A 57,671-nucleotide genomic window follows, 5' to 3' on the forward strand; every position below is an offset into this window, starting at 1 on the left:
ATGATCATCATTTAGAAAACCTAATAGCTATTGATAATACAGCTAGTCAGGGATTTACAGAAAAATATATCAATTTGGTAGAACATGGTTTTGATTTAGTTTCCTCTAACAAAGTAGCTAATACATTAAGTTTTAATTTTTATAAGAAATTAAGAGCTAGGCTAGAAGAAAATCAAAAACAATACCTGTATGAAACTAACGTAGGAGCTGGATTGCCATTGATTGACACTATTAAATTATTGCATTTATCAGGAGAAAATATAACTCGAATTAAAGGTGTTTTTTCTGGGTCACTAAGTTATTTATTTAATACTTTTTCTGTAGAAGAACGACCGTTTAGTGAGGTATTGCAAGAGGCAATTGATAAAGGATTTACTGAGCCCGATCCTAGAGAAGATCTCTGTGGTAATGATGTAGGCCGAAAATTGTTAATTCTAGCAAGAGAATTAGATTTAAGTAATGAATTTGAAGATATTAATATTCATAATCTAATTCCTGAAGAATTAAGGGCTGGAGAAGCAAAAGAGTTTTTAGGAAGGCTAAAAGAGTTGGATGTTGTTTATAAAAAAGTTAAAGAAGAGCAAAAACCAGATCATGTATTGCGATATATTGGTGATCTTTGGGGTGATTTATCACAAGAGAAAGGAAGTTTAGATGTTAAATTAGTTTCTGTACCTCAAAGTAGTGCGTTAGGACAGGTAAAAGGTTCCGACTCTATATTCGAGATTTATACAGAATCATATGGCGATCAACCTATCGTAATTCAGGGAGCTGGTGCTGGAGCAGCTGTAACAGCAAGAGGAGTGTTTGGAGATGTCTTACGATTAGCAGAAAAAGGATGAAATTATAATTGCGTTAGGGATTGAAGCGACATCCTTTTATAATCTTATCACCCTAAAATAGAATCAAGGGGTTTTGATAGATTATAAAAGATATAGCTGAAAGCCCGACCCCTGATTGATTAGGGGGAACGCCCAAAACAATATACAATGAAAATACAACTAAAAAGAATAGACAACGATTATCATTTCGAATTAAAAAATGAAAGAGGACATGTAACTTATATAGATAGTACGGCCAAAGTTGGAGGACATGACCAGGCACCAAGTCCAATGGAATACGTATTGATGGGAGTAGCAGGGTGTAGTGCTATTGATATAATTTCTATTCTGAAGAAACAACGACAAGAAATTACAGACTATCGAGCAGAAGTAAATGGCGCTCGCGAAGAAATTGATGGAGCAAAACCATTTAAAAAAATTACAGTAACCGTTTATCTTGAAGGGGATATTACTCCAGAAAAAGCACAGAGAGCGGCAGAATTGTCATTTGAGAAATATTGTTCGGTATCCAAAACATTAGAACCCACAGCTACAATAGAGTACAAGGTGGTGGTTAATAATAAAGAAGTATGAGCCTTAAAAGTTTAAATTTTGAAACACAAGCGGTAAGAACGCAAACTGATAAAACACAGTTTTTAGAGCATTCTACACCAATGTATTTAACCTCGGGCTTTGTTTTTGAAGATGCAGAAGAGATGAGAGCTGCTTTTGCAGAAGAGAAAGAACGAAATCTATATAGCCGTTTTAGTAATCCTAATACAACAGAATTTGTAGATAAGATTTGCAAATTAGAAGGAGCAGAAGACGGGTATGCATTTGCAACGGGTATGGCAGCAGTGTTTTCTACATTTGCTGCGTTATTAGATGCTGGTGATCATATTGTTTCGGCTCGATCTGTATTTGGTTCTACTCATACTTTATTTACTAAATATTTACCAAAGTGGAATATCGAAACCAGTTATTTTAGAGTAGATGAGGTGGATAAAGTAGAAAGTTTGATCCAACCCAATACAAAAATTATATATGCCGAATCTCCAACAAATCCGGGAGTAGATGTTTTAGATTTAGAATTGTTGGGTGCGATCGCAAAAAAACACAACCTGCTTTTGGTTATTGATAATTGTTTTGCGACTCCATATTTGCAAAACCCGATTAAGTTTGGTGCAGATTTGGTAATTCATTCTGCAACTAAGCTAATTGATGGCCAGGGAAGGGTTCTGGGAGGAGTGACTGTTGGTAAAAAAGAACTGATAAGAGAAATTTACCTCTTTTCGCGTAATACCGGACCATCACTATCACCTTTTAATGCTTGGGTATTGTCTAAAAGTTTAGAAACCTTGGCGGTTCGGGTGGATCGTCACTGTGAAAATGCACTAAAATTAGCAGAGTTTTTAGAATCACATCCTAAAATAAACTGGGTGAAATACCCATTCCTAAAATCTCACCCACAATATGAAGTTGCCAAAAAGCAAATGAAAATGGGAGGTAATGTTGTTGCTTTTGAAGTAAAAGGAGGTGTACAAGGAGGTAAAACTTTTTTTAATAGTGTACAAATGTGTTCTCTGTCTGCCAATCTTGGTGATACCAGAACCATAATTACACATCCCGCTTCAACAACACATAGTAAACTAGCCGATGAAGACAAGCTTGTTGTAGGGATTACAGATGGAATGGTGCGTTGTTCTGTAGGATTAGAGCATATCGATGATGTTATATCGGATATAGAACAAGCATTAGAAAAAATATAGAAGCTATAAAACTTCTTGTAGTATTGAAATAAAATGAAAAATGCTCTGAAAATTAATTTTTCAGAGCATTTTTTTGATGAAAATTAATTTTTACGGTTATATAAAATGACAACGCCCGTTTGACATGCATGTACCTGCATCACAAAATAAACGTACTCCACCTCTCCAGGTGCAACATTGATATCCGTTTTGATAACAACCAAAACCTCTTGCTCCCGAACCAGAGATTGAACTTTGTTCGGTTTTACTTAATAAGGAAACTCCTTTTAAATTTAAAATTTTTTTCATAAAATAATTTGTTTTAAGAATACACACAATATCCATTAGGTAGGCATTGTCCTACATCACAGAAATTTCCGTTACCGGTTTCTCTACAGCACTGATTTCCGTTTTGAAAACAAGGAGTCCCGCTGCGCGAACCCAAAATTTGACTTTGATCATTTTTACTTAATAAGGTAACTCCTCTTAAGTTTAAAACTTTTTTCATAATGTAATTTGTTTTAAGAATGAATAGAATTGCACCTTTAAATCGGGGTATTATTGGTTAAATGAACAATTCTATAGATTTAGTTTCTCAAATTTAAAATTTGAATATAGGATATAGACCCCCGTAAACAGGGGAATATGTATTTTTGATTATAAAAACAGGTTTTAGGAAAATGAGCAAATAAAAAAACTGAGGAATTCCTCAGTTTTTTTATTCAAAGAATTTAGAAGCTTATAGCCTTATTTTTTTGTCAGAGTAAAAATTTGACTTCCGGTAATTTCAAAAGTAATTCCTTGTTGTTCTACCGTTTCTTTGATGTCTTTTTTTATACTCATGGTTTGTGCTGTTAATGCAATAATATCAAAAGACGCGTCTTTTTCGGCAACAGTAGTAATTAATTTGGTTCCATCTATTTTCCACTCCCCAGCTCCAATAAAATCTGGAATTGATTCTTCATAATCAATAGATTGTGTAGGGATAGTTATTTTTGCTACTAATGTAAACCCTCCAGAGCTAATAAAAGTATTGGGTTTATCGGCATCAGAAACTTCTGTAAAAGTTGCTTCTGCAGTATAATCTTTACCCGATATAGAATAACTACCACTCACAGGTATGTTTTCAATAGTAGCAGTAACTTTTCCATTTTCAGATTTGACATCCGAAAGACTCCACTCACCAGGGATTAAGGATTGATCAATTTCAATTGGAGAATCATCATCGTTGTTACAAGAAACAAATAGTAAGGTACTTGCTAAACATAAAAGCATTGCAAATCTTTTCATTTTGATTATGTATTTTGGGTTAATATTACTTTTATCAACGAGTTAGAAATTCACATATTGTCATTTTTTCTAGACGAAATCTCTTTTTATGTGATTTTTAAGGATAATTAATAAAAGTTTAATAGGATGTTCTTCAATAAATTATCTAATGATTCTGGGATTGATTTAATAATCTACTAAGTTACTAGGGTTTTTGTTGAAAATATCATAATTCTTATGATTTTCTACAAGAACTTTTGAGATTTTTATGCTATAAACAAAATATTATATATACATTTGTTTAATAATCTACTATTCCGATAGGGTAATAGAGTTTTAGAAAAAAAATGATTTTAGATCAAATGATATTAGATAAAGTGGCTACGCAGAAAACAACGTATCAGGATGATAAAACCTCTGAGAAACCAATACGTAGTATCGCAAAAGCAGTAAGCTGGAGAGTCGTGGGTACATTAGATACATTAATAGTGTCTTATGTGTTAACAGGAGAGATTGCTCTTGCTACTTCGATTGCATCTATTGATTTTGTGACAAAAATGATTCTGTATTTTTTTCACGAAAGAATTTGGAATCGTATTAAATGGGGAAAATAATTGCTATAGTAGAAAAACAAGTATTGTAGGCTATGAGTTTAACAGAAAAAGAAATAGAAAAATTAAATAAATCTCTAAAGGATAAAACACCTTTAGAAATTGCGCAATGGGCAGTTTTAAATGCGAAAACTCCGGTTGTAACTACTAATTTTAGACCATATGAGGTTGCAATTCTTAATATTTGCTCAAAAGCATTGTCAGATATTCCGGTAATATGGTGTGACTCTGGATACAATACTCCAAACACCTATAGACATGCCGAAGAGGTTATTGATATGCTAGGACTGAATGTTAAATTGTATGTTCCTAAACAGACCACAGCACATAGAGATGTAACTATGGGAATTCCGGATATTGATGATCCCAAACACAAAATTTTTACAGAACAAGTAAAATTAGAACCATTTAGAAGAGCAATGTCTGAATTTACTCCTGATGTTTGGTTTACAAACCTAAGGAAAGGACAAACGGCACTTAGAGATTCGCTGGATATTGTAAGTATGGGTAAAGATGGAATTTTAAAAGTAAGTCCATTTTACTATTACAATGATGAAGAGTTAGATGTGTATTTAGAAGAACATAAATTACCTAACGAATTTAAATATTTTGATCCAACTAAAGTATTGGAAAATAGAGAGTGTGGATTACATACTAACTAATAAAATACGAAAAAGATAAGAATGGAAATACTAGAAAAGAAAATAGAACAATTAGAAGGGACGGCAGGAAATCTGGCTGGAGCATCTGTTCTTAAGGTAAATCCTTTGGAGAGTGAAGCAATTTATATTTTTAGAGAAGTAGTAGCACAGTTTGAAAAACCAGTATTGCTTTTTTCTGGAGGAAAAGATTCTATTACTTTAGTGCGATTGGCCCAGAAAGCATTCTATCCAGGAAAAATTCCTTTCCCTTTATTACATATCGATACGGGGCATAATTTTCCCGAAACTATAGAATTTAGAGATCGATTAGTTAAAGAATTAGGGGTAGAACTTATTGTTCGCAATGTTCAGGATTCTATAGATCAAGGTAAGGTTATAGAAGAAAAAGGAAAATATGCTAGCCGTAATAGTTTACAAACTACCACACTTTTAGATGCTCTGGAAGAATTTAAGTTTGATGCAGCTATTGGTGGAGCTCGTAGGGATGAAGAAAAAGCCAGAGCCAAAGAACGTATATTCTCTGTTAGAGATGATTTTGGTCAATGGGACGAGAAAAACCAACGTCCTGAATTGTTTGATCACCTTAACGGAAAAATTGATTTAGGCCAAAATGTAAGAGTGTTCCCAATTAGTAACTGGACAGAATTAGATGTATGGAGCTATATCCAAAAAGAAGGAATCGAAATTCCGTCTATATATTTTGCTCATACCCGTAAAACATTTGTGAGAGATGGGATGATTTGGTCTGCCGAAGATGGTGTTGTGTATAGAGAAGATGATGAAGTGGTAGAAGAAAGAATGGTGCGTTTTAGAACTGTTGGTGATATGTCATGTACCGCAGCAGTCCTTTCTGATGCAATCACTATAGATAAAGTAGTATCAGAGATCAGAGAATCTACAATTTCAGAACGAGGAGCTCGTATCGATGATAAACGATCAGAAGCTGCGATGGAAAAACGAAAACAACAAGGATATTTCTAAAATTAGTTGCTGGTTATTAGTTTTCTAATGATTAGTGAGAATATAAATTAAGGATCAAAATAATTGGTGATAGTATTGGTAAAGGAATCTTTTATAAGTCATAAAAAAGACCTTCAACAAAAAACTATTAACCATCAACCAAAATAAGATGGATGTATTAAAAATAGCAACAGCAGGAAGTGTAGATGATGGTAAAAGTACCTTGATCGGTCGTATTCTATATGATACAAAATCATTAACGACAGATAAATTAGAAGCAATTGAAACCAGAAGTAAAGCCAATGGTTTTGATTATTTAGATTTTTCGTTGGCTACAGATGGATTAGTAGCCGAACGTGAACAAGGGATTACTATTGATGTTGCTCATATCTACTTTTCTACAAAAACCAAAAGTTATATTATAGCCGATACCCCTGGGCATATTGAATATACCAGAAATATGGTTACAGGAGCATCGACATCACAAGCCTCTATCATTTTGGTAGATGCTCGTAAAGGTGTAATAGAACAAACCTATCGTCACTTTTTTATCAATAACCTGTTAAGAGTTAAAGACGTGATTGTAGCAGTTAACAAAATGGATTTGGTAGATTTTTCTCAGGAAAAATATGAAGCTATTAAAGCTGATTTTGAAACATTGATCGAAAAAAGTGACTACAAAGAACAGAATATAACATTTATCCCGGTAAGTGCATTGCAGGGCGATAATGTGGTAGATAAATCTGAGAATACCCCATGGTATACCGGGCAAACTTTACTAGAACACTTAGAGAAATTAGATGCGCAGGATGTATATGAAAAAGCTCAGGTACGTTTTCCTATTCAAACGGTAATTCGTCCTAAAAAAGATGAGTTTCATGACTTTAGAGGATATGCAGGTAAATTATACGGAGGCGACCTTTCTGTTGGAGATGAAGTAACAATTTTACCTTCATTAACTACGTCAAAAGTAAAAGAAATTTACTTCTTTGATCAGAAATTTGATACCGCAGGTAGAGGAAGTTCTTGTACTATTACTTTAGAAGATGATGTAAATGTAAGTAGAGGAGATATGATTGTAAAATCATCAGAGAAGCCTCGGGTAGAAAAACAACTCACAGCAACAGTATGCTGGATGGACAGTAAAGACCTAAATCCAGGAACAAATTACTTTATACAAAGTGGAAGTAATAGAATTCTAGCAAAAGTGAAAAGTATAAACGGAACCATAGCAACCGATTTTTCTGGAGACGATACTTCAAAAAATGCTTTGAGTTTAAACGAAATAGGAAAAGTTCAGATACAGTTGAGCAAACCTTTAGCAGTTGATTCTTATAGCAAGAATAAAGCTTCAGGATCATTTATATTAATAGATTCACAAACCAATACTACTTCAGGAGTTGGTTTTATAGAATAAATATAAGCCATTCTTTATAGGAAGAAAACAAGAAATTAGAATCATAAAACCATCATACAAAAGTCATAACTATGACCTTTTTTAAAGGCAGAAATACGAAAAAAGATGCAAAGTTTTAGAACCGAAATAGAAAACCCAATTGTTCAAAAAGATGTTATAGAATTAGCTAATAAAATTGAGCAATTCCATAAGGGTAAGATTGATGAAGAGAAGTTTCGTAGCCTTCGTTTGGCACGTGGTGTATATGGCCAACGCCAGGAAGGGGTGCAGATGATTCGTATTAAGTTACCCTATGGTAAAGTGTTGAGTAATCAACTAAGACGTATTTGCGAAGTTTCTGATGAGTATTCCAGAGGAAGATTGCATATCACGACACGCCAGGATATTCAGATTCATTATGTAGATTTAAATAGAACCCCAGAACTTTGGGCAGAGTTAGAAAAAGATGATGTAACGTTAAGAGAAGCTTGTGGTAATACAGTACGTAATGTAACCGCATCAGAAACTGCCGGAATTGATCCAAAAGAACCTTTTGATGTATCACCTTATGCAGATGCATTATTTCGTTTCTTTTTAAGAAACCCTATCTGTCAGGAAATGGGACGTAAATTCAAAGTTTCTTTTTCAGGAACCGAAGAAGATACCGGACTATCCTACATGCATGATTTGGGCTTTATTGCTAAAATTGAAAATGGAGTTAGAGGATTTAAAGTAATGCTAGGTGGTGGATTAGGGTCGCAACCAAGACATGCAGATGAGTTGTATAATTTCTTGCCATCAGAAAAAATTATTCCTTTGATGGAAGGAGTTTTGAGGATTTTTGATCGCCATGGGGAACGAAAAAGTAGAGCCAAGGCAAGAATGAAGTTTCTACTTAAAGACATAGGAGTTGAAGCGTTCAAAGAATTAGTAGAAGCAGAACAAAACGCAATAGAACAGAAAACTGTTGTAATTGATGCAGAAGCATATAAAACTTCAGTTCCGGTTGAAGTTGAAGCACCTCAAGTAGAAATCAAAAACCAAAAAACCTTTGATCTGTGGAAATCTACCAATGTAGTAGCACAAAAACAAGAGGGGTACGTAGCCATAGGTGTCAAAGTACTATTAGGGGATTTTTATACTGATAAAGCTAGATTACTAGCAGATTTAGTTGAGAAATATGCGGCAGGAGAAATAAGATTATCATTGCGCCAGAATATTTTGATCCCTTTTGTAAAAGAAGATATAGTACCGTTTTTCTATCAAGAATTAGAAAAATTAGGATTTGTAGAATCTGGTTACAATAAAGCAGTAGATATAACCGCTTGCCCAGGAACAGATACCTGTAATCTAGGAATTGCAAGTAGTACAGGTATTGCCGAGGAACTAGAACGAGTAATCAAGACAGAATACCCTCAATATCTTGAAAAAGAAGATTTGGTGATCAAAATTAGTGGATGTATGAATGCTTGCGGGCAACATAATATGGCAAATATTGGTTTTCAGGGAATGTCTGTGCGTACTAAGGATAAATTAGTTGCACCTGCATTACAAGTCTTATTAGGAGGAGGAAACTTAGGAGATGGTAATGGTCGTTTTGCGGATAAAGTAGTAAAAATACCAAGTAGAAGAGGGCCAGAAGCATTACGTAGAATTCTTAATGATTTTGAAGCAAATGCTAACGGTAAAACTTTTATAGACTATTATACTAAGCAAGGAGAAAAGTATTTCTATGATTTTCTTACCGATTTATCTAATGTAGATAGTCTTACTCAAGAAGATTTTATTGATTGGGGAACAGAAGAGAATTATGTAAAGGCAATCGGAGTAGGAGAATGTGCAGGAGTAGTTATAGATTTAATAGCTACTTTGTTCTTAGAAAGTGAAGAGAAAATAGAAAATGCGAAAATATCTTTTGAGAATGAAATATACTCTGATGCTGTATATCATGCATACAGCTCATTAGTTAATTCTGCAAAAGCATTATTATTAGCCGAAAACAAAAAAACAAATACACATGCAGGAATCATTCGTCAGTTTGACGAAGAATTTGTCGCAAGCGGAAAAGTACAATTAGAAGGAACATTTGCAGACTTGATTTATCAACTTCAAAAAAATGCACCCACTAGAGATTTTGCAGTAGATTATATAAAAAATGCAGAGCAGTTTTTGCAAAAAGTGCAGGAGTTTAGAGCTGTTGAAGTAGAAAATGCATAAAGAAAATAATGAATAGTAAAACACCAAAATTAACAGTAGTAGGAGCAGGCCCGGGAGATCCGGATTTGATCACTCTTAAAGCAATTAAAGCTTTAGAGTCTGCAGATGTGGTGTTATATGATGCACTCATTAATGAAACCTTATTGGGTTACGCGTCTAAAGCAGAGAAGATATTTGTTGGTAAAAGAAAAGGATGCTATGCATATCAACAAGAACAGATTAATGAATTAATAGTAAGTAGAACCAAGAGCCATGGGCATGTAGTGCGATTAAAAGGAGGAGATCCTTTTATTTTTGGACGTGGAGCAGAAGAGATTGATTATGTACAACAGTTTGATGTAGAAACCAATATGGTTCCGGGTATATCATCATCTTTAGCTGTTCCAGCATATCAGGGAATCCCATTAACAAAAAGAGGATCCTCAGAAAGTTTTTGGGTGATTACAGGAACTACAAAATCCCACAAATTATCACAGGATATATGCCTGGCAGCAAAATCAAATGCAACTGTGGTAATTTTGATGGGAATGAGTAAGTTGAATGAAATAGTTAGTATCTTTGCTGCCGAAAATAAGCAAGATACCCCAGTAGCTATTATCCAAAACGGAACCACAGAAAAAGAGAAGTTTGGATACAGTACAATAGAGAATATTGAGGAAGTAGTTTTAGAAAAAGAATTATCCTCACCAGCAATTATTATAATAGGGGAAGTGGTAAACCAACGAGTTCGACTAGCTTCGATTTATAATGAAGTTCGAGAAGAAATTGTATCTTAATAGTTTGGGACTAGCTTAAAGATGAAAGAAAGAAACAATTTATATCCAGTTTTTTTAAAGGCTGCAAACCTTGAAACCCTTATCGTAGGAGGAGGAAATGTAGCAGAAGAAAAACTTACGTTCTTATTAAAATCCAGCCCAGATGCTAAGGTGACTATAGTATCATCAATGTTTAGAGAAGGTACAATAGCATTAGCGAATAAGTTTGGAGTGGAAATGATACATAAAAAATATCACAAACGTTTTCTCAAAGGAAAACATATTGTGATTGCTACCACAGATGTTCCTAAAGTTAATATGCAGGTGTATAAAGATTGCAGGAAACGAAGTATACTGGTTAATGTAGCAGACAATCCGCCATATTGTGATTTTTATATGGGTGCGATTGTAACCAAAGGCAATGTAAAAGTGGCAATCTCTACTAATGGGAAATCACCAACTACAGCCAAACGATTACGTCAGTTTTTTGAGGAAGCGATCCCTGAAAATATTGATGATTTAGTTAAAAATTTAAACGAGTACAGAAAAACAATAAAAGGTAATTTTGAAGAAAAAGTGGAGACACTAAACGAATTTACCAAAGGATTAATAGGAAAAAAAGAAGTTGAAAAATGATCAAGACTGATATTTTAATAATCGGAGCGGGACCAACAGGACTATTTACTGTTTTTGAAGCAGGATTACTGAAGTTAAAGACGCATCTTATTGATGCCTTACCACAACCAGGTGGGCAATGCTCAGAAATATATCCCAAAAAACCAATATATGATATTCCTGGTTTTCCAGAAATACTTGCAGGAGAATTGGTAGATAACCTAATGGAGCAAATAAAACCTTTTAAGCCCGGGTTTACTCTAGGAGAAAGAGCAGAAACTATCGAGAAATTAGAAGATGATACTTTTTTGGTAACTACCAATAAAGGAACGCAACATAATGCACCGGTAGTTGCAATTGCAGGAGGATTAGGTTCTTTCGAGCCTCGTAAACCACCGATCCCAAATATTGCAGATTTCGAAGATAAAGGAGTAGCGTATATCATACGTGATCCAGAAGTATATAGAGATAAACGAGTTGTAATTGCAGGAGGAGGAGACTCTGCTTTAGATTGGTCAATTTTCTTGGCAGATGTGGCCAGTGAAGTAACTCTAGTGCATAGACGAAACGAATTTCGTGGAGCTTTAGATTCGGTAGAAAGAGTAGCAGAACTTTCTAAATTGGGAAAAGTAAACCTGATTACTGAAGCTGAAGTAAAAGAATTGAAAGGTGATGATCACATTACAGCGGTTGGTATAAAACATAAAACAAAAGGTGAAATTATTTTAGATACAGATTACTTCATCCCGTTATTTGGATTATCCCCAAAATTAGGACCAATAGGAGATTGGGGATTAGAGATCGAAAAAAATGCGATCAAAGTAGATAATTCATACGATTACCAAACTAATATCCCGGGAATTTACGCTATTGGCGATGTAAATACATATAAAGGAAAACTAAAACTAATTCTTTCTGGTTTTCATGAAGCAGCCATTATGTGTCAGAGCGCTTATCAAAGAATCTTTCCGGATAAAAAGTATGTGATGAAATATACAACCGTTGGTGGAGTAGAAGGATTTGATGGAACTAAAAAAGAAGCTAAAAAAGAAGTAGTAAAAGCTATTAATTAGAAAAGAGTTTATTTTTAAAATAAAACAGGTGTATATCGAAAAATTGATTTTCGGTATACACCTGTCCTTTTTTAGAACCCTATGAACAAAGGTTAAATTGCTTCAATATCTCATTTAACGTTATTAAAAATGGTATAATAGATTACAAAACAGGTTGTACTTCTATGAAATGATGTGTTTTGTAGAAAAAAATTTTAAACCCTATTTTTTTTCTTTACCTATGGTTCTAATTTTTTTTAAACGTTCTTATGAAAAAGCTATTTTCTATTCTTTCGATTGTTTTTGTGTTAATTGCTTGTAAAAATAAAGCTGAAACTGAAAAAAATGTAATTACTAAAAACAAAATACCTGTTTATGCATGGGCGCATCTACCCGAAAATGCATCAGATGAAGAATTAAAAAAACAATTTCAGGAATTAAAAAATAAAGGAATAGATGGTTTAATGTATTCTGCAGGTCACGATCCTTTAACTTATAAAAGGGTTGGTGAAATTGTAAAAGAAACAGGTATGGAGTTTCATGCATGGATACCTACCATGATACAAAACTCTAATCCAAAATTAAAACCAGAATGGTACGCCATTAATCGAAATGGTGAATCTGCATATGATAAACCAGCATATGTTTCGCACTACCAGTTTTTATGCCCTAATAAAGATGAAGTGTATGATTTTCTTAATAGCCTATACAGTAGTGTTGCTGATGTAGAAGAAGTAGATGGAATTCATCTAGACTATATCCGGTTTCCAGATGTGATTTTGGCAAAAGGATTATGGGAAAAATATAACCTGGTAATGGATAAAGAATATCCTCAATTTGATTATTGTTACTGCGATAAATGTGTCCATGATTTTAAAACATTATCAGGCATAGATATTAAAGACGTTGAAGATCCTTCGCAAGTAGGAGAATGGAAACAATTTCGTTATGATTTGATAACTAAAATGGTGAATAGATTGGCAGATGTAGTACATGACAAAAATAAAGTGATTAATGCGGCAGTGTTTCCCGGGCCAAATTCTATTGCCAAAAAACTAGTCAGACAAGAGTGGAATACATGGAATTTGGACGCGTTTTTCCCTATGAATTATAATGATTTCTATCTGGAAGATACAAAATGGATTGGCGAGCTAACAAAAGAAGAAGTAACTGCTGTTAATAGTAAGAAACCTGTTTATAGTGGTTTATTCATTTGCCCGAAACCAAAAAATAAAGCAAATGAAGCAGACCCCGAAAATCATGGATTATTACCCGAAGAATTAGGAGCTGCAATTATTGAATCTATTCAAAATGGAGCCACTGGTATTTGTTTATTTACACCAAATAGGATGACAGATGCACATTGGGAGGTCTTGCAAAAAACAATTAATAAAGATTTTTAAATATGAGAATTGCATCAATAGATATTTTTAGAGCTTTAACAATGGTTTTAATGATCTGGGTAAATGACTTCTGGACACTTACAGATATTCCTAAGTGGCTTCAACATGCGACTGCTAGTGAAGATTATATGGGGTTTTCTGATATTATTTTTCCGTTGTTTTTATTTATTGTTGGCCTTAGTATTCCTTATGCAATCGAAAATAGACTTGCTAAAAAAGAAAGTAAAACTTTAATAGCAAAGCATATAATTATAAGATCTTTTTCATTGCTGTTAATTGGTTTTTTTATGGTAAACTATGAAACAGCTCACCATGAAAGCATTCTTATTGGAAAATATTTTTGGGGTTTACTTATGGCCTTGGCAGTACTATTAATTTGGATGAATTGGAAAAAAAGCCCAATTCAAAAAAAATGGCATATCTATTTTCAGGCCTTAGGAATTATTATACTTATTTTTTTGGCAGTTATATACAATGGAGGTCCTCAAGGAGAAAATTGGATGAAAATACATTGGTGGGGTATTTTAGGACTTATCGGTTGGGCTTATGCTATAAACGGGTTAATTTACCTATATAGTAAAAGGAACATTACGATAATGGTTATTTTATGGGTGATTTTTAACCTGCTCTCTATATTGAATCAGACCGATAAGCTAATTTTCGAAAATGATAATATTACTTTTTTCTCTACATTATATACAGGTACTATTCCCGCATTTACTACTGCTGGTATTGTAGCAACATTAATATTTAAAAAGTTATCAGGAACAAACATAAAATGGCGATATATAAGTTTAATAGGATTAGGAGTACTACATGTTATTTATGGAATAGCAACCAGACCATATTGGGGTATTTCTAAAATACAAGGAACACCATCTTGGTTAGCTATCTGCACAGGAATAGGTTTTCTTATGTTTGCAATGTTGTATTACATCACAGATGTAAAAAAACAAACTAGTTGGGCAAAGATAATTGCTCCGGCAGGTACAGCAACATTAACATGTTATATGATCCCTTATTTTTTGTATCCAATGTATGCCATTACCGATATTAAATTCCCTGATATTTTGAACTCTTCTGGCTTAGGGCTGTTTATATCTTTTATCTTTTCTTTATTAGTAGTCGTTTTTACAGGCTGGTTAGAACAAAAAAAATATAAGCTAAAACTGTGATATCTTCTTTTTTTGCTCTATTTCTTTAGTATAATAATGATGAAAGGTAGATGATAGTATTGATTTTATTTTTTTTATTAATAGACACTTTTTTTATTGGTTTAGTTTTTATAAAATAGATGTTAATAAATGATTATTATTTGAATGATTTTTTATAAGATTCAGTATATTTGATCCTTCAAAATCTTCATAATTACTGGTTTAAAAAAACGAGATACGACTCTTAGATAAAATACGCTAAACAATTTAAAATAAAAAGTAAAAGACCTTAAATAAAATCGGTAAGGTCTTTGATTATATTTGTAAACAGAAATAAAAAGATATGTCAGATGTTACCATAAAAATAAAAGATAGAGAAGGTGTAGTACATGAGATACAAGCACCTACAGATATGGCTATGAATTTAATGGAAGTTTGTAAAGCTTATGAATTACCAGTAGAAGGAACCTGTGGGGGAATGGCCATGTGTGCTTCTTGTCAATGCTATATTTTATCTGATCACGAATTACCAGAAATGGGACAGGATGAAGATTTGATGTTAGCAGAAGCCTTTTATGTAGAGGATAATAGTAGATTAGGATGTCAAATCCCAATTACTCCCGAGTTAGATGGATTAGAAATAGAATTGGCCCCGGAGTCTTAATTAATATTATTCTCCCAGGATTTTAATAGATTCTTTTTTGGGTTTTTTAATTCTAACGGTAATTTTTTGATATTCCCAGTTAGCTCCTTTTTTATAGGCTACGATATCTAGTTTAGCTTTTCCTTTGGTGCCTCTAATTCCAACAGTTAATGCAATTGAAGTGTTGTGATTTGAATATTCGACTTCTCCTTCTAGTAACCGAAAGAAATCTATAGGAGATAGTTCACCTAATTTTTCAATAACACGATCGTTTTTTTTAGCTATTTCAAGAGCATTTCCTGTAAGATTAGGTTGAACATAAACAGATCCATATCTAAATGCAGCATTGCCAGTCATCATAAAAAACACAAATATACAAACAGCCATCCCTATCGTAGGGAGTGTCCATTTCCAATTTCGATTCCACCAACTTTTTTTAGAAATTAATTCGTTCATGATATCTAATAGTATTGTTGTTAAGCTCTTTTTTATAAAGACCCCTTGTCAAATAAATTTGTTGCAAATAGCAATGGATAACTATTCATTATAGTATTAAAAAAGATAAAAATTAAAAACTGGTATTCGAAATTCCTTTTGGTTAGATTATAAGGTGATTATTGAAGTTATGCCGAAATGTATATAGTGCTACAGCTTTTTGTTTTTTAACGAAAAAGCCAAGTTGTTTTTGTCAACTTGATCCAAGTGTTCTTTTATCCATAATTCTGCTTTGATTAGAGAGTTAAAATGTTTTCTGTTGATAGAAAAAAAATAATTTTCTAAATCAAAATTAAGTTTAGCGGTCTCATTATAAGTTACTACAGCAGTTGCTATAAGATTTGTTAATTGACCTTCTATTAAATTAGCATCGGTAGGAATAACAGCATAATTATTTACCTTATTAACAATAAGTCCAAATGGTGTTGTGTTTCCGTAGTGAGTATGTTTAGTAGTCATAACCTCCTTTAGAGATTCAAAAGAAACTGTTACACCTTCTGCATATTCGACAACTACAAAATTATCAAAATAATAAAAATCTCCTATAGCGAGAGAATAAGATGTTACAATATTTTTTGACAATGGAGAATCCTGTAAGTACATGTTTTCGAATAATTGATCTCTTAAATATATAAAAATAAATTCATTCTATTTGTTTTAAAAAATATTCCAAATTATCAGATATGTTCTTGTTATAAAGAAACGTTTATTTAAGTCAGAAATGATATTATTATCTGTGAGAATGATTACATATTTGAGGGGGTGTTTTCCTTTGGAAATAAATGTATTTCCCTATTGTAAAATGGGGTTTTTGCCTTTGTTTTTAAGTTTGTTTAAGTAGTATTTTTGAAGCTATAGTTTAATCTATGAGTTTTTAAGGATTAAAAAATAATATTGAGGTATTTCCTGATAATTGCTATAGCAGAATATAGAATAGAAAACACACAAAAACAATATGTTATGAAAGCAAAGACTTTTCGACTGAATTTAAGTTTTTTGACTCTTTTAATAGCAAGTATGTTATTATTTACAAATTGCGAAAAAGAATCAATTGTAAACGAAGAATTAAATACATTAAATGCAGAACAAGAAGAATTCCTCACTAAAGCAAAAGAGAATTATTTGAAGGAAAACGGAATCAATATTGATATCATAGATATCGATTGGTGTTCTATTATACCAAATTTGTCTGGGTATTATTATGCTAATGATGGAGGGCATTATTATGTTAGACATATTGGAAATAAGGTGTACTGGTTTGGAGAACATCCATCAGGTATTTGGGCCAATGTTTTTAAGGGTACCGTTAGTGGTAAAATAATTACCGGAAGTTTTTATGATGTGCCTAAAGGTAAAATAGCAGGAAGTGGAAGTTTAACATTGTCTATAGGTTGTTTTGGAAGCGGTTTTACCAAAATATCCGGGAGTAATTTTGGGGGTTCAGTTTGGACAAAAACCGTAAGGCCTTCGCATCTCCCTCGTCCACGTCAGGCAGGATTTGGAGTTGTGAATGATAGCAATAATATTACTGGTCGATGGGTTGGCGATGATGGAGGTATTTACTATGTCAGACAAATAGGTAATAGGATTGTTTGGTTTGGAGAACGCAATTTTGTAAATGGTCGCCCTACATGGTCCAATGTTGCCTGGGGGAGTCGTTTCTATAGCCAGTTATGGTTAGATTGGGTTGATGTTCCTAAAGGGAATACAAATAGCGGTGGAATTCTAAGAGGATTTGTCGAAGGGCCAAATTATATCTCTCTAGGGCATAATACAGGAGGTTTTGGAGGCTCAGAGCTTCGAAGGTAATATAAATATATACATGTAGAATAGAGATTACCCTTTTGGGTAATCTTTTTTTGTTAATACGAGGTGAAATTGATAAATAAACTTGCATAACAAAAGGCTATGTCTTTTATTTGCACTTAAATTAACAGCAATTGCTGTTTAGTTCATATATATTTTAATTGTTATCGAGAAAGGTGGAGGGAATAGACCCTGTGAAACCTTAGCAACCCTTTATCCTGTAAAGAAGGTGCTACATTCTATCCGTCGTAACGGTATAGATAACCAAAACTCATAGTTCAGCTATGTTTTCCATTTATTTTTCTTGATACACTATTCTTTACTTAAATAAAGAATTAGATAATGTTTTGTTTTTCCAGTGTTTGGTTTATACTTAGTATAGATTACAGTTGGAATACACAAAATAATATTTGATAATTGATGAAAGACATATACAAAATACTAGAAGAGAGAATCCTTGTGCTTGATGGAGCTATGGGAACCATGCTGCAAAGGCATAAGTTTACAGAAGAAGATTTTAGAGGAGAACGATTCAAGGACTGGCCTACTCCTGTACAAGGTAATAATGATTTGTTGAGTATTACCCAACCTGAAGCAATAAAAGAAGTACATCGACTTTATTTTGAAGCTGGAGCAGATATCGTAGAAACCAATACTTTTTCGGGAACAACCATAGCTATGGCAGATTATGAAATGGAAGATTTAGTCTATGAACTAAATTATCAGTCAGCAAAAATTGCCAAAGAAGTAGCAGATGAGTTGACCGAAAAAGAACCACATAAACCTCGTTTTGTAGCAGGATCTATTGGCCCAACAAATAGAACAGCAAGTATGTCTCCAGATGTAAATGATCCAGGATATAGGGCAGTAACTTTTGATGAATTAAGAATCGCTTATAAACAACAGGTTGAAGCACTATTAGATGGAGGTGTAGATATTTTATTGGTAGAAACCATTTTCGATACATTAAATGCCAAAGCAGCACTTTTTGCAATTGAAGAGGTAAAAGATGAAAGAAATATCGATGTTCCAATTATGGTAAGTGGTACAATAACAGATGCAAGTGGTAGAACATTATCAGGCCAAACTGCAGAAGCATTTCTAATTTCACTATCTCATATTCCGATGTTGTCTGTTGGATTTAATTGTGCATTGGGAGCAAATCAATTAACTCCTTATTTAGAAGTTTTAGCTCAGAAAGCAAGTTTTGGAATATCTGCACATCCTAATGCCGGACTGCCAAATGCGTTTGGAGAGTATGACGAAACACCAGAACAAATGGCAGAACAGATTAAAGAATACATGGAAAAAAACTTAGTAAATATTATAGGCGGTTGTTGTGGGACTACTCCAGAACATATCAAAGCAATAGCAGATTTAGCAAGAGATTATAAACCAAGAAAGTTGACTGTTGATAGTTTTTAGTTGATAGATTATGGAGTATAAAGAGTTAGAAGTTTGGAAGGAGTCAAGAATATTAGTTAATAATCTTTATGAAATTACAAAAACGTTTCCTAAGGATGAATTATATGGATTAACAAATCAAATGAGAAGAAGCGCGATTTCAATACCGTCAAATATCGCTGAGGGATGCGGAAGAAGAACTTCTGCAGATACACTTCAGTTTTCACATATTTCAAGAGGTTCATTGTATGAATTAGAAACACAATCATATTTGGCTTTGGATCAAAATTATTTTGAAATAAAACAGCATCAGATTCTGTTAGCCCAAATTTTAAAATGTAAAAAGTTATTAAATGGATTTATCAACTATTATAAAAACCTATAAGTTATGATAGAAAATAAATCACAAAACCTATCAACCGACAACTCTAAACAATCAACCAGAAAGTACTTAAAGCTCTCTGGTCTGGAACCAATGATTGTTTCTGCTGAAACGAATTTTATTAATGTTGGAGAACGAACTAATGTAGCAGGGTCACGCAAGTTTTTGCGTTTGGTTAAGGAAGAAAAATTTGATGAAGCTTTAGATATAGCAAGGCATCAGGTAGAAGGAGGAGCACAGGTCATTGATATCAATATGGATGATGGCTTAATCGATGGTAAGGATGCAATGGTAAGATTTCTTAATCTTATAATGGCAGAACCAGATATTGCCCGAGTACCCATTATGATAGATAGCTCTAAATGGGAAATCATCGAAGCTGGATTGCAAGTAGTGCAAGGAAAATGTGTGGTAAATTCTATAAGCCTTAAAGAAGGTGAAGAAGAGTTTATATCACATGCAAAAGCCATAAAAAGATATGGTGCTGCTGTAATTATAATGGCATTTGATGAGGTAGGACAAGCAGATAATTATGAGCGTCGTATCGAAATCTCAAAACGGTCTTATGATATATTGGTTAACAGACTGAGTTTTCCACCAGAAGATATCATATTTGATTTAAATATATTTCCGGTTGCAACCGGAATGGAAGAGCATCGTAAAAATGCCATCGATTTTATTGAAGCCACACGATGGGTAAGAGAAAATCTGCCACACAGTAGTGTAAGTGGAGGCGTAAGTAATGTTTCGTTTTCTTTTAGAGGAAATAATACAGTTCGCGAAGCTATGCATTCTGTTTTTCTGTATCACGCAATCAAGGCCGGGATGAATATGGGAATCGTAAACCCGGCAATGCTAGAGGTATATGATGATATTCCCAAAGATCTTTTAGAACATGTAGAAGATGTAATTCTGGATCGAAGAGATGACGCTACCGAACGACTATTGGATTTTGCAGAAACGGTTAAAGGAACCAGTAAAGAGAGGGTGGTTGATCTTTCCTGGAGAGAAGAACCATTACAGGATAGAATTACAAGAGCCCTTGTGAAAGGGATTGATCAATATATAGTAGAAGATGTAGAAGAAGCAAGGCAAATAGCAGATAAACCCATAGAAGTTATAGAAGGAAATCTGATGACGGGAATGAATGTTGTTGGTGATCTTTTTGGATCTGGTAAAATGTTTTTACCTCAGGTAGTCAAATCCGCCAGAGTAATGAAAAAAGCAGTAGCGTATTTACTTCCATTTATTGAAGAAGAAAAGAAAAAGAATGCACTTTCTGGGGGGGTCGTAAAAGAAAATGATTCTAATGGCCGCATTTTAATGGCAACGGTAAAAGGTGATGTGCATGATATTGGTAAAAATATTGTTTCAGTAGTATTAGGATGTAATAATTATGAAATTGTAGACCTTGGTGTAATGGTTCCTCCTGATAAAATTATTCAGACGGCAATCGATGAACAAGTAGATATCATTGGATTAAGTGGCTTGATAACTCCATCTCTAGATGAAATGGTTCATCTAGCTAAAGAAATGGAACGCAAGAATTTCAATATTCCTTTATTGATTGGTGGGGCAACTACATCAAAAGCTCATACCGCAGTTAAGATCGATCCACAATATAAAAATGCAGTAGTACATGTTAATGACGCATCAAGAGCAGTAACAGTTGTTGGTGATTTATTGAATAAAAGAAGCAACCAAAAATATGTAGGTAATCTTAAAGAAGATTATGAAAAATTTAGAGATGGATTTCTAAAGAGAACAAAACAAAAAGAATATCTGAGTATCAAAGAGGCCAGAAAAAATAAATATGTAATTGATTGGCAAACCTCCGAAATTGTAACACCAAACAAACTAGGAGTTAAGGTTATAGAAGATTTTGATTTAAGAAAACTAGAACCTTATATCGATTGGTCACCATTTTTTAGATCTTGGGACTTACATGGTAAATACCCTGCTATTTTAACTGATACTGTAGTTGGTGAACAAGCTACATCCTTATTTAAAGATGCACGAGAATTATTAGAAAGAGTATTTGATGAAAAGTTATTAGGAGCCAAAGCTATTTATGGATTGTTCGAGGCTAATACGATAAATGATGATGATATTGAGGTATCTTCAGAAGAGGGAAGTTTTACATTTAGAACACTACGCCAGCAACTAAAAAAACATGCTGGTAAGCCTAATTTTGCTTTGTCTGATTTTGTTGCCCCAAAAGAAAGCGGAATTCAAGATTATATGGGATGTTTTTGTGTAACAACAGGTTTTGGAACGAAAGAACTTGCTGAAGCTTTTGAAGCTGATCACGATGACTATAATTCTATTATGATTAAGGCATTGGCAGATCGTTTAGCCGAAGCTTTTGCAGAATATTTACATAAAAAAGTACGTATAGAAGATTGGGGATATGCTAATGATGAATCATTAACCAATGAAGAATTAATAAAAGAAGCCTATAAAGGTATTCGACCTGCACCTGGATATCCGGCTTGCCCGGATCATCTCGAAAAGATAACGATTTGGGAATTACTTCGTGTTAAAGAACAAATCGGAGTAGAATTAACAGAAAGCCTGGCTATGTGGCCGGCAGCGTCTGTATCTGGATATTATTTTGCTAATCCCGAAGCTCGATATTTTGGATTAGGAAAAATGAAAGAAGATCAGGTAAAAGATTTTGCAGAACGTAAAGATGTAGATCTTGAGTATGCAAAGAAATGGTTGAGTCCTAATATAGTAGACTAAATAGATACAAGCCCAATGAGTATAAAAGATAGCATTAGAAAGTATGATGAGGTTTTTGAAGGAGAGCCATGGTTTGGAAATTCTATATTAAAATCACTAGAGCATATTCCTGCACTTTTTTGGGATAAAAAGCCAAAAAAAGTGTCGCACTCCATATCAGAACTAGTATATCATCTTATAGATTGGAGAGGGTTTGTTATCGAAAAACTAAAAGAAAATAGAGCTTTTGATATTGAATTAAACTCTGAAAAGGATTGGAGAAAAAATGTTTCAATACAAAATGAAAAAGAAAAGAAAAAAACTCTTGAAGAATTAGTTGAAACTCAAAATATAATATGCGAATTGCTATTAACAAAACCAGATTCATGGCTGAATGAACAAGTAGCTGGCCGTCAATATCGAAATGGATACATGGTAAATGGAGTGATACAACATGATATATATCATTTGGGACAAATCAATATGGTATATAGTCAATTAAAATAAAGAATAAGGTATTTTGTAAAAAAGAGACCTCATGTTAACACTTTGTAATACGATACAGAGATATTAAAAACATAAGTCTTAAAACACAGATAATGACAATTATCCTAATACCAAAAATGATAAACGAAGAATCAGGAATTATAGATTAGATGAAAGTAACAGATCACATAAAAAAAGCTAAAGAAAAAACATTATTTTCTTTTGAATTAATACCACCTCAAAAAGGAAGAAGCATACAAGAATTATATGATAATATTGACCCATTAATGGAGTTTAACCCTCCTTTTATTGATGTGACTACGTCTCGGGAGGAATTTATTTATATAGATAGAGAAGGGTTGTTAGATAAAAAACTAACCCGTATGCGACCAGGTACTGTAGGTATTTGTGCTTCGATTACTCATAAATATGATGTAGATACAATCCCTCATGTATTATGTGGTGGCTTTACCAAAGAAGAAACAGAATATTTATTGGTAGATTGTCACTATTTAGGTATTGAAAATGTAATGGCTTTACGTGGTGATGCAATGAAGGAAGAAAAATATTTTACCCCTACCAAAGGAGGGCACAGTTATGCCAATGAGCTGGTAGAGCAGATATTGAATATGAATAAAGGAAAATTTCTTCATGAAGTGATTGAAACGGATAACAAATCCGATTTTTGCATTGGAGTTGCCGGTTACCCAGAAAAACATATGGAAGCTCCTTCTGTAGATTCTGATATCAGAAGATTAAAAGACAAAGTAGATGCAGGAGCAGATTATGTAGTGACCCAAATGTTTTTTGATAACAAAAGATATTTTGATTTCGTGAAAAGAGCTAGAGAAGCAGGAATTAATGTACCTATAATCCCTGGGATTAAACCCGTAGCAGTAAAAAGACATTTACAATTATTACCTCAGGTTTTTAAACTGGATATGCCAGATGAATTGGTGAGAGCAGTAGAGCAATGTAAAACCAATAAAGAAGTTAGGGAGGTAGGAATCGAATTTGCAATACAACAGTCTAAAGAACTGATGGAGTATGGAGTTCCTGTATTACATTATTATTCGATGGGTAAATCTGATAATATTAGAAAAATTGCCGAAGGAGTATTTTAAAAAAAACCATTCTTTCTTAAATATAAGAGAACGGCAATTATTGCCAATTTTAAATTTATAATTTTAGTGTAACCCCTGCTAGATTAGGGTCTGGCAGGGTTTTTTATGAAGTGTAAACAGCGTAAAATAGTTGCTTTCTATCAGATTCACTGTTTACAGGGAACTTTTCATCCTGCACAAAACGGATTTTTACACCTGGATTACTGCAGTAATAGAAAAATACTCTAAAAACTTTAAACTAAAACAAATGAAAAATTTGAAATTCTTTGTTGTGCTATTCATCAGCGCAATAGTTGTGTCATGCTCTAAAGATGATGAAACTCTAACTCACGAAACTACAAACGCTACAAAAAGTAAGATCCTAGGTAAAGCAAAAAAAGCAGATGTTATCGATGGCAATATTGTATTCCCCGATTCTAATTTTAAAAAAGCACTACTTGAAGGTTATGTAGATACAAATAATGATAACGAAATCTCTATAGGAGAGGCTAAAAATGTAACATCACTTTATCTAGATTTTAAAAATATCTCTAACCTCTCGGGAATCGAATACTTTGTTAATTTAACCGATCTGAGTTGTAATTATAATCAACTTACTTCGTTGAGTGTGCATGAGAATGTTAAATTGAACTCTCTAAGTTGTAGTGGTAATCAATTCAGTACACTGGACGTAAGCAAAAATGTTAAGTTGAAAGATCTGGATTGTAGCAACAACCAACTTATTACGTTGGACATAAGTAAAAATATTGTGTTGAAAAATCTGGATTGTGGTTATAATAAAATTACAGCTCTGGATGTTAACCAGAATACGGCGTTGACTGGTTTGTTTTGTCAGGATAATCAAATTACTAATCTGGATGTAAGCAAACGTACAAGGTTAGGGTATCTGAATTGTGGTAGAAATAAGATCACAACACTAAATCTAAATAGAAACACATCACTACACTACTTGATTTGTTCAGATAATCCACTAAAAACGTTAGACGTAAGTAAAAATACAGCGTTAAATGTATTGTCTTGCTCTAACAATCAACTCACTACTTTAGATGTGACGAAAAATACAGCTTTAGGAACACTTCATTGTGATGGTAATCAACTTAGGTTATTGAATGTTAACAAAAATACAGCTTTAAAAGGGCTATATTGTTATAATAACAAGATTACTACACTGCATTTAGCCAAAAATAACAACTTACGTTATCTAAAATGTAATAATAATAAACTTCGTTACTTAAATATAAAGAACGGAACAAACGATAGGTTGATAAGAGCAGAGTTACAAGAGCAAGACAATCCTTATTTTAGTTGTATCCAGGTAGATGACCCTACTGCATCGTATTTAGATAAATGGAAAAAAGATGCAACCGTTAGTTATTCTAGTGCTTGCAGACGATAAGTATTATATCATAATACTCAATACAAAAAACCCTTGTAATAATGAATTTAAACTCACTATTACAAGGGTTTTGTTATAGGTTTAAATAAGTTAATCGAAATTCAAATTCTTGCAGAATCTAAATTTTCACATAAGTTACTGGCTACCTTATTTACAACCTTTTGTAGCAATGTGGTTAGATTTTTGTTTTTTAATTGTTTGATTTTTAGTGTGTTGTGTGTTTTTGGTGAAGCTGGGATAAAACCAAGCCTATCAGTGTTTGGAAACTTCGAAGGTCTATCATACTTTTGCCGGATGATAAAAAGGATTTATTTACTCATCTTTATCGTTCATTTTGGTACGTATGCACAGACAGAATCTAAAATACATTATACGCTGGATGTCAATAACTTTTATGGCACCATACTAAAACATAATCCCGATATTTCGCATTTAATTACGGGTCATCCATCTGGTGTGATTCTTTCCTTTCAGCGCAAAACATTTGGAGATGAAAAATGGCAACGATTATATAATTATCCCGATTATGGTGTTTCCTTTTTATATCAAGATATGGATAATGAATTTTTAGGAAAGCATTTAGGTCTGTTTGTTCATTATAATTTTTATTTCTTAAAAAGATATCTAAATCTTAGAATAGGTCAAGGAATCGGGTATAGTACAAATCCTTATGACGAAGATGATAATTATAGAAATGTAGCTCATGGTACACATTTATCCAGTGGAACTTATTTTTTATTACAAGCTAAAAAAGAGAACTTTTTTAAAGGTTTTGGATTACAAGCAGGCTTAGGAATTGTTCATTATTCTAACGGGAATTCTAAGGCACCAAATAAAAGCACAAATACATTGTTTTTAAATGCAGGAATAACGTATACATTAGATCAGGAAACCCCAGAATATGTAGCCAAGAAAGAAGGAGATCTTAAAGGAAGGGAGCCAATTGGTTACGGTTTTATTTTTAGAAGTGGAGTTAATGAAAGTGATGTAGTAGGATCAGGGCGGTTTCCTTTTTATACATTTGGAGGTTTTGTAGATAAGAGATTAAATAAAAAAAGTGCTATTAAGTTAGGAGCAGAAGTGTTTTTTTCTAAAGCCTTGGAACGTTATATAGATTTTAGAGCTACAGGAGGATTTAATGACGGAACTACCGGTGATGAAGATGCTAAACGAGTAGGGATGTTCCTGGGACACGAATTAAGAGTAAATAGAATTTCTGTACTTACACAGGTAGGGTACTATGTGTATTACCCTTACGATTTTGAAGGCCAAACGTACCTTAGAGCAGGAGTTCAATATTATTTTACTAAAAACATATTTGGGGCACTAACTGTTAGATCTCATGCTGCCAAAGCAGAAGCTATGGAGTTTTCGATAGGATATAGATTGTAAAAAATACTGCTATGAAATGAGTCATAACAATTGAGTGGATATCAATCAAGATGTTAAATGGCGAATTCCATCTGACAACTAAAAAACAATAAAAAAGAACAGATGAATCTTAATGTAAGTTTAAAAAAACAAAATGTTGGACTTGACATGTCGAAGTCTTTTTTAAAATATATAGTAGTTGGGGTATGGGTAGTATTGTTTTTGTTTGGCTGTGATTCTGAAAATGCGTCAGATTGTTTTCAAAGAACAGGAACAATAGTTAGAAAAGAAATTGAAGTTACTGATTTTACACGTATTTTGGTGAATCCAAATGTAGAACTAATCGTAAAAGAAGGTGCGACTACTTCTGTAATTATTGAAACGGGAGATAATTTGCTAAACGAAGTTTCGGCAATAGTCGAAGATGATCGACTGGTACTTAGTAATACTAATGATTGTGCATTTTTTAGAGATTTTAATCAAACTAAGATTTTTGTTACTGCTCCTAATATTACAGAAATAAGGAGTGGAACACAATTCGATATCTCATCCGATGGGGTATTAAGCTATACTTCATTAACATTATTATCTGAAGATTTTGGTGAAAATACTGAAACTACAACAGGAACATTCAATTTGAGTGTAGATTGTGAAACTATTAGTGTTGTAGGAAATAATATTGCTTCATTTTTTATAACCGGAACAGTACAGACATTAGATGTCAATTTTGCTTCAGGAACCGGAAGATTTGAAGGAGCCAATTTAGTAGCCGAAAATGTTCAGGTTTTTCATAGAGGAACCAATAAAATTATAGTAAACCCTCAACAATCAATTACAGGAGAAATACGAAGTACAGGAGACGTAATTTCGGTGAACAGACCTTCAATTGTTGAAGTAGAAACATTTTTTACGGGAAAACTTATATTTCAATAATTATTCAATACGCCTCTCTTTAGCATTGATAAATAGAATATCTGTGTTTTTCTATATTTGCTTTTGCATTTCTTTTTTTTCTATAGTATCGTTTCCATTTCGAACTGATTTCAACAAAGTTTACTTAAAACAATAGTGAGGTAACACCATAAAAAGTTTGCGGAATTTAAATCTTTTTAATTGAAATTAATGTCTAACTTTATAAGACACCAGGATTTTATTCCAAATTTTATATTGAAAAATGATTCGAAATCAGTTTGATAAGACTCAAGATGTTGAGAATGTAGAAGAAAATTATCTTAAAGAAGAACTGTATGCTCTTATTAAGAAAGACGATTATATTTTTGATTTTATACAAAAATCGAGCCTTGATGGGCTTTGGTTTTGGGATTTAGATAATCCCGAAAACGAATGGATGAATTCTAAGTTTTGGACCACTTTAGGATATGATCCCAATAAGATGCCACATAATGCTTCTGCATGGCAGGATATTATAAATAAAGAAGACTTAGAAGTAGTATTTCTTAATTTCACAAAACATTGTAAAGATCCTTCACATCCGTATGATCAAATCGTAAGGTATAAACATAAATTTGGGCATACCGTATGGATTCATTGTAGAGGGTTAGCAATACGAGATAGTAAAGGGAAACCAGTACGAATGCTGGGCGCTCATACCGATATTACTAAATTAAAAAAAGTAGAAATACAGCTACAAAGACAGGTAGATCGTTATCAACATATTATTGAAGGGACAAACCTGGGGACTTGGGAGTGGAATGTAAAAACAGGAGAAACTATGTTTAATGAGAGGTGGGCTAATATAGCTGGGTATACGCTCTTAGAGTTAGAACCAGTTTCTATCAATACATGGGCAGAAGCTGTGCATCCCGATGATTTGGAAAAATCTAATAAACTATTAGAAGATCATTTTTCTGGGAAAACACCTTTTTATGAATGTGAAGCCAGAATGAAACATAAAAATGGAGAATGGATATGGGTGTTGGATCGCGGAAAAGTAGTAAGCTGGGACTCAGAAGGAAACCCAGAATGGATGATTGGTTCACATCAAGAAATCACAGAGAGTAAGAAGGATTTAGAGAAAAACAAATTATTTATACAGCAGGCTCCAAGTGCTATAGCAATGTTCGATACTAATATGCGTTATTTGGCAGTTTCTCAAAAATGGTATGAAGATTATAATATTAGTGATGATACTATTATAGGTAAATCACATTATGACGTTTTCCCCGAAATAGGAGAAAAATGGAAAGATGATCATAAAAGATGCCTTAATGGAGAAGTATTAAAAAGCGAAGAAGATCGTTTCGAAAGATTAGATGGGTCTATACAATGGCTTACCTGGGAGTTAAGACCATGGTATACCGATGAAAATAAAATAGGAGGTATCTTAATGCATACTGCAGATATCACTAGAACCAAAAAAGCAGAAATAGGTCTACGCATTAGCGAAGAAATGTTTAGGAGAAATTTTGAAAATGCTGCGATAGGAATGGTTATGTTGGATCAAAAAGGTCATTTTACAAAAGTAAATTATAAACTGTGTGAGATTCTTGGATATTCTAATAACGAATTGACAAAGCTGGCTTTTAAAGATATTCTTCATCCAGATGATTTAGCAATAAGTGATACGTTATTTCAAAAACTTTTTAAAGGAGAAACGTTGTATAGCAATATGGAGGAAAGATGCTTTCATAAGGATGGCCATATTGTATATATCAACCTTTCGGTTTCGGTTATTAAAGGAGAAAGTGATAAACCTACTTATTTTATTGCTCAAATTGCAGATATAAGCCATAAAATTATTGCTAGGCAAAAACTGCAGAATACTGTGGGTGAACTAAAAAGTATAATCGATGATATAACTCAGGTAAGTATAATTGGTACAGATAAGAATGGTTTGATCACTACATTTAATAAAGGGGCAGAAAACCTGTTGGGATATACCAAAAAGGAGATGATATCAAAAAAATCACTCTTGCTATTACATCAAAAAGAAGAAATAGAAAAGAGAGAGACAGAATTATCGTTATTGTTAGATCAAGAAATTAAAGGTTTTGAGGTTTTTACCACGTTACTCGAGAATCAGGAATATGATGTAAAAGAGTGGATGCATGTAAGAAAAGATGGTACTTGTTTTCCTGTTCAGGTTACATTGTCTCCTATTAAAAACAAAGGAGTGATTAATGGATATCTTGGGGTAGCAACCGATATTAGTGAGATTAAAAAAGTAGAGCAGGATTTAAAATCATGGCTGATAGTTGCAGAAGATCAAAATAAAAGACTGCGTAATTTTGCGCATATAGTTTCGCATAATTTAAAATCACATTCTGGAAATTTTCAAATGTTGCTAGACCTGTTTATTCAGGAAAATCCAGAGATTGAGGATAATGAAATCATTCAACTTTTTAAAACAGCATCTGAGAATCTTACTGAAACTATAGTACATTTAAATGAAGTAGTCTTAATGAATACTTCTGTTGATGAGAATTTAGTTGGGTTGAATTTATATGAAGCAATTAACAAGGTGACCGAAAGTGTTTCTGCTATTGCAAAAGAGACTATAGTAACTATTAATAATAATACACAACCAGATATAAATATTTTAGGAATCCCGGCATACTTAGATAGTATTTTATTGAATTTTATAACTAATGGGATAAAATATAGTTCTGAAGAAAGGGAGAGTTATATCGATTTAAGTACTAGAATAGAAGGTGAATTTGCGATCTTGGATATCAAGGATAATGGATTGGGGATTGATTTGAAAAAACACCAGGCCAAACTATTTGGGATGTATAAGACTTTTCATAATAATAAAGAAGCCAGAGGTATAGGACTATTTATTACCAAGAACCAGGTAGAAGCCATGGGTGGTAAAATAGAAGTAGAAAGCACAGTAAATAAAGGAACAACTTTTAAAATTTATATGAAACATGAAAAAAATTGATATAGCTTGTATTATTGATGATGATCCAATTTTTGTATTTGGGATTAAAAAAATAATGGAACTTGTTGATTTTTGTAATGGTTTTATGGTCTTCCGAAATGGAGAAGAAGCATTAAATAATCTAAAAGCGATTATTTCGGCAAATGAAAAATTACCAGATGTTATTTTGTTGGATTTAAATATGCCAGTGCTTGACGGGATACAGTTTTTGGAAGAATTCGTAAAAGTGCCATGCAAGAAGAAAATAATTATTTATGTCGTTTCCTCATCTGTTGACCCAGAGGATATTATAAGAGCTAAATCCTTTGAGAATGTAAGTGATTACATCGTTAAACCGATTTCTGTACAAAAACTCAAAGAGATTTTAAATGATATAGAAAAGACAAGTCATTGTCAATAAAAGGATTAAGATATAGATGTAAGAAATATATTTAAGCAGGGTTAGTAAGTTCTCTAAACAAACCTTCCAGGTTTTTATTTTTTCGGGATAGTTGTAATATCTTTAGCTTATTATCATGAGCAAAGTCAAAAACTACAGGGCGCATATCCGTTTTAGTATCAAAAGTAATTTGATAAACAAACCCATGAATGTTTTTTACATCACTTACATTAGACAGTTTTTGTAAAAAAGCTTCTTCTATACGATAATCAAACTCGACTTCGATAATCTGATCGGTCTCGTCTGCTATTTCATGTAAATATTTGTCTGCAACAATTTCTCCTTTGTTAATAATAATGACCCGATCACACATTGCTTCAACCTCTTGCATTATATGGGTAGATAAAAAAACTGTTTTTTCTTTACCAATTGTTTTTATTAATTCTCTAATCTCTACTAGTTGATTGGGATCTAAACCTGTTGTAGGTTCATCCAGTATTAAAACTTGAGGATCATGAAGTAATGCACATGCCAAACCAACTCGCTGGCGATATCCTTTAGAAAGTTGACCGATTTTTTTATTGGCCTCTGGAGTTAATCCTGTTAGTTTGATTACTTCTTCAATTCTGGATTTTGAAATCTTATATACTCGGGCATTAAATGCTAAATACTCTCGTACATACATTTCCAGATACAAAGGGTTATGTTCAGGAAGGTATCCTATACTTTTTTGTACATCAATAGCTTGAGAGTATATATCAAAATTATTAACAACGGCAGAGCCCTCAGAGGGATCAAGGTAGGTCGTTAGAATTTTCATCATAGTCGATTTGCCCGCCCCGTTAGGACCAAGAAAACCAACAATCTCACCTTGTTTTATTGTAAAAGAAATAGCATTAAGTGCTTTTTGATCATTATAAAGTTTAGAAATATTAGATACCGAAATTGACATATAGAACAAGTATGAAGTCTGTTTATACCCAAAAATACATAATTCATATATGTATTGTATGAGAAACTTAGAAAAAATAATTTAACGTAAATTTTCTTTATTCAGTATTCACATTAAGTTAATTAATGTGAGTAAAAAGACTATTCATTATTTTTTTGACCAATCATTTTCTATCCAGAAGAGCCCGGTAATAAAAATGAATACTCCTAAAAACGCAGGAAATAAATGAGAAAAATTTAAATACCCGATAGCAAAATGAACTAAAATAGCAGAAGAATATCCTATGGTTATTGCAATTGCCAATGTCTCCCATAAGATTTTTGAAGGGTTAGCGTACCAAATTATAAAATATAACATAATACCGATAGTAGCTAAACTACCGCCAAATGAAGCTCTATCATGTGCTATTACAGGAATGAGATTAGGGTTTATATCCTGAAGCCCACATACTTTGATATCCATAAAGGCAAGATCTTGAGGAACAAAAACAGACGTCATACCTACAATCATTATAATTACACCTCCGAGAAAAAGTGCTAAAGCACTTAGTAGCATTAAACAATTTCCTCTACCCAATCTTGAACTTAGATGAAATTTTTTCTGTTTTTTGAAAAGAGAATTAAATTGATATTTTCGTTCTTTCTGATAAGAATGATATAATCCTAATATAAATAATGGGGTTATTGCTATTGTTCCTAGTGCGTGCCATGAGTCAAAATAATTATATCCCAAATAAGAGAAAAAACTTGCAAAACCATAAATGCCTGATATAAAAAGAACCCACCATGCCCAGGGCTCTTTTTTTTGTAATGGAACTAATGCTAACCAAAGATATAGGATACCTACTGTAATTAAAGCACCTCCATAAGAAACACGATCATGAAACATGAACTTCACAATTTTTCCATTTTTATAGCTAGAAAGTTGTTTTGCTGTCATACCTATAATATCAATATCATGAGGTAAAAAGCTTCCAGAAAGCGATTGCCCTATTAAAAACACACCAATAAACAATAATATAATGCCCAAAACAACAAAAGGAATAATTCCATTTTTAATAAATAGGCGATATAATTTCATTAATTTTTTACTTTATAATTTGATAGTTTCGAGATTGTAATTTTTAAGATACGGTAGTAATCTTTTTCCAAGTTTTCTCCAGTTTTGATGAGGAACCATAGGGTACAAATGATGTTCTAAATGATAATTATGGTGTGCAAAGAAGAAGCTTATGATCGGACCTCTAAATAGTTTTGTTTGAAATATTGGATGCGTATAATTTACTTTATGGGGGATATATACTGTAAATAGCGGATACAGCCAACTTCCCATTTGAACTAATAAAAAATAATATAATAAAAAAGAATAGTGTTGGTATAGTAGTATTGCTATTACTATATATATCAGAAATATGGACCCTTCAACATGTATCCAAATTCTATCTTTAGTCTTAGAATGTTTTCGTGCCCAGAAAAATAGTTTGTACAAATAAATAATGCCTTCTAGAATTAATTCGTATGGTTTCATATGTATAGAAGCACCTTCAATATCATTTTCTTTAGGAAAATTGCGATGGTGGTTTATATGACATACTTTAAAAGCGTGACCGCTTCTTAAGGTTAACATTTCAATAATTGATAAGAAAAATCTATTTACATCAGGATGTAATTTTAAAGTTCCGTGTACAAGGTCGTGAGATGTCGAAACATAAGTAACAAACATCAATATAACAACAGATAGGATTGCCAAGATCCATAATTCATTACTAGCAAAATAAAAATATCCAAAACAACACAGAAATGGTTTCGTAATAGTCCAGACCTTTTGCGCCTTGGTTAAATACAATAAGTCCTTGCCTAATACTTTAATACTTGGCAGAATTATCTCCTGCTCCATTTGTTTTTGGTTAGATAACATTATAGATAGCCTTTATTTCTATAATTCTTCTAAGGTTTTTTAGTAGAACTATAGTGTAAATACTCTCTTAGTAATATACGTTGGTATCCAAAAGTACATAATTCATATATGTGTTGTATAAAAAACATAGAAAAATGATAGTAACATTAAGATAATATTGAGGTAAAATGATAAGATAAAAGATGTATTATCTTTATAATATAGGATAAGATATTTTTAATATGTCACTAACCAACTTAAAACAGATAGTCTATAATTTTCTTCATAAACTGGTTTGCCTAAGTCAGCAAATTATCTTTTTTATAGTATCACTTTTTCTTAAAAAAGGATTGTTTAAGCATTGATATGCTATGTTTGTCTTTTTTAGATTTTTAAAACATAATGAAAAAAATTAAGGCCCTTAAATGGGGAGTTGCAATTGCTGCTCATCAAACTGAAGGAGCTTATGATAAGGATGAAAAAGGCCTTTCTATTTGGGATACATTTACTCAAAAATCCTATAAAATCAAAGACCGTTCTAATGCAAAAATTGCAACAGATTTTTATCATAGATTCGAAGAAGATATCGATCTCGCTGTAGATATTGGATTACAGATATTTCGCTTTTCTGTTTCCTGGTCAAGGATATTTCCAGACGGTACAGGAGTAGTGAATCCAAAAGGAATTGAATTTTATAATAAGGTAATTGATTACTGTTTAAAAGTAGGGATAGAGCCTTGGATTACAACATACCATTGGGATTTGCCACAAAAATTACAAGATAAGGGCGGTTGGACAAATCGAGATAGTATTAGCTGGTATGCAGCATATGTAACTGTACTAAGAAACCATTTTGCAGATCGAGTAAAGCATTGGATATTGATTAACGAGGGAATAGTATGTATTGGCGGAGGTTATTTTCTTGGTGTACATGCTCCTGGCAAGAGAGGGATTCGTAATTTTATTTCGAGTACACACCATCTTTTATTGGCGCAAGCTGAAGGATTTAAAGTTTTGAAGAAAAAAGAAGGTCTTCAGGTAGGTACAGCAATAAGTTGTACCAAAATCGAACCTTATAGAAATACGACTGCTGATCATAAAGCAGCTATTAGGATCGATACATTAATGAACCGCCTGTTTATAGAACCTCATTTGGGATTAGGATATCCCGATAATGATTTTCCGACCTTAAAACGTATATCTAAATATTATAAAAAAGGAGATATTGAAGCATTAAAAACTGATTTTGATTTTTGGGGAATTCAAACTTATGCAAGAGAAGTAGTTAAAGCAGCTTGGTATATACCATATCTTGGAGCAATTCAGGTGAAACCTGAAAAAAGGAATGTGAAAACTTCGGTGATGGGATGGGAAACATATCCAGAAGGAGTACAGTATTTTTTAGAAAGATTTGCTAAATACAACCCTAAAAAAACACTTTGGCTTTCTGAATGCGGAATGGCACTATCTAAGAATGAAGATGACCAGGAAAGGATCGAGTATTACCAAAAAGTAATCGAAGGAATGAAAACTGTATTGGATAAAAACATAAATCTCAAAGGGATTTTACTCTGGACATTGGTAGATAATTTTGAATGGGCAGAGGGGTATATTCCCAAGTTTGGGATAATAAGTTTAGACAGAAAAACTATGCAACGCAAAATGAAAACATCTGCACTCTGGTTAAAAAAATATTTATCAAATATAAAACTCTGATGTGTGCTTAATTTCCTTAAGAACAAAAGTGCTATTTAGGACGCCAATATTTTCGATTTTTGAAAGCTTTGTTTTTACAAAATCATGATATTCTTCTAAACTTTTGGTGTGAATTTTTAAAACAAAATCTACCTGCCCTGCCATATGGTAGCATTCTTGTACTTCTTGCAGGTTCTGAATTTGCTTTTCGAATTTTTCTATAAAAGCTTCATTGTGATAGCGCATAGAAACCTGACAAATTGTAGTGATCGCACGATCAATTAATTTCTTGTCTAAGATGGCAACATACTTTTTGATGAATCCTTGTTTTTCTAATCGTCGTATTCGTTCGTATACAGGAGAGGCGGTAATATTAAGGATTTTGGCAATCTCTTTTGCTGTTTTTTTAGAATCTTCCTGTAAAATTCTAAGGATAGTAATGTCGGTATGATCTAATTGTTCCATTTTAATTCAAAAAAAAATTACTTCAAAAATAGAATTTAAGCTTATGTTGAAGTAAATATAGCTGAATTTATATTAATAATTAGTAATTATTGCTTAATTATTTAATGATCATGGCAGGAAACGTTACATTTTGTACTTTGCCAAGTAAATAACACTGTTAAATAGTTGAATTTTAAGCGAAAATAGAACATATGGAAACGATTGTTTTGGTAATAGGAGCGAATGGTCAATTAGGATCAGTATTAACAGAATCTCTCAAACAAAAATTTGGAAGCTCTAATGTAATTGCTTCTGATTTAAGATCTAGAGAAGGATATGAAGGCTCTTTTGAAATAATCGATGCAACAGATATGAATAGAATAGAGGAGGTAGTTGTTCGGTATAACGTTACTCAAATATATCACCTTGCAGCAATTCTTTCTGCCAAAGGAGAAGAAACACCTTTAAAAACCTGGGACATTAATATGAAAACTTTGTTTAATGTACTCGAAGTCTCTAGGCAGCACAATATTGATAGGGTATTTTTTCCAAGCTCTATAGCCGTTTTTGGTGAAGGAGCACCCTTAGAACACACTCCAAATAATGCCTATCTGGATCCCGCTACAGTATATGGGATTAGTAAAGCAGCAGGAGAGAATTGGGCACAATATTATTTTCTTAGATACGGACTGGATGTTAGGTCAATTCGCTATCCAGGGGTGATAGGGTATCAATCATTACCAGGAGGAGGTACTACAGATTATGCAGTAGATATCTATCACAAAGCAGTTTTAGGAGAAGAGTTTAGTTGTTTTTTAGAAGAAGATGCTACCTTGCCTATGATCTTTATGGAAGATGCCATACGTGCAACTTTAGAATTAATGGATGCCCCTAAAGAAGATATCAATATAAGAACTTCGTATAATATTGCAGGAATTAGCTTTTCTCCTGCAGAAGTAGCGACAGAAATTCGTACATTATATCCTAATTTTGAAATCAAATATAATCCTGATTTTAGACAAGAAATTGCTGCACGATGGCCTAAATCTATAGACGATTCTGCTGCAATTAAAGATTGGGGATGGAAACCAGAATTTGACCTTGAGTCGATCACAAGTACAATGATCCAAAAACTAAAAGAAAAATATAAAACAGGATCAAAGAATCAGGCAACTTTAATGCTTTGATGTTTACATCTTTGTATGAAATGAAATATAACAATAAAGAATAAATACCAAGTAACATGTTTTCAAATATAAAAGACGATTTACAAAAAGAGCTGGATGAGATTATATCGGCAGGATTGTATAAAACCGAAAGAATAATTACCACCCCACAAGGAGCCAGTATAGACACAACAAATACTAAAGATGTATTAAATTTTTGTGCAAATAATTATTTAGGCCTTTCATCACATCCTGATGTAATTGAAGCAGGTAAGAAAGCCATAGATTCTCATGGGTATGGATTGTCATCTGTGAGATTTATTTGCGGAACTCAAGATATTCATAAAGAACTAGAGCGTAAAACTGCCGAATTTTTAGGAATGGAAGATTGCATTTTATATGCAGCTGCTTTTGATGCTAATGGAGGGATATTTGAACCTATTCTTGGGCCAGAAGATGCTATTATCTCTGATGCATTAAACCATGCCTCTATTATTGATGGGGTTAGGCTATGTAAAGCAAAACGCTTTAGATACGAACATAATAATATGGTAGATCTTGAAAAGCAATTAAAATCAGCAGAAGGATCAAGACGTATACTTATTGTGACAGATGGTTCTTTTTCTATGGATGGTACAATTGCACAGTTGGATAAAATATGTGATCTGGCAGATCAATATGAAGCTATGGTTATGATAGACGAATGTCATTCTACAGGTTTTTTAGGAAAAACAGGTCGAGGAACACATGAGTATCGTGATGTAATGGGACGTGTAGATATTATTACAGGAACCTATGGTAAAGCTTTGGGTGGTGCTTCTGGCGGGTTTACTGCTGCAAGAAAAGAAATTGTAGAAATGCTAAGGCAACGATCCAGACCTTATTTGTTCTCTAATACAGTAGCACCATCAATTGTAGGAGCATCGATCAAAGTATTAGATTTGTTAAGTTCTTCTACAGTGCTACGAGATAAACTAGAAGAAAATACAAAATACTTCAGATCAGAAATGACTGCAGCAGGATTTGATATTATCCCGGGAGATCATCCTATCGTTCCGGTAATGTTATATGAAGCAAAACTTGCGCAAGAATTTGCAGCTAAATTACTTGAAGAAGGAATTTATGTTATAGGGTTTTTCTATCCAGTTGTGCCTAAAGGGAAAGCAAGAATTAGAGTGCAATTATCAGCTGCTCATGATCGTAATCACTTAGAAAAAGCAGTGAAAGCATTCACTAAAGTGGGTAAAGAACTGAATGTGATATAAATACAAACGTTTGTTAGCAGTTTAAAAAGTAGAAGATTCATAGAATACATAGCATTTTGTTTAAAATTTTTCATTAATATCTATTAAAACATCAAGATTTGATGATAATACTCTGGTGATTATGAAAAAAATCAAAATTTATTTTGAATCGTAATAGTTTTAGCTAATTTAGCAATGTAATAATGATACAATAATGAGCAATTTATTTACTTGGAACGGATTCTATTTTTTCTTCTTTTATTTTAAAAGCAAGATTGGGATCGCTATGTAAATAAATCAGCAAAATTTATAAAACTAGAATCCCGATGAAAAATCGGGATTTTTTTTTGCAATAAAATTAAAAGATGAAACAAAAAGTTGCTATACAAGGAATAAAAGGTTCATATCATCACGGCGTTGCTCAGGCATATTTCGGAGAAGATATAGACGTAAATGAATGTATGTCTTTTCAGGAATTGGTCCATAGTTTAGAACATAATAAGAGTACAGATGCAGTAATGGCAATCGAAAACTCTATTGCGGGTTCTATTATTCCAAATTATGCTTATATAGATGAGCATGATCTTACCATTAGAGGAGAGTATTTTTTACCAATTCATCACTGTTTAATGGCTTTAGATGGGCAAGAAATTTCAGATGTCAAAGAAGTATATTCTCATCCAATGGCTTTACTACAATGTAAAGAGTTTTTTAGAGGACAACCACATATAAAATTGATTGAGGATGCAGATACAGCCGATGTTGCTAAGAGAATTCATGAGCAGCAACTAGAAGGAGTTGCTGCCGTAGCAGGAGAAACCGCTGCAAATATTTATCAATTAAATATTTTAGCCAAAGAGATTCAAACTATAAAATCAAATAGTACCCGGTTTTTTATTTTAAACACAGTAGGAGGATCTAACTCAGAAAAGAAAGATATCAACAAAGCATCTTTAAAGTTTCTAACAGATCATAAAAAGGGAAGTTTGGCTACAGTGCTTAATGTAATGAGTGATTGTGGATTGAATTTAACCAAAATCCAATCATTACCCATTATTAGTATGCCCTGGAAATATTCCTTTTTTGTAGATGTGACTTTTACAGATTATAATGATTATGCTAAAGCGATGTCTATCCTAAAAATTATGGCATTAGAACTAAAAGTATTGGGTGAATATAAAAATCAAAATGGATGAGCATTCAAACGGCAAAAAGATTAGAAACAGTAGAAGAGTACTATTTCTCCAAAAAATTAAGAGAAGTTAGAGAACTTGTCGCTTCGGGAAAACCGGTTTTAAATATGGCTATTGGTAGCCCAGACCTGGATCCACCAAAAGAAGTAGTGCAGGCCATTCAGGAAGCGGTACTTGTAGATGGTGCTCATAAATATCAAAGTTATCAAGGCTTGCCAGAATTAAGAGAAGCCATTGCGGATTTTTATAGTGCAAAATACCAGGTTTCCTTAAACCCAAAAGATGAAATCTTGCCCTTAATGGGATCTAAAGAAGGAATCATGCATATTTCTCTGGCGTATCTTAATGAAGGAGATGAAGTATTGGTTCCTAATCCTGGATATCCAACATATAGTGCAGTGACTAATTTGGTAGGTGCAAAACCAATTTTTTATGATTTGGTTGAAAATAATGGATGGGAACCAGATTTTCATAGCCTTTCAAAAAAAGATTTGAGTAAAGTAAAAATCATGTGGGTAAACTACCCAAATATGCCAACAGGAGCTTCAGGTAATGTTGAGCTATTTGAAAAAATGATTGATTTTGCTAAAAAACATAGTATCCTATTGGTAAAAGATAATCCATACAGTTTTATTTTAAATGATAGCCCTACAAGTATTTTATCGATAGAAGGGGCAAAAGAAGTAGCACTGGAGTTAAATTCTTTAAGTAAAACTTTTAATATGGCTGGATGGCGTGTGGGAATGGTTAGTGGTAGTTCTGACAAAATTGAAGCGATTTTAAAAGTGAAAAGTAATATGGATAGTGGTATGTTTCAAGGAATCCAAAGAGGAGCTATCGCAGCATTGCGTATTTCTAATGGTTGGTACGATAAAATGAATGCAATCTATAAGGAAAGAAGAACGTTGATCTGGGAGTTGGTAGATCTTTTGGGGTGTCGTTATGATAAAACCGCAAAAGGAATGTTTGTCTGGGCTAAGTTACCAGAAGGGACCGATGCAGTAGAATTTATAGACACTATCTTATATGAGAATGATATCTTCATCGCTCCTGGTGATATTTTCGGAAGTAATGGAAAAGGATATATACGTTTTTCACTTTGTGTAACCAAAGAGAATATTAAAGAGGCTATAGGAAGACTTAATAAAACAGAATTATCATTGGCGACAAAGGGTATGATAAATCAAAATTGTAACTAGATGAATGTATTTGTAGTAGGGATAGGTCTAATCGGAGGTTCTTTTGCCATAGATATTAAAGCAGCTTTTAATGAAGCTAAGATTTATGGTGTGGATAGAAGTGAAGATAATCTGAACGAAGCATTATCACTAGGTTTTATTGACTATACATCTAGTTTGGATGAGTTGGATAAAGCAGATGTAGTTATAATTGCCATACCAGTAGATGCAACCGTCGAGATATTGCCCACTATTTTAGATAAAATAGATGACAACTGTTTAGTTTTTGATGCTGGTTCGACCAAGAAGAAATTATGTAATGCTGTAGAGAATCATGACAAAAGAAGGAATTATTTGGCAATACATCCAATTGCAGGGACAGAGTTTTCTGGGCCACAAGCGGCAATTGCAAATTTATATAGAGGAAAAACGAATATTATCTGTGAGGTAGAAAAAACAGCATTTAAATTACAAGAAAAAGGGATGGAGATTTTTTCTAGATTAGGTATGCGAATTCGTTATATGGATCCCTCTTCTCATGATAAGCATATTGCCTATGTTTCACACCTATCACACATTAGTTCTTTTATGTTAGGTAAAACTGTGATCGAAAAAGAGAAAAATGAAAGAGATATTTTTGATATGGCTGGTAGTGGTTTTGCATCTACTGTTCGATTGGCAAAGAGTTCACCCGCTATGTGGGCACCAATTTTTAAGCATAATAAAGAAAATATAATAGAGACATTAGAAGAATATATTGCTAATCTTGCTCAATTTAAAGAGTTGATTGAAAATGACGATTTTTTAGCTGTATATAGAGAAATGGAAGATACAAATCATATAAAGACAATTTTAAAAGGAATTGCATAATCCGGGTTAAACTATATAACCAATACAAACTTTAATAAATAAGAATAAAAAATAAAAATGGAGAATAAAAAAGAACTTAGAAACTGGCTAGATGATTACAATCTGGATCATCCATTGGTAATCGGAGGGCCTTGTAGTGCTGAAACAGAAGACCAGGTAGTAAAAATTGCACACCAACTTAAAGACTCTGATGCTACAGTATTGCGTGCAGGAATCTGGAAACCAAGAACAAGACCTGGAAACTTTGAAGGAGTAGGAGCTTTGGGGTTAAAGTGGTTGCAAAGAGCTAAAGAAGAAACCGGGATGAAGATTGCTACAGAGGTCGCAAATCCGCATCACGTAGAATTAGCTTTAGAACATGGAGTTGATGTTTTATGGATAGGAGCAAGAAGTACAGTGTCTCCTTTTATTGTTCAGGATATTGCAGATGCCTGTAAAGGAATCGATAATCCAGTCTTAATAAAAAATCCAATTAACCCTGATTTATCCCTTTGGTTAGGAGCTGTAGAACGTTTTTATACTGCAGACGTTAAAAACCTGGGAGTAATTCATAGAGGATTTTCAACATATGAGAAAACAAAATATCGTAATATCCCAGAATGGCAAATCCCCATTGATTTACAAAATCGTTTCCCAGATTTACCATTGATCTTAGATCCTTCTCACATCGCAGGAAGAAGAGATTTGATTTTTGACCTGTCTCAAACAGCTTTGGATCTTAATTTTGACGGACTTATTGTAGAAACACATTACGATCCTGATAACGCTTGGAGTGATGCTAAACAACAAATTACACCAGAAACATTGGTTCAGTATATGAAAGATTTAAAAATTCGTAAAGAAATTGGAGAAGATGAAGCGTATCAAAAAGTACTTGATGAATTACGTGCTAAAATTGATATAGCAGATAATCAATTGTTAGAAGTTTTATCAAAAAGAATGAAAATTTCCGATGATATAGGAAAAGCAAAAGCCAAGCAAAACGTTGCTATTCTACAATCTAAACGATGGAATGAAATACTAGGAAGAATGATTCTTGAAGGAGAAGAAAATGGATTGAGTGAGGAGTTTATACTTCGTATTTACAAAGCAATTCACCAAGAATCTATTAATCATCAGAAAAAAGTAGCAAAAGGATGATATAAGAAAGCCACTCGTCATGGTAACTAACGAGTGGCTGCTATATTTTCTTTCGAACTATATAGATTTAATTGTGATCAGACTTTACTGTCAAAAGTTTCTGCTTTATTATAATGATATTTCTATGATGGATTCTACCAGGTTTTTCACAAACTTTTGAATTAATACACAAGAGATAAAGAATAATTGTTTGGAAAAAAGGCTTCGTAAAATTTTATGTTTTTTTAATTAAGAAAAGAAATAAGACCTCTACAAATATTAATATTTGCATCTTTGTGTCTATGACAGGTACCGTTTATAAATCTACAGGAAGTTGGTATACCGTAAAAACTAATAACGGAAAAGTATACGAATGCCGTATAAAAGGAAAGTTTAGGATTAAAGGTATCAAAAGTACCAATCCTGTGGCTGTAGGAGATCTTGTGGATTTTAAATTAGAAACTAATAACGATCAGGAAACAGGAGTTATCGAATATATTCATGATAGGCATAATTATATTATAAGAAAATCTGTGAATCTGTCTAAACAGACACATATTATAGCCTCAAATGTAGATGTAGTCTTTTTATTAATAACATTAAATAACCCAACAACATTTACAACATTTATAGATCGATTTTTAGTTACTGCAGAAGCATATGGCATTAAAGCAGTTTTGCTTTTTAATAAAATAGATACCTATGATGAAGAGGAACTTTTGGAGATTAAATATTTGGCAGCGATATATAGAAAAATAGGATATGAATGTATAGGAATATCTGCAAAAAATGGTAAAAATGTAGACAAAGTAAAAGCAATAATGAAAAATAAAGTAAGTATGTTTTCTGGTCATAGCGGGGTAGGGAAATCTACTTTAGTTAACACAATTGCACCCGGTTTGTCGTTAAAAACAGCCGAAATAAGTGATCAACATCAGCAAGGTTTGCATACCACTACTTTTGCAGAAATGTTTGATCTTAATTTTGATGCCAAGATTATCGATACGCCCGGGATAAAAGGTTTTGGAGTTGTTGATATGGATAAAGAAGAATTAGGAGATTATTTTCCCGAATTCTTTGAGCTAAAATCAGATTGCAAGTTTAATAACTGTTTACATATTAATGAACCAAAATGTGCTGTTAAAGAAGCATTAGATAACGAAGAAATTGCCTGGTCGAGATATAAGAGCTATTTGCAAATTCTTGAAGGAGAAGAAGAACACTACAGAAAAAATAATTACGACGACGAATAATTTTTATAATCCACGGCAGCAAAATAGATTAAATTTCTAAGTTGTACTAAATCAGTTGATAAGAAAATAAAAAAAAAATTCTCAGTTCCGAAAAATGAAACTCAGACATTGTATACTTGTGCCATAAAGTTGTTAGTTAAAATGATTTTAGAATTATTTAATGTAATAATTGAATGGAAAACACGCAAACAAAACATGTTGTTCTATATCAAATAAATAGAGTAATAAAAAATCTTTTGTTTTTTAAAATCAATAATAAATAAATGAGGGCCGTAATTCAAAGAGTTTCTGAGGCATCGGTATGTGTCGAAGGCAAAATTATTTCAAATATAAATCAAGGATTACTTATTCTAATAGGAATAGAAGAAAAGGATTCGCAAGAGGATATAGATTGGTTATCAGGAAAAATATCTCGCCTTAGGATATTTGGAGATGAAGCCGGTGTAATGAATAAAAGTGTATTGGATATAAATGGAGATGCTATAGTGGTAAGTCAATTTACACTACATGCCAGTATCAAAAAAGGTAATAGGCCCAGTTATATTAAAGCAGCCAAGCCAGAAATAGCTATCCCTCTTTATGAGAGTTTTGTACAACGATTAGAGTTGGATTTAGGAAAGAAAATAGGTACAGGTGTATTTGGAGCTGATATGAAAATATCACTACTTAATGATGGACCTGTTACTATAACTGTAGACACAAAAAACAAAGAATAACCCACCCCCTAAAATAATTTTTATGTTACAAAAAATACTGCTGGTTTCAGTTGTGCTTACCTTATTCTATGTTGAGCAAAACTCTGCTCAGGACGATCTAAGACTACAAGCTATACTCTTAGATTCTACACTTACTAAAAATGCTAATGCTATTGTAAGATCCGAGGAAGTTACTATTGAGATAAAATCAATAAATTCTGTTGTTGTAAAAACCAAAAGAATTGTTACCGTACTTAATAAATATGGAGATGGATATGCTGATTGCTGTGAATATTACGATCCGAATAGGAAAATAAAAAAACTAGAAGCTATAGTTTATGATTCTTTTGGTAAGGAGGTTAAAAAATACAAAAAGAAAGACTTTAAAGATAGAAGTGTTAGCGATAATTCTTCATTGGTAAGAGATGATAGAATAAAATATTTTGAATATACACCATTGAACTATCCTTATACACTTGCTTTTGAAAGTGAGGTAGAAAACTCAACAACAGCATTTATAAAATATTGGAAACCTATTTTGGCATATAGATTAAGTGTTGAGAAATCAATATATAAAATTTTAAACCCTTCAAAAATCTCGATTAGATATAGAGAAACAAATTTGGAGGAGTATTCAGTCGAAACTAATAAGAGTAATTTGGAAACTACCTATAAAGTTTTCAATATTCCTGCAAAATTACCAGAAGTATGCAGTCTTCCTCTTAATGATATGATCCCAATGGTAAAAGTGGCATTAAACGAATTTTCATTAAAAGGGGTGAAAGGTTTTGCTAAAGATTGGAAGTCTATGGGGAAATGGCAATATGAAAATTTGGTTTCTGGTCGGGATAAATTATCTGAAACTACTATTGAGAAAGTTACTGAGCTAGTTTCGGATGCTACTACAACTAAAGAAAAAGCAAAACGTATTTATAATTATGTTCAAAATAAAACACGTTATATAGGTATACAATTAGGTATAGGAGGTTGGATGCCTATGTTGGCAGAAGATGTAGATCGATTAGGATATGGAGATTGTAAAGCGTTAACCAATTATACAAAAGCTTTATTAGGTAGTCAGGGTGTAAAATCCTATTACACTGTGGTTTATGCGAATGAAAGAAGAGATATTGACTCAGAATTTGCATCAATGCAAGGAAATCATGTGATCCTTAATATACCAGACGAGGAAGAGGATCTCTGGCTCGAATGTACCAACCAGACCACCCCGTTTAATTTTATAGGTGATTTTACTGATAATAGAGATGTGCTGGTAATTACTCCCGAAGGGGGAACCATTAAAAGAACTAAGAAATACGAACCTGAAGAAAATATACTTCATACTACGGCTACAGTTAATCTTGAAGTAGATAGATCCATGTCTGCAACTGTAAAAAGAGTATCGCAGGGGCTTGAATATGACTGGAATTATAACATCCAGTTCGAAACACCAAAAGATCAAAAATTATATTATAAAGAATTTTGGGGATATATCAATAATCTGGAAATCGGTAAAATAAATCTTAATGATAATAAAGACGATATCAAATTTAAAGAAGATATAGAAATCTCTTGTGTTTCTTATGCCAAAAAAGTAGGAAACCGTTTATTAATATCTCCTAATCTTTTTAGTCGAGATCAGATTAATCTACCTAAATATGATACCAGAAAAACCCCTTTGGTAATATCAAGAGGATATGTAAATACAGATGAGTACATCATTAATTTACCTGATGGATATATGGTAGGAAATTTACCCGAAAAAAAATCTATTGAAACCGTGTTTGGTAGTTATAGCTATGAACTCGAAAAGATTGATGATAAGCAACTTAAATTCAGACGATTTTTGAAAATCATTGATGGGACATTTCCGAAAGAAAAATATGAGGAATACAGAAAGTTTAGATCCGAAATTAAGAAAATAGATAAATCAAGAATAGCATTAAAACAACAATAAATAACCATCTCAATGAAAAATATAAATACAGTACTACTTGGTTTCGTTTTTATAATTTCTGCCAGCAGTTTTGCACAGGAATATAAATTTGGAAAAGTATCAAAAGAAGAACTCTTAGAGACAGTATATGATAAGGACAGTTCAGCAAATGCTGCCGTTCTTTATGAAAAGAAACATATACACATAAGCTATAATCAATCTCATGGTTTTCAGTTGATTACCGAGGTGTATAAAAGAATAAAGTTGTATAAAAAAGATGGATTTGATTATGCAACAGATGAGGTATTTTTGTATCGTAAAAATGGCGAAGATGAAAAAATAGTAAATTTAAAAGGGGTTACATACGGTTTGGTGAATAATAAAATTGTAGAAACCAAACTTAAAAAGGATGGAATTTTTAAAAATGAGCATTCTAAATATTACGATCAAGTAAAATTTACAATGCCTGCTTTACAAGAAGGTTCGGTAATTGAGTATAAATATAAGATCATTTCGCCATTCGTATACAATATAGATAGAGTCTACCTGCAATATGAAATACCAATTAAAAAACTAGACGTAGTAGTCGAGTCTCCAGAATATTTTATATTCAAAAAGTTTACATCCGGGTATCTTCCAATTGATGTTAAAGAGTCAAACTATAACGGTAAGATCATGTTAACATCTAAAACCAGAACAGGCGGAGGAAGTTTAACAAGTGGCCCGATAAGATCAAATTTTTCAACCAATGGTGTTGATTTTAAAGTTATTAAAAACACCATTAGTTCTACCAATATTTCTGCTTTTAAAATAGAGCCGTTTTCCGGAAATGTGAAAAATTATATTTCGAGTATAAGCTATGAATTATCTAGTGTTAATTGGCCAAATACACCTGTTAAATACTATTCTACAACCTGGGAAGATGTTACAAAAACAATTTATAAAAGTGGTAATTTTGGTGAAGAATTAAAAAAGAAAAGTTACTATGAAGAAGATTTAAAAGCTGTAGTGTCGCGTTCAGAAAATCAGACAACCAAGATGATGAAAGTATTTGATTATGTGAAAAAAAGAATGCGATGGAATGATACATATGCCGTGGGTACAAGTGTGGGAGTCAAAAAAGCATATAAAGAAAAGACAGGTAATTCTGCAGAAATTAACCTAATGCTTACTTCTATGTTATCACATGTTGGTCTGGATGCTAATCCTGTATTAGTAAGTGCAAGTAACAGAGTTATTGCCCTGTTTCCTACAGTAAATGGGTTTAATTATGTAGTATCCAGAGTAAAATTAGCCGATGGTAGTCATGTTTACCTGGATGCTACAGATAGGTATGCTTTACCAAATGTTTTACCAGATCGGGTAATTCGCGGATTTGGGAGAGTAATTTCTAAAAATGGGACTTCGCAAAGAGTAGATTTTAGACCAAAAAGACCTTCTTTAAAAAGATATAGTGCACAATGTCAAATTGATAAAGATGGAGCTGTAAAAGGTAAGTTTAACGTTCGCCATATGGATTATTTTGCGCATGATTTTAGAATAGAAAATGGAGCAAAAGATGATGAAAGTAAAGTAAAGCGTTTTAAAAAAAGGTTTGACTTGGATGAAATTGAAGAATATACTGTTAAAGGTATAAATGAAGCCGGGAAAGGAGTTAGTGAAAGCTTTAATTTTATATCTTACGACCAGGTAGAATCTATAGAAAATGAGATGTATTTTTCTCCGTTGTTATTTTTAAGAGATAAAGAAAATGTATTCAAATCTAGCAATAGAGAATACCCAATAGATTTTGGTTATGGGTTTACCAATGCCTATATGTTAAGTATAAAAATTCCCGAGGGATATGAAGTAGCCGAACTTCCAAAATCGAGAGCTTTTAAAATGCCAGAAAATATAGGGGCTTTTTCATTTAGGTCAAATATAGCCAATGGGATGATACAAATTGTTGTTAATGAAACTGTTAATGTTGCTTTTCTTTCTTCTAACTATTATTTGGCATTAAAGGAGTTTTATAATCAAATTATTGAAAAAGAAAATGAACAGGTTGTTCTTAAAAAAATATAATAATGAATATTAAAAATGCACAGGAGGCCGTAGATAACTGGATCAAAAATCATGGAGTGCGGTATTTTAATGAATTAACCAATATGGCGCAGCTTACCGAAGAAGTAGGGGAAGTTGCCAGAATTATAGCGCGACGTTATGGTGAACAAAGTGAAAAAGAGAGTGATAAAAATAAAGATCTAGGAGAAGAATTAGCCGATGTTTTGTTTGTGGTATTATGTCTGGCTAATCAAACAGGAATTAATCTTCAGGAAGCTTTTGATAAAAAGCTGGATATTAAAACAAAAAGAGACCACGATCGTCATCATAACAACAAAAAATTAAAATAATGTTTACATCAATTCTTTCGTCAAAAAAGTACTGGTTCTCTGTATGCTTTATAGGATTTGGCTTTATAATTATTTTTAGTGTTATTGAGTATTTCATGCAATACAGCAGTTCTACTTGGAGTACTTTTATTGAAGAAAGAATCAATCATCAACAATGGATTAGATATATGATATCTCGAATAGTAGGAGGATTAATATATGGGATGATCATGGGATATTATTTTGAATTAAGAAAAAGGAAATCAAATCGATAAAATGAATTTGAAACTAGAACACATACCCAATATAGAAGGTAATACGCTACAAATTACGGGATCAAAAAGCGAAACAAATAGATTGCTAATACTCCAGGCATTATACCCTAATATAAGTATCGAAAATGTATCCAATAGTGATGATTCTGAGTTAATGCAAAAAGCATTGAAGAGTGATGAAATTACTGTAGATATTCATCATGCAGGTACAGCAATGCGTTTTCTTACAGCATATTTTGCTGTTAAATACGGTAGAGAGACTGTGCTCACAGGAAGTAAAAGAATGAAAGAAAGGCCAATTAAAATATTGGTCGAAGCATTAGAACAATTAGGATGTGAGATTAGTTATGAAAACGAACATGGGTACCCTCCAATACGTATTCAAGGAAAGCGACCCGAAACAAATTCTGTCTCTTTGCAAGCAAATGTGAGTAGTCAGTATATTTCGGCATTAATGTTAATTGCTCCTTCATTACCTAATGGGTTAGAAATTGTATTAGAAGGAAAAATAACCTCTGTGCCTTATATTAATATGACATTAAGTTTGTTAAGTGATGCTGGTATTAAAGGTGTTTTTAAAAACAATAAAATTACTATTAACCCTTGTGACAAAATTTCTCCAAAAAATATTGTAGTAGAATCAGATTGGAGTTCTGCTTCTTATTTTTATAGTATTGTTGCGCTTTCTGATAATACATCTGTCACTATTGGAAGTTATAAAAAGAAAAGCTATCAGGGAGATGCTAAACTTGCAGAAATATACAAAAGCCTGGGAGTAGAAACTACTTTTGATCAAAATACAATTACCTTAAAAAAGGTATCGGGTAAACTTAAGAAACTTGAAGATGGATTAGATTTATCTAATTCTCCTGATATTGCTCAAACAATTGCTGTAACTTGTTTTGGATTAGGTATTGGATGCTATCTCACTGGATTACACACATTAAAAATAAAAGAAACAGATCGTCTTGAAGCTTTAAAAAATGAAATCGAAAAATTAGGAGGGCAAGTTCATATTACCGAGAATTCTCTTCGTTTAGAGCCTTCGGGATCCATAAAAAAAGATGTAACTATAGCAACATATCATGATCATCGTATGGCTATGGCATTTGCGCCTCTTGCGCTTAAAACATCATTATATGTCGAAGATGCTAATGTTGTTTCTAAATCCTATCCCGATTTTTGGTTAGATTTAAAGAAATTAGGGTTTAAAATTTCAGAAGTGTAAAGAGAGCTATAGCAGGATAGTTGATGCTAATTTAGATATTTTGAAGGTGATTTTTATGTGATAGTACCTCTGTTATGTAAATATATCCTAATTTACTTGACAACCCCTATTGCAAGATTGTATATTTGCACCTTCAAAAAATAAATACGAATGAAGCTATCACATTTCAATTTCAATCTTCCACAAGATTTATTGGCTGAGTATCCAGCTGAAAACAGAGATGAATCTCGCCTAATGGTTCTTAATAGAAAGGATCAAACCATAGAGCATAAACAGTTTAAAGATCTTATAGATTATTTTGAACCAAATGATGTGATGGTTGTTAATAATACTAAAGTTTTTCCTGCTAGATTGTACGGTAATAAAGAAAAGACAGGAGCTAGAATTGAAGTATTCTTATTACGTGAATTAAATTCTGAAACAAGACTTTGGGATGTACTTGTTGATCCAGCTAGAAAAATACGTATTGGTAATAAGCTGTATTTTGGAGATGATGAAAGTTTAGTGGCAGAAGTAATAGATAATACAACATCTAGAGGACGTACATTACGTTTTTTGTATGACGGTTCCTATGATGAATTTAGACAAAAACTTAACGACCTAGGGGAGACACCTTTACCTAAGTATATTAAGAGAGATGCAGAACCAGAAGATGAAGAAAGATATCAAACTATATATGCTAAAAATGAAGGCGCTGTTGCTGCTCCAACTGCAGGACTCCATTTTTCTAAGCATTTAATGAAAAGACTAGAAATCAAAGGAGTTGATTTTGCAGAAATCACATTGCATGTAGGCTTAGGAACATTTAACCCCGTTGAGGTTGAAGATTTATCTAAACATAAGATGGATAGTGAAGAAGCTTATGTTACTGCTAATGCTGCTAATACGATTAATAACGGGATAACAAATAAAAGAAGGATTTGTGCTGTCGGAACCACAGTAATGAGAGCTCTTGAAAGTTCGGTATCATCAGAGAGAACTTTAAACGAGTTTAGAGGATGGACTAATAAATTTATTTTTCCTCCTTATGATTTTAGTATTGCAAATTGTATGATTACGAATTTTCATACGCCTAAATCTACTTTATTAATGATGGTATCTGCATTTGCAGGACATGATTTTATTAAAGAAGCATATGAAGAAGCGGTAAAAGAAAAATATAAATTTTATTCTTATGGTGATGCTATGCTAATTATCTAAAAATAAAAATGAATATTATTAAAACCCTACTAAACCCTAAATTTGGTAGGGTTTTTTTGTATGTTTCTAGAAATTAGTTCGTTAAATTGCATTTTTTGCAAAAAAAGTGCTATTTTCGAGGCCTTAAAAAATTATGGTAAAACCGTAATTGCTTTTAAGTGCCAAAAAACGGTTAATATCGGTTTTTGTCGAAAAACATGCTAGATGAGGCTTATAAACGTACTTTTTATAAATTTGTACCGTTTTTTTTGTATGTTCCAATTATAAAAAAAGAACTAAACCTAATTATAGAATGAAAAGAGTAATTTATTACGTAGCATTTTTTAGTACTGTTTTTTCTTATGCTCAAACCAAGGTCGGTAACATTGGCTTTAACGATGTTGATGTTTTTGATGAATCAGAGTTAATGCTCAATGGTGCTGGATCTACAGAAAAGTTATATGCAATGGCATTATATTTAGACTTTGAGGTAGATGGTGTAGAGGATGGGGTAATGGTAGCAGAAAAAGATGTTACTATGGCTATTACAATTAAAATTATTTCTTCAATTACCGATAGTGAGTTCAAGAATATTATAAGAAATGGTTTAGAAAGAGCTACAGATGGTAATAGCTACTTGTTAGAAAATCAAATTCGAGATTTTCTTAATCTTCTTCCAAATGAGATAGATAAATTTGATATTTATAAAATTTTGTATGTCAAAGGAGGGAAATTAACTCTTTATAAGAACAAAGAATTACTAGGAACAATAAATAGTAAAGAGTTTAAAAAAGCCTTATTTAAAATTTGGTTAGGAGAAAACCCTGTTGATGAACATTTAAAAGAAGACTTACTTGCATCTTATGAACCTAACCCCATATTAGGAAGATGGAAAACATATGATAAAAAAACAGGTGTAGCTATTAGTATTGTTCAATTATATATTATAGAAAATAAAGTGTATGGAACAATACAAAGAATGATGCGTATATCAGAAAGAGATGCAATCTGTTATGAATGTGAAGGTGCAGACAAAAATCAAAATGTAGAAGGATTAGTAATTCTAAAAGGATTAAGATTAAAAGGAGATAGGTATGTAAATGGAAAATTTACAGATATAAAAAACGGTAGAGTTTCAGAATGCCAAATATGGATTGATGAGGACAAACCAAATATACTTAAGGTGAAGTATAAAGGAGGAGGAGGAGTCCATGAATGGAGAAGAATTAAAAAATAAGATGATCTAAAATAACACTAAAAAACCCTGGATACTTCTCCAGGGTTTTTTGATCGCTATAATAAAGAAAGAAGATCTATGTTACAGTACCATTTATCTTTATACTTTTGCAGAAGTTATGAATGTGAAGAAAAAAGACATAAGAACCTTAACTAAAGATCAGTTACGGCTTTTCTTTGAAGAAAATGGAGATAAATCTTTTAGAGGAAATCAGGTTTATGAATGGCTATGGAGTAAAGGGGCTCATAGTTTTAATGACATGACCAATATTTCTAAAGCCACTCGAAAAATACTGGAGGAAAATTTTGTAATCAATCATATTCAGGTTGATCAAATGCAAAGAAGTACGGATGGTACGATTAAAAATGCGGTAAAACTGCATGATGGATTAATAGTAGAATCAGTGCTAATTCCTACTCCGACCAGAACTACAGCATGTGTGTCATCTCAGGTAGGATGTAGCTTAGATTGTAAATTTTGTGCAACAGCTCGACTAAAAAGGATGAGAAACCTTAATCCCGATGAGATTTATGATCAGGTAATGGCTATAGATAAAGAAAGTCGACTATATCATAATCGCCCTTTATCAAATATTGTATTTATGGGTATGGGAGAGCCTTTAATGAACTATAATAACGTATTGAAAGCTATTGATAAAATCACTTCTCCCGATGGATTAGCAATGTCTCCAAAAAGAATCACATTATCTACTTCTGGTGTGCCTAAAATGATTAAAAAAATGGCAGATGATGAGGTGAAATTTAAATTAGCAGTTTCATTACATTCTGCAATAGATGAAATAAGAACATCAATAATGCCTTTTAATGAAACATTTCCGCTGGTAGATCTTAAAGAAGCATTAGAATATTGGTACCAAAAAACAAAAAGTAAGATCACATATGAGTATGTGGTTTGGAAAGGGATAAATGATAGAAAAGAAGATATAGAAGCTTTGATACGATTCTGTTCTTATGTTCCATGTAAAGTAAATTTAATAGAATATAACCCAATAGATGATGGAGCATTTCAACAAGCATCAAACAAAGCAATTGAAAACTATATTCATGCGCTAGAATCTCATGGTATTGTTATCAATGTTCGTCGCAGTCGCGGAAAAGATATAGACGCAGCTTGTGGTCAGTTAGCCAACAAATCATAGAACTACTCCTTATATTTATTAAATTAAAGGTAATATTCTTGATATATAACAGTATCGGTTTCAAAGAAAAACTATTTACGCTATCTTCGCGTTACTATAGAAAACAGAATCAAGTACAGCATATTGAAAGTTGTAGAACAAATAAAATTACCGATCATTGATGAAATGGAACTTTTTGAACAAAAGTTTTCAGAATCAATGACCTCTAAGGTAGCCTTACTCAATAGAATTACACATTATATTGTAAATAGAAAAGGTAAGCAAATGCGACCTATGTTTGTTTTTCTGGTCTCTAAAATGGTATCTGGAGGAGAAGTAAACGAACGAACATATCGGGGAGCTTCGGTAATAGAATTGATTCATACTGCAACTTTGGTTCATGATGATGTCGTAGATGACTCTAATCAAAGGCGAGGCTTCTTTTCTATTAATGCCTTATGGAAAAACAAAATAGCAGTTTTGGTAGGGGATTATCTATTGTCAAAAGGATTATTACTCTCTATTGATTATGGAGATTTTGATCTTTTAAAGATTATTTCGGTAGCAGTAAGAGAAATGAGTGAAGGAGAACTGTTGCAAATCGAAAAAGCTAGAAATCTTGATATCACAGAAGAGATATATTATGAGATCATCCGCCAGAAAACAGCGACATTAATAGCGGCTTGTTGTAGTTTGGGCGCATGTTCTGTATCCCCGGATTCTGATGATGTTGAAAAAATGAGAAAATTTGGAGAACTCATCGGAATGGCTTTTCAGATTAAAGATGATTTATTTGATTATGGAGATACAGCCATAGGAAAACCCACCGGGATTGATATTAAAGAACAAAAAATGACACTCCCTCTTATCTACACACTAAATCACTGCACTAAAGAAAAAAAGAAGTGGCTTATTAACTCGGTAAAAAATCATAATAAAGATAAAAAAAGAGTTAAAGAAGTTATAGACTTTGTAAAAATAAGTGGAGGATTGGAGTACGCCATTAAAATAATGCATCAATTTAAAAATGAAGCACTTTCCATCTTATCAGAATATCCGGATTCAGATTATAAATCTTCTTTAGAACTTATGGTTGATTATGTTATCGACCGAAAAAAATAATTAGAGGCTTTTTAGTATTAAAAAAAACGGTACGCAATAGGCGTATAATGAGTTTCTTAAGAAAGAAAGATGTCAATTAATTCTAAATATTTATAACACAACATTAATTATTTTAAATACGAGGCAACCTTTTTATTTTTATTCTCGTCTATGTAAATAGAAGATCTAATTAATTGATTTTATATTGAAAGTTATTCAATTTTATAAAAGCGAAACCCAACTCATTAAAAGGGCAGCAAAGCAATATCGCGATGCACAGCATCAGCTATACAATCAGTATGCGCCCAAAATGCTTAGTGTGTGCAGGCGATATATTAAGGATATTCATTTTGCAGAAGAAGTGATGCTTGGTGGGTTTTTAAAAGTTTTTATGAATCTGAATAAATTTAAATTCGAAGGAAGTTTTGAAGGATGGGTGCGAAGAATTATGGTTAATGAATCGATCTCTTTTTTAAGAAAAGAAAAACAAGTTCTTTTTACCGAAGAAATAACAAGCTATACCGAAGAATCCTGGAACAATATTAATACAGAATTAGAAGTAGACCAGATTCAGGAACTAATAGATAGTTTGCCAGAAGGATATAGAATGGTATTTGTACTATATGCTATAGAAGGATACAAGCATAGCGAGATAGCTAAAATGCTAGAGATTTCTGAAAGTACTTCAAAATCTCAACTATTTAAAGCTAGGAAAACGTTGCAACAAAAGTTAAACCAACAAAATAAGATAAGTAATGGCGCCATTGAAATTTGAAGAAAAGATGAAAGACAAGCTAGAACAGCGCGCTATACAGCCTTCTGGTGATTCTTGGGAGCGATTAACAGCGCAATTAGATAGCGCAAAAAAACAAAAAAAGGAAAATAAAAAAATCCAATGGTATGGTATTGCTGCCATCTTTGTTGGAGTCTTGGTCCTGACTTCTATACTAATGAATCAAAATCCAGTTTCAGAACAAAATAACATCCAATTTGTCGATAATAGTAATAAGATTATAAAAAATGAAAGTATTGAGGTAGTTAAAAATAAAGACGTTCAACAAAAAAATATAGAAAAAAGTAATTCTAAAATTGTAGAAGAAAACTCGATATCTAATAAGGTTGTAACACCATCTCTTAAAAAGGAAAATAAAAATCTCAAAAAGAAGAATATTTCCTCAGAAATTACAATGTCGAGAGATAAGACTGCAAAAAAGATGTTAGAAAATAGGGAATATGATACAGGACTAGCAGAAAATGATAAAAATGCCAATAGGATTAAAAATAAAGCTTTACCTGTAGATTCTTTAATTATTGAAGATAAGGTGGTGGCAGGAGTAGTAGCACAAATTCAAGAGCTTCAAAAAAAGAATACTCAAGTGACCGACGATGAAATCAATGCATTATTACTTGAAGCGCAAAGAGAAATTTCAACAGCAAAAATATTAAAATCTAGTACAGTGAGTGCATCAAACCTTCTGCAAGATGTAGAAGCAGAACTTGATGAGACTTTTAAACAACGTGTTTTTGAAGCGCTTAAAACAGGTTTTCAGAAAGTTAAGACAGCAGTAGTAGAAAGAAATAATTAAAACCATTCATCAATCAAATAATCAGCAATCTCCCTGTTATATCCAGGGAGATTGCAAACAAAATTCAAAAAAATGAAGACGATAGTTACAATAGCTACATTTGTGGGCGTGGCACTTTTTGCCCAATTATCAAGTGCGCAGGAAGCAAGTGATAATGTAGTAGAGCAATTGAAACAGCAGAAAGAACGTGTTATTAATGCAGAAAAAGAAGCACTAAAAAAGGAAGTAGAAGAAATTAATGAAAAGCTGGTAAATGAAGAAATAACCAAAGAAGATGCGCAAAAACTTAAAGAAGAAGCTGCTAAGATACATGCCCTTAATATTGAAAATAGAATAGCTATCATAGAAAATAAAATTGCACTTTTGGAACGCAATGAAGGGGATGCTATTGAGTTTTTAGAAAAAGATCTAGAATACAATCTTACTTTCTTAGGGTTTAATTTTGGATCTGATAAAGACAGAGAAATACCATATGATAGACGTACGACATCAAATTTGGTAATTGCTTTTGGACTTAACAATGCAATTGTAGAAGGACAATCATTAGATGATTCTGATTATAAAATTTCTGGAAGTAGGTTTTTTGAAATTGGGTGGGCCTGGAAAACAAGAGTATTTAAAAACACCAACTTCCTGAGAGTTAAGTACGGGATTTCGTATACTACTAATGGTTTAAAGCCCACAGATAATAGATATTTTGTAGAAAATGGTAATCAAACCACATTAGAAGAATTTAGAGTAGAATTAGATAAGTCCAAATTTAGAATGGATAATCTTGTCGTTCCTGTGCATCTTGAATTTGGACCATCAAAAGTGAGAGAAACAGAAAAAAGTATACGATATTCTACTAGAAATAGATTTAGAATTGGTCTGGGAGGATATGTTGGAGCAAATATAAGTACTCGCCAAAAATTAAAATATAAAGAAAATGGCGATCGTGTTAAAGATAAGATCAAAAGAGATTATAATACCAGTGACCTGGTATATGGATTAAGCGGATATATTGGTTTTGGAGATATGTCTATATATGCCAAGTATGATCTGTCTCCGATTTTCAAAAATGCAGAGATTGAGCAAAATAATGTGTCGTTAGGATTACGTTTTGACTTTTAATCGATAAATAAATTGATACAGTTA

The 57,671-nt window shown here is 32.6% G+C and carries 55 protein-coding genes and 1 riboswitch (1 of these 56 running past the window's edge); of the genes, 46 read left to right on the forward strand and 9 right to left on the reverse strand.

The window, feature by feature from the left end:
• The 3 genes from thrA to DK441_RS15850 form a co-directional block, all read left to right on the forward strand.
• Positions 1–842 carry the end of a bifunctional aspartate kinase/homoserine dehydrogenase I gene (thrA, locus tag DK441_RS15840; protein WP_109853538.1) on the forward strand. 1,573 nt of this gene lie to the left of the window's left edge, so the window shows 842 of its 2,415 coding nt (coding positions 1,574–2,415); the start codon falls outside the window, past its left edge; the stop codon is at positions 840–842.
• A gap of 147 nt (positions 843–989) precedes the next feature.
• On the forward strand, positions 990–1,415 hold the full coding sequence (locus DK441_RS15845) for an OsmC family protein (RefSeq protein ID WP_109851572.1): 426 nt from the start codon (positions 990–992) through the stop codon (positions 1,413–1,415).
• The gene (locus DK441_RS15850; RefSeq protein WP_109851573.1) at positions 1,412–2,590 is read left to right on the forward strand and encodes a PLP-dependent aspartate aminotransferase family protein; all 1,179 of its coding nucleotides are present in this window, start codon (positions 1,412–1,414) and stop codon (positions 2,588–2,590) included. Before DK441_RS15845 ends, DK441_RS15850 begins: the two co-directional genes overlap by 4 nt.
• 96 nt (positions 2,591–2,686) lie before the next feature.
• On the opposite strand, the gene DK441_RS15855 is transcribed toward DK441_RS15850, so the two are convergent.
• From DK441_RS15855 to DK441_RS15860, 3 genes are all read right to left on the reverse strand, one after another.
• Positions 2,687–2,878 (reverse strand): hypothetical protein, encoded by a 192-nt coding sequence (locus DK441_RS15855; RefSeq protein ID WP_074408518.1) that lies wholly within the window; start codon positions 2,876–2,878, stop codon positions 2,687–2,689.
• 13 nt (positions 2,879–2,891) lie between these two features.
• On the reverse strand, positions 2,892–3,077 hold the full coding sequence (locus DK441_RS26655; RefSeq protein WP_160112123.1) for a hypothetical protein: 186 nt from the start codon (positions 3,075–3,077) through the stop codon (positions 2,892–2,894).
• Between the two features lie 239 nt (positions 3,078–3,316).
• On the reverse strand, positions 3,317–3,859 hold the full coding sequence (locus tag DK441_RS15860; protein WP_160112124.1) for a hypothetical protein: 543 nt from the start codon (positions 3,857–3,859) through the stop codon (positions 3,317–3,319).
• Positions 3,860–4,185: 326 nt separating this feature from the next.
• Between DK441_RS15860 and DK441_RS15865 the strand changes: the two genes are divergently transcribed.
• The 11 genes from DK441_RS15865 to DK441_RS15915 all read left to right on the forward strand — a co-directional run bounded on the left by DK441_RS15865 (position 4,186) and on the right by DK441_RS15915 (position 15,327).
• Complete coding sequence (locus DK441_RS15865) at positions 4,186–4,452, forward strand: DUF2061 domain-containing protein (protein ID WP_025665120.1); 267 nt, start codon at positions 4,186–4,188, stop codon at positions 4,450–4,452.
• 32 nt (positions 4,453–4,484) lie between these two features.
• Complete coding sequence (locus DK441_RS15870; protein ID WP_109851575.1) at positions 4,485–5,111, forward strand: phosphoadenosine phosphosulfate reductase family protein; 627 nt, start codon at positions 4,485–4,487, stop codon at positions 5,109–5,111.
• Positions 5,112–5,132: 21 nt separating this feature from the next.
• The gene (cysD, locus tag DK441_RS15875) at positions 5,133–6,092 is read left to right on the forward strand and encodes a sulfate adenylyltransferase subunit CysD (protein WP_235015775.1); all 960 of its coding nucleotides are present in this window, start codon (positions 5,133–5,135) and stop codon (positions 6,090–6,092) included.
• Between the two features lie 148 nt (positions 6,093–6,240).
• Positions 6,241–7,488, forward strand: a complete 1,248-nt coding sequence (locus tag DK441_RS15880) for a sulfate adenylyltransferase subunit 1 (protein WP_109851576.1) — start codon at positions 6,241–6,243, stop codon at positions 7,486–7,488.
• Positions 7,489–7,593: 105 nt separating this feature from the next.
• A complete protein-coding gene (locus DK441_RS15885) occupies positions 7,594–9,684 on the forward strand; it encodes a HEPN domain-containing protein (protein ID WP_109851577.1) in 2,091 nt (696 codons plus the stop codon).
• Between the two features lie 8 nt (positions 9,685–9,692).
• Entirely contained in the window at positions 9,693–10,460 is a 768-nt protein-coding gene (gene cobA / locus DK441_RS15890; RefSeq protein WP_109851578.1) for a uroporphyrinogen-III C-methyltransferase, read from the forward strand.
• Between the two features lie 21 nt (positions 10,461–10,481).
• Entirely contained in the window at positions 10,482–11,075 is a 594-nt protein-coding gene (locus DK441_RS15895; protein ID WP_025665114.1) for a bifunctional precorrin-2 dehydrogenase/sirohydrochlorin ferrochelatase, read from the forward strand.
• On the forward strand, positions 11,072–12,127 hold the full coding sequence (locus DK441_RS15900) for an NAD(P)/FAD-dependent oxidoreductase (RefSeq protein WP_025665113.1): 1,056 nt from the start codon (positions 11,072–11,074) through the stop codon (positions 12,125–12,127). Before DK441_RS15895 ends, DK441_RS15900 begins: the two co-directional genes overlap by 4 nt.
• Positions 12,128–12,375: 248 nt before the next feature.
• Positions 12,376–13,509, forward strand: coding sequence for a hypothetical protein (locus DK441_RS15905; RefSeq protein WP_109851579.1), 1,134 nt, complete (start codon positions 12,376–12,378; stop codon positions 13,507–13,509).
• A gap of 2 nt (positions 13,510–13,511) precedes the next feature.
• The gene (locus DK441_RS15910; RefSeq protein WP_109851580.1) at positions 13,512–14,684 is read left to right on the forward strand and encodes a DUF5009 domain-containing protein; all 1,173 of its coding nucleotides are present in this window, start codon (positions 13,512–13,514) and stop codon (positions 14,682–14,684) included.
• A gap of 322 nt (positions 14,685–15,006) precedes the next feature.
• On the forward strand, positions 15,007–15,327 hold the full coding sequence (locus DK441_RS15915; RefSeq protein WP_034241081.1) for a 2Fe-2S iron-sulfur cluster-binding protein: 321 nt from the start codon (positions 15,007–15,009) through the stop codon (positions 15,325–15,327).
• Positions 15,328–15,333: 6 nt separating this feature from the next.
• Here DK441_RS15915 and DK441_RS15920 read toward each other — a convergent pair whose 3' ends face one another.
• Together DK441_RS15920 and DK441_RS15925 are read right to left on the reverse strand one after the other, a co-directional pair.
• On the reverse strand, positions 15,334–15,762 hold the full coding sequence (locus DK441_RS15920; RefSeq protein WP_109851581.1) for a cytochrome c oxidase assembly factor Coa1 family protein: 429 nt from the start codon (positions 15,760–15,762) through the stop codon (positions 15,334–15,336).
• A gap of 189 nt (positions 15,763–15,951) precedes the next feature.
• On the reverse strand, positions 15,952–16,404 hold the full coding sequence (locus DK441_RS15925) for a hypothetical protein (RefSeq protein ID WP_109851582.1): 453 nt from the start codon (positions 16,402–16,404) through the stop codon (positions 15,952–15,954).
• A 357-nt stretch (positions 16,405–16,761) separates the two neighbouring features.
• Between DK441_RS15925 and DK441_RS15930 the strand changes: the two genes are divergently transcribed.
• The 11 genes from DK441_RS15930 to DK441_RS15980 all read left to right on the forward strand — a co-directional run bounded on the left by DK441_RS15930 (position 16,762) and on the right by DK441_RS15980 (position 30,798).
• Positions 16,762–17,610 (forward strand): hypothetical protein, encoded by an 849-nt coding sequence (locus DK441_RS15930; RefSeq protein ID WP_160112125.1) that lies wholly within the window; start codon positions 16,762–16,764, stop codon positions 17,608–17,610.
• A 158-nt stretch (positions 17,611–17,768) separates the two neighbouring features.
• Positions 17,769–17,874, forward strand: a riboswitch (SAM riboswitch).
• A 153-nt stretch (positions 17,875–18,027) separates the two neighbouring features.
• The gene (locus tag DK441_RS15935) at positions 18,028–19,032 is read left to right on the forward strand and encodes a homocysteine S-methyltransferase family protein (RefSeq protein ID WP_109851584.1); all 1,005 of its coding nucleotides are present in this window, start codon (positions 18,028–18,030) and stop codon (positions 19,030–19,032) included.
• Between the two features lie 10 nt (positions 19,033–19,042).
• On the forward strand, positions 19,043–19,396 hold the full coding sequence (locus tag DK441_RS15940; protein ID WP_109851585.1) for a four helix bundle protein: 354 nt from the start codon (positions 19,043–19,045) through the stop codon (positions 19,394–19,396).
• Between the two features lie 3 nt (positions 19,397–19,399).
• Positions 19,400–22,138 carry a methionine synthase gene (metH, locus tag DK441_RS15945; RefSeq protein ID WP_109851586.1) on the forward strand — a complete coding sequence of 913 codons (2,739 nt, stop codon included), beginning with the start codon at positions 19,400–19,402 and terminating at the stop codon, positions 22,136–22,138.
• A 15-nt stretch (positions 22,139–22,153) separates the two neighbouring features.
• Positions 22,154–22,624, forward strand: a complete 471-nt coding sequence (locus DK441_RS15950) for a DinB family protein (RefSeq protein WP_109851587.1) — start codon at positions 22,154–22,156, stop codon at positions 22,622–22,624.
• A gap of 149 nt (positions 22,625–22,773) precedes the next feature.
• On the forward strand, positions 22,774–23,727 hold the full coding sequence (gene metF, locus DK441_RS15955; protein ID WP_109851588.1) for a methylenetetrahydrofolate reductase [NAD(P)H]: 954 nt from the start codon (positions 22,774–22,776) through the stop codon (positions 23,725–23,727).
• 247 nt (positions 23,728–23,974) lie between these two features.
• On the forward strand, positions 23,975–25,123 hold the full coding sequence (locus DK441_RS15960) for a leucine-rich repeat domain-containing protein (protein ID WP_160112126.1): 1,149 nt from the start codon (positions 23,975–23,977) through the stop codon (positions 25,121–25,123).
• 294 nt (positions 25,124–25,417) lie between these two features.
• Positions 25,418–26,515: an acyloxyacyl hydrolase gene (locus tag DK441_RS15965; RefSeq protein WP_109851590.1), complete on the forward strand. Its 1,098-nt coding sequence runs from the start codon at positions 25,418–25,420 to the stop codon at positions 26,513–26,515.
• Between the two features lie 102 nt (positions 26,516–26,617).
• A complete protein-coding gene (locus DK441_RS15970) occupies positions 26,618–27,427 on the forward strand; it encodes a head GIN domain-containing protein (protein WP_235015776.1) in 810 nt (269 codons plus the stop codon).
• Positions 27,428–27,668: 241 nt separating this feature from the next.
• Positions 27,669–30,398, forward strand: a complete 2,730-nt coding sequence (locus tag DK441_RS15975; protein WP_109851591.1) for a PAS domain S-box protein — start codon at positions 27,669–27,671, stop codon at positions 30,396–30,398.
• On the forward strand, positions 30,385–30,798 hold the full coding sequence (locus DK441_RS15980; protein WP_109851592.1) for a response regulator: 414 nt from the start codon (positions 30,385–30,387) through the stop codon (positions 30,796–30,798). The genes DK441_RS15975 and DK441_RS15980 overlap by 14 nt, the downstream gene beginning before the upstream one ends.
• A gap of 31 nt (positions 30,799–30,829) precedes the next feature.
• Here DK441_RS15980 and gldA read toward each other — a convergent pair whose 3' ends face one another.
• From gldA to DK441_RS15995, 3 genes are all read right to left on the reverse strand, one after another.
• Positions 30,830–31,729 (reverse strand): gliding motility-associated ABC transporter ATP-binding subunit GldA, encoded by a 900-nt coding sequence (gene gldA, locus DK441_RS15985; RefSeq protein WP_109851593.1) that lies wholly within the window; start codon positions 31,727–31,729, stop codon positions 30,830–30,832.
• Positions 31,730–31,876: 147 nt separating this feature from the next.
• Positions 31,877–32,809, reverse strand: a complete 933-nt coding sequence (locus tag DK441_RS15990; protein WP_109851594.1) for a hypothetical protein — start codon at positions 32,807–32,809, stop codon at positions 31,877–31,879.
• Positions 32,810–32,821: 12 nt separating this feature from the next.
• Positions 32,822–33,625, reverse strand: a complete 804-nt coding sequence (locus DK441_RS15995; protein ID WP_160112127.1) for a fatty acid desaturase — start codon at positions 33,623–33,625, stop codon at positions 32,822–32,824.
• Positions 33,626–34,027: 402 nt separating this feature from the next.
• Between DK441_RS15995 and DK441_RS16000 the strand changes: the two genes are divergently transcribed.
• Complete coding sequence (locus DK441_RS16000; RefSeq protein WP_109851596.1) at positions 34,028–35,341, forward strand: glycoside hydrolase family 1 protein; 1,314 nt, start codon at positions 34,028–34,030, stop codon at positions 35,339–35,341.
• Here the strand turns inward: DK441_RS16000 and DK441_RS16005 are convergent.
• Positions 35,324–35,785, reverse strand: coding sequence for an Lrp/AsnC family transcriptional regulator (locus tag DK441_RS16005; protein WP_024770670.1), 462 nt, complete (start codon positions 35,783–35,785; stop codon positions 35,324–35,326). The genes DK441_RS16000 and DK441_RS16005 overlap by 18 nt on opposite strands.
• Positions 35,786–35,976: 191 nt before the next feature.
• Between DK441_RS16005 and DK441_RS16010 the strand changes: the two genes are divergently transcribed.
• The 20 genes from DK441_RS16010 to DK441_RS16100 all read left to right on the forward strand — a co-directional run bounded on the left by DK441_RS16010 (position 35,977) and on the right by DK441_RS16100 (position 57,647).
• A complete protein-coding gene (locus DK441_RS16010; protein ID WP_109851597.1) occupies positions 35,977–36,951 on the forward strand; it encodes an NAD-dependent epimerase/dehydratase family protein in 975 nt (324 codons plus the stop codon).
• A gap of 56 nt (positions 36,952–37,007) precedes the next feature.
• Entirely contained in the window at positions 37,008–38,195 is a 1,188-nt protein-coding gene (gene kbl / locus DK441_RS16015; protein WP_109851598.1) for a glycine C-acetyltransferase, read from the forward strand.
• Positions 38,196–38,539: 344 nt separating this feature from the next.
• Complete coding sequence (locus tag DK441_RS16020; protein WP_109851599.1) at positions 38,540–39,370, forward strand: prephenate dehydratase; 831 nt, start codon at positions 38,540–38,542, stop codon at positions 39,368–39,370.
• Entirely contained in the window at positions 39,367–40,566 is a 1,200-nt protein-coding gene (locus DK441_RS16025; protein ID WP_109851600.1) for a pyridoxal phosphate-dependent aminotransferase, read from the forward strand. The genes DK441_RS16020 and DK441_RS16025 overlap by 4 nt, the downstream gene beginning before the upstream one ends.
• The gene (locus tag DK441_RS16030; RefSeq protein WP_109851601.1) at positions 40,567–41,415 is read left to right on the forward strand and encodes a prephenate dehydrogenase; all 849 of its coding nucleotides are present in this window, start codon (positions 40,567–40,569) and stop codon (positions 41,413–41,415) included. It abuts the gene before it with no gap.
• Positions 41,416–41,472: 57 nt separating this feature from the next.
• Positions 41,473–42,555 (forward strand): bifunctional 3-deoxy-7-phosphoheptulonate synthase/chorismate mutase type II, encoded by a 1,083-nt coding sequence (locus DK441_RS16035; protein WP_074408492.1) that lies wholly within the window; start codon positions 41,473–41,475, stop codon positions 42,553–42,555.
• A 281-nt stretch (positions 42,556–42,836) separates the two neighbouring features.
• Entirely contained in the window at positions 42,837–43,787 is a 951-nt protein-coding gene (rsgA, locus tag DK441_RS16040) for a ribosome small subunit-dependent GTPase A (protein WP_109851602.1), read from the forward strand.
• A 263-nt stretch (positions 43,788–44,050) separates the two neighbouring features.
• Positions 44,051–44,503, forward strand: coding sequence for a D-aminoacyl-tRNA deacylase (gene dtd / locus DK441_RS16045; RefSeq protein WP_109851603.1), 453 nt, complete (start codon positions 44,051–44,053; stop codon positions 44,501–44,503).
• 22 nt (positions 44,504–44,525) lie between these two features.
• Positions 44,526–46,439, forward strand: coding sequence for a DUF3857 domain-containing protein (locus tag DK441_RS16050; RefSeq protein WP_109851604.1), 1,914 nt, complete (start codon positions 44,526–44,528; stop codon positions 46,437–46,439).
• A gap of 12 nt (positions 46,440–46,451) precedes the next feature.
• Positions 46,452–48,482, forward strand: a complete 2,031-nt coding sequence (locus DK441_RS16055) for a transglutaminase (RefSeq protein WP_109851605.1) — start codon at positions 46,452–46,454, stop codon at positions 48,480–48,482.
• Positions 48,483–48,484: 2 nt separating this feature from the next.
• Positions 48,485–48,811: a nucleotide pyrophosphohydrolase gene (locus DK441_RS16060; RefSeq protein WP_109851606.1), complete on the forward strand. Its 327-nt coding sequence runs from the start codon at positions 48,485–48,487 to the stop codon at positions 48,809–48,811.
• The gene (locus DK441_RS26660; RefSeq protein WP_160112128.1) at positions 48,811–49,065 is read left to right on the forward strand and encodes a hypothetical protein; all 255 of its coding nucleotides are present in this window, start codon (positions 48,811–48,813) and stop codon (positions 49,063–49,065) included. The genes DK441_RS16060 and DK441_RS26660 overlap by 1 nt, the downstream gene beginning before the upstream one ends.
• 1 nt (position 49,066) lies before the next feature.
• Entirely contained in the window at positions 49,067–50,293 is a 1,227-nt protein-coding gene (locus tag DK441_RS16065) for a 3-phosphoshikimate 1-carboxyvinyltransferase (RefSeq protein ID WP_109851607.1), read from the forward strand.
• A 150-nt stretch (positions 50,294–50,443) separates the two neighbouring features.
• A complete protein-coding gene (queA, locus tag DK441_RS16070) occupies positions 50,444–51,493 on the forward strand; it encodes a tRNA preQ1(34) S-adenosylmethionine ribosyltransferase-isomerase QueA (RefSeq protein ID WP_025665082.1) in 1,050 nt (349 codons plus the stop codon).
• A 292-nt stretch (positions 51,494–51,785) separates the two neighbouring features.
• Positions 51,786–52,709, forward strand: a complete 924-nt coding sequence (locus tag DK441_RS16075) for a chalcone isomerase family protein (RefSeq protein ID WP_109851608.1) — start codon at positions 51,786–51,788, stop codon at positions 52,707–52,709.
• Positions 52,710–52,827: 118 nt separating this feature from the next.
• Positions 52,828–53,868: a 23S rRNA (adenine(2503)-C(2))-methyltransferase RlmN gene (gene rlmN, locus DK441_RS16080; protein WP_108808337.1), complete on the forward strand. Its 1,041-nt coding sequence runs from the start codon at positions 52,828–52,830 to the stop codon at positions 53,866–53,868.
• Positions 53,869–53,991: 123 nt separating this feature from the next.
• Positions 53,992–54,969, forward strand: coding sequence for a polyprenyl synthetase family protein (locus tag DK441_RS16085; protein ID WP_109851609.1), 978 nt, complete (start codon positions 53,992–53,994; stop codon positions 54,967–54,969).
• Positions 54,970–55,153: 184 nt separating this feature from the next.
• A complete protein-coding gene (locus DK441_RS16090) occupies positions 55,154–55,723 on the forward strand; it encodes an RNA polymerase sigma factor (RefSeq protein WP_109851610.1) in 570 nt (189 codons plus the stop codon).
• Positions 55,704–56,534 (forward strand): hypothetical protein, encoded by an 831-nt coding sequence (locus DK441_RS16095; protein WP_109851611.1) that lies wholly within the window; start codon positions 55,704–55,706, stop codon positions 56,532–56,534. The genes DK441_RS16090 and DK441_RS16095 overlap by 20 nt, the downstream gene beginning before the upstream one ends.
• A gap of 72 nt (positions 56,535–56,606) precedes the next feature.
• On the forward strand, positions 56,607–57,647 hold the full coding sequence (locus tag DK441_RS16100) for a hypothetical protein (protein ID WP_109851612.1): 1,041 nt from the start codon (positions 56,607–56,609) through the stop codon (positions 57,645–57,647).
• Positions 57,648–57,671 lie beyond the last annotated feature (24 nt).

This window comes from Aquimarina sp. AU58, assembly GCF_900312745.1.
In the GTDB taxonomy this organism is placed as follows: domain Bacteria; phylum Bacteroidota; class Bacteroidia; order Flavobacteriales; family Flavobacteriaceae; genus Aquimarina; species Aquimarina spinulae.

Bases quoted from the DNA above. Each gene is read 5' to 3' on its own strand.
- cysD (WP_235015775.1), top strand. From the start codon at position 5,133: ATGGAAATACTAGAAAAGAAAATAGAACAATTAGAAGGGACGGCAGGA.
- DK441_RS16055 (WP_109851605.1), top strand. From the start codon at position 46,452: ATGAAAAATATAAATACAGTACTACTTGGTTTCGTTTTTATAATTTCT.
- DK441_RS16005 (WP_024770670.1), bottom strand. From the start codon at position 35,785: ATGGAACAATTAGATCATACCGACATTACTATCCTTAGAATTTTACAG.
- DK441_RS15895 (WP_025665114.1), top strand. From the start codon at position 10,482: ATGAAAGAAAGAAACAATTTATATCCAGTTTTTTTAAAGGCTGCAAAC.
- DK441_RS15905 (WP_109851579.1), top strand. From the start codon at position 12,376: ATGAAAAAGCTATTTTCTATTCTTTCGATTGTTTTTGTGTTAATTGCT.
- metH (WP_109851586.1), top strand. From the start codon at position 19,400: ATGATAGAAAATAAATCACAAAACCTATCAACCGACAACTCTAAACAA.
- DK441_RS15960 (WP_160112126.1), top strand. From the start codon at position 23,975: ATGAAAAATTTGAAATTCTTTGTTGTGCTATTCATCAGCGCAATAGTT.
- DK441_RS26655 (WP_160112123.1), bottom strand. From the start codon at position 3,077: ATGAAAAAAGTTTTAAACTTAAGAGGAGTTACCTTATTAAGTAAAAAT.
- DK441_RS15880 (WP_109851576.1), top strand. From the start codon at position 6,241: ATGGATGTATTAAAAATAGCAACAGCAGGAAGTGTAGATGATGGTAAA.
- DK441_RS15940 (WP_109851585.1), top strand. From the start codon at position 19,043: ATGGAGTATAAAGAGTTAGAAGTTTGGAAGGAGTCAAGAATATTAGTT.
- DK441_RS15975 (WP_109851591.1), top strand. From the start codon at position 27,669: ATGATTCGAAATCAGTTTGATAAGACTCAAGATGTTGAGAATGTAGAA.
- dtd (WP_109851603.1), top strand. From the start codon at position 44,051: ATGAGGGCCGTAATTCAAAGAGTTTCTGAGGCATCGGTATGTGTCGAA.
- DK441_RS15900 (WP_025665113.1), top strand. From the start codon at position 11,072: ATGATCAAGACTGATATTTTAATAATCGGAGCGGGACCAACAGGACTA.
- DK441_RS16065 (WP_109851607.1), top strand. From the start codon at position 49,067: ATGAATTTGAAACTAGAACACATACCCAATATAGAAGGTAATACGCTA.
- DK441_RS16075 (WP_109851608.1), top strand. From the start codon at position 51,786: ATGAAAAGAGTAATTTATTACGTAGCATTTTTTAGTACTGTTTTTTCT.
- DK441_RS15965 (WP_109851590.1), top strand. From the start codon at position 25,418: ATGATAAAAAGGATTTATTTACTCATCTTTATCGTTCATTTTGGTACG.
- DK441_RS15980 (WP_109851592.1), top strand. From the start codon at position 30,385: ATGAAAAAAATTGATATAGCTTGTATTATTGATGATGATCCAATTTTT.
- DK441_RS26660 (WP_160112128.1), top strand. From the start codon at position 48,811: ATGTTTACATCAATTCTTTCGTCAAAAAAGTACTGGTTCTCTGTATGC.
- DK441_RS16060 (WP_109851606.1), top strand. From the start codon at position 48,485: ATGAATATTAAAAATGCACAGGAGGCCGTAGATAACTGGATCAAAAAT.
- DK441_RS15910 (WP_109851580.1), top strand. From the start codon at position 13,512: ATGAGAATTGCATCAATAGATATTTTTAGAGCTTTAACAATGGTTTTA.
- DK441_RS15850 (WP_109851573.1), top strand. From the start codon at position 1,412: ATGAGCCTTAAAAGTTTAAATTTTGAAACACAAGCGGTAAGAACGCAA.
- DK441_RS15925 (WP_109851582.1), bottom strand. From the start codon at position 16,404: ATGTACTTACAGGATTCTCCATTGTCAAAAAATATTGTAACATCTTAT.
- DK441_RS16010 (WP_109851597.1), top strand. From the start codon at position 35,977: ATGGAAACGATTGTTTTGGTAATAGGAGCGAATGGTCAATTAGGATCA.
- DK441_RS16025 (WP_109851600.1), top strand. From the start codon at position 39,367: ATGAGCATTCAAACGGCAAAAAGATTAGAAACAGTAGAAGAGTACTAT.
- DK441_RS15950 (WP_109851587.1), top strand. From the start codon at position 22,154: ATGAGTATAAAAGATAGCATTAGAAAGTATGATGAGGTTTTTGAAGGA.
- DK441_RS15870 (WP_109851575.1), top strand. From the start codon at position 4,485: ATGAGTTTAACAGAAAAAGAAATAGAAAAATTAAATAAATCTCTAAAG.
- DK441_RS15995 (WP_160112127.1), bottom strand. From the start codon at position 33,625: ATGGAGCAGGAGATAATTCTGCCAAGTATTAAAGTATTAGGCAAGGAC.
- DK441_RS15915 (WP_034241081.1), top strand. From the start codon at position 15,007: ATGTCAGATGTTACCATAAAAATAAAAGATAGAGAAGGTGTAGTACAT.
- DK441_RS15855 (WP_074408518.1), bottom strand. From the start codon at position 2,878: ATGAAAAAAATTTTAAATTTAAAAGGAGTTTCCTTATTAAGTAAAACC.
- rlmN (WP_108808337.1), top strand. From the start codon at position 52,828: ATGAATGTGAAGAAAAAAGACATAAGAACCTTAACTAAAGATCAGTTA.
- DK441_RS15885 (WP_109851577.1), top strand. From the start codon at position 7,594: ATGCAAAGTTTTAGAACCGAAATAGAAAACCCAATTGTTCAAAAAGAT.
- DK441_RS16095 (WP_109851611.1), top strand. From the start codon at position 55,704: ATGGCGCCATTGAAATTTGAAGAAAAGATGAAAGACAAGCTAGAACAG.
- DK441_RS15930 (WP_160112125.1), top strand. From the start codon at position 16,762: ATGAAAGCAAAGACTTTTCGACTGAATTTAAGTTTTTTGACTCTTTTA.
- DK441_RS15990 (WP_109851594.1), bottom strand. From the start codon at position 32,809: ATGAAATTATATCGCCTATTTATTAAAAATGGAATTATTCCTTTTGTT.
- DK441_RS15860 (WP_160112124.1), bottom strand. From the start codon at position 3,859: ATGAAAAGATTTGCAATGCTTTTATGTTTAGCAAGTACCTTACTATTT.
- rsgA (WP_109851602.1), top strand. From the start codon at position 42,837: ATGACAGGTACCGTTTATAAATCTACAGGAAGTTGGTATACCGTAAAA.
- DK441_RS16050 (WP_109851604.1), top strand. From the start codon at position 44,526: ATGTTACAAAAAATACTGCTGGTTTCAGTTGTGCTTACCTTATTCTAT.
- DK441_RS15845 (WP_109851572.1), top strand. From the start codon at position 990: ATGAAAATACAACTAAAAAGAATAGACAACGATTATCATTTCGAATTA.
- gldA (WP_109851593.1), bottom strand. From the start codon at position 31,729: ATGTCAATTTCGGTATCTAATATTTCTAAACTTTATAATGATCAAAAA.
- DK441_RS15865 (WP_025665120.1), top strand. From the start codon at position 4,186: ATGATTTTAGATCAAATGATATTAGATAAAGTGGCTACGCAGAAAACA.
- kbl (WP_109851598.1), top strand. From the start codon at position 37,008: ATGTTTTCAAATATAAAAGACGATTTACAAAAAGAGCTGGATGAGATT.
- DK441_RS16030 (WP_109851601.1), top strand. From the start codon at position 40,567: ATGAATGTATTTGTAGTAGGGATAGGTCTAATCGGAGGTTCTTTTGCC.
- queA (WP_025665082.1), top strand. From the start codon at position 50,444: ATGAAGCTATCACATTTCAATTTCAATCTTCCACAAGATTTATTGGCT.
- DK441_RS15920 (WP_109851581.1), bottom strand. From the start codon at position 15,762: ATGAACGAATTAATTTCTAAAAAAAGTTGGTGGAATCGAAATTGGAAA.
- DK441_RS16000 (WP_109851596.1), top strand. From the start codon at position 34,028: ATGAAAAAAATTAAGGCCCTTAAATGGGGAGTTGCAATTGCTGCTCAT.
- metF (WP_109851588.1), top strand. From the start codon at position 22,774: ATGAAAGTAACAGATCACATAAAAAAAGCTAAAGAAAAAACATTATTT.
- DK441_RS15935 (WP_109851584.1), top strand. From the start codon at position 18,028: ATGAAAGACATATACAAAATACTAGAAGAGAGAATCCTTGTGCTTGAT.
- DK441_RS15970 (WP_235015776.1), top strand. From the start codon at position 26,618: ATGAATCTTAATGTAAGTTTAAAAAAACAAAATGTTGGACTTGACATG.
- DK441_RS16100 (WP_109851612.1), top strand. From the start codon at position 56,607: ATGAAGACGATAGTTACAATAGCTACATTTGTGGGCGTGGCACTTTTT.
- DK441_RS16035 (WP_074408492.1), top strand. From the start codon at position 41,473: ATGGAGAATAAAAAAGAACTTAGAAACTGGCTAGATGATTACAATCTG.
- DK441_RS16020 (WP_109851599.1), top strand. From the start codon at position 38,540: ATGAAACAAAAAGTTGCTATACAAGGAATAAAAGGTTCATATCATCAC.
- cobA (WP_109851578.1), top strand. From the start codon at position 9,693: ATGAATAGTAAAACACCAAAATTAACAGTAGTAGGAGCAGGCCCGGGA.